This is a genomic window from Dorea ammoniilytica (assembly GCF_025567415.1).
Taxonomy (GTDB): Bacteria; Bacillota; Clostridia; order Lachnospirales; family Lachnospiraceae; genus Claveliimonas; species Claveliimonas ammoniilytica.
Genome location: NZ_JAOQJV010000008.1, coordinates 1 through 57,671 on the forward strand (window position 1 = coordinate 1; position 57,671 = coordinate 57,671).

Sequence of the window (57,671 nt, forward strand, 5' to 3'; positions counted from 1 at the left end):
CATGAGAGTAATCCTCCTTTGATATATGTTTTTTTCGTCGAAACCATTATACCTTAGAAAGTGATTACTCTCATTTTTATTTTCTTTATTCAACTAACAATTTCTTTACACCAATTCTCCCATTACATCTTCCTGAGATGATATTCCCTCTTCATTCCATACATAATACTTCTGGATACTACATCTACAATAATAAATCCAAACGCGATTGCCAGACAGGTTGCAAATAAAACCACGGTCTCGCCAAATGCCTGTGAAATGTCTCCTGCCACACATGCATACATCAGATAATACAGGTTCGGTCCTGGAATCAGCGGAAACACCGATGCTGTCAGGAATATGGTCGATGGTGCCTTATTAACACGCGACATGACAAATGCATAAAATGCCACAAAAATCGCCCCCATCAATGTCGCCAGGAAATTACTTGGCTTTATCGCATATACCACCACGTAAATCCCCCATGTAAAAAATGCCCCAATACCACTATACACTACCTGTATTCCTCGTATCTTAAACCACCATGCAAATCCGGTACATGCAATCGTACAGGAAATAAGCTGGATCAGTATACTGTGATTCAGGATGAATGTATCTGTTGTGCCTTCATGGAACATCAGCAGTGCTATCGCGATTCCAAATGCAATACCCGCAGCGCCAAGCATCGAACTCATAATATGTAAAAATCCTGATATAAAGTCACTCTGAAGGATATCCCGGATACCATTTGTCGTACTGAGTCCACTGATCAACAGCATGACGATACCGATCATAATCCGATCCGGATGATCCGCAAGTCCAACCCTGCTTGCCAGAATAATGATGAGTTCCCCCATAAATGCCATCAGCGTATTGTATACCATCAGGTTATCTTCTCTCTCCGACAGCAAGTCACCCACATATACGATCAGAATTGACACAACCGCTGCTACCAGCGCATCCTTCGTATTACTTCCAAAGAATACTGCGAATCCTGTACCACCCATAATGCCCGCCAGATAACGGGTGAGCCGCTTCTGCTTCGGTCGGTTCATAACTTCCAGATACTTCTCATGCAGCTCCTTTTCATCCGGTGTATTCTGACAGACGTAGCGGCACAGATTGTTCAGATAATCCAGTCTGTCAAAATTCGGCTCCCCTCCATTGACATGACGGATCTGTGTGATAATCTCACCTTCCGGAGTCTCTACCGTCACCTGTATATTACTCGGAATAACAAACACATCCGACTTTACAAACCCATAGCTTCTGCACATACGATAAAAGCTGTCCTCCAGACGGAAGTTCTCTGCTCCACTCCTGAGCATCCCCTCTCCAATGTCCAGAATCCCCTGTACGATCTTATAATAATTCATTCCAATTCATCCTTTTTCCCAAGTTCTATAACAATTCCTTTCAGCCCCTCCATACATTCGCAAAACCGCATGATAACTCATGCCAAGGGGCTGAACAGTAACCTTTTATTCCAGATTGTATCATGATTTTTTCGATGCGTAAAATGTATTTATTGGTTTTTTCTATAACTATTTTAAATAACATTATTATTTTTTCTAATATTACTTTCTTTTCCTGTACAGTTATAATGGAAATAGGTATAATAACGCATTCTGAAAGGAGTTCGACATATGAGAGCATTGATCGTAATTAAAAAAATCGGAAAAAGCTTTACCGAGTTTCTCTGCCGAGACTGGACACCAGCCGAGAAGATCCTCGTAGCCACCTGTTGTGTACTGTACGGAATGATCCACGGCTTTCTGATCTCACCAATAAAAAAAGGTGTATCGATTGGCTGTAATAACGGCAATAACAGTGATAACTGTTACGGCGGTCTGGATGATGATTTCATGTTTGACGACGAGGATTAATCCATTATATCCCCTTATAAATCAGGAGGCTGTTCTGCTTATATCGCAGACAGTCTCCTGATTTAGGTTCTTATCTTCACTGTTTCCATTTCAAACGTGAGAAAACGCCTTCTTCAACTCGATATCCGATATAGGCTGCGATGCATCCGGTTATAATTCCTCCCAGAATATCTGTCGGATAATGTACGTACAGATACAATCTGGAAAATGCGATCAGCACGGCAAGTACCAGTGCCGGTTTCCACATCTTGTTCTCTCCGGCAAGGTAGAGTGCCATCGCTGCCGTAAAGGACGCCGCTGTGTGTCCGGATGGAAACGAATAATCATGTGGTCTTGCAACCAGAAGCTGTATCGATGTATTCACATCAAACGGTCTGATTCGTCCAACCAGATTCTTCAGGATTCCATTGCAAAGCACGACATCCACGCACAGCGCCAGCATCAGAATCACTCCGGTCCGTCTGGTCTTCGGAAGAATCAACAAGATTACCGTCAACAGGATCCATATTATCCCTGCATTTCCCAGTTTTGTAATCACGCACATGATCGTATCCAGGATTGGTGTGCGCATATGTTGTATTGTATTTAAGATACTAATTTCCACGTCGTTCACTTCTTTCTTTGATAAACTACATCGACTGGATTGCACATCCTTTTCTCCGGTATTCTGCCGCATTGCCCTTCACGCTCTTGATGTCTGCATTTTCTCCACACACACGGCATCTTTCATTACGATTCGGAAATCTGACAATACGGTTCTCCATCGTTAGTCCGTCAAATACATACATTTTATTGGTCAGCAGTTCGCCTGCGCCGGTAAAATATTTCACTGCCTCTAATGCCTGTACACTTCCGATAATTCCCGCCATTGCACCGATCACGCCCGCCTGCGAGCAGTTCTGGACACTGGACGAATCCGGTATCTCTTCAAAAATACATCTGTAGCAGGTACACTTGCCATCCGGCACATAAGTCATCACCTGACCCTGAAATCTCAGGATACCTGCATGGCAGAACGGCTTGCCCGCCAACACACACGCATCATTGATCAGGAACTTTGCTTCAAAATTATCCACTGCATCGATAACAAAATCATACTCCGATATGATCTCTTCAGCATTCTGCGGCGTGATGAATTCCTTATATGCTTTCACCTGAATTCCGCTGTTGAGATGTTCCAACACTTGTTTTGCAGATTCCGCCTTATTCTGATCCACCATCGATTCACTGAAGATGATCTGTCTCTGCAGATTCGACAGACTCACGGCATCCGCATCCATCAGTCCGATCGTGCCAACTCCTGCACCCGCAAGATACAATGCTGCCGGTGCACCTAATCCACCTGCACCTATGATCAGCACTTTCGCATTCTTTAATTTCAATTGTCCATCCATCCCGATCTGCGGCAGGATGATCTGGCGGTCATAACGGAGTAATTCTTCTCTGCTATATCCAGATGTATGTTTCAGAAGCCATGAACGATAACCACCCTTCAAGTTATAAGCATCATATCCCATTTCCCGGAGTTCCTGCGCAATCTCGTAACTGGTCTCACCATATGTACAGTATACAATATACTTCTTGTCCTCCTGTAACGGTATCTGTTCTTTCATAACATCCATATTTTCAAACACTTGCGCATTTTCTATATGACCGTGCTGATACGCAACCGCTCCGCGTGTATCTATGTACACGACATTTTCCTTTTTCCAGTTTGCGATCTGCTCCAGCGTCACTTCTATCTCTTTTGTATTCAAAATATTTGGCTCCTTTTCGTTCAATTTTAGCTATTTATTGCCCCCAAATGTAATGGCAAGATACGATACTCGATATATCCCATTCAATGATGAACACACTGATTATCTCTCAACCGGCTCATGCACTCATATCAACAATTATAGGCGAATTTTTCTCGTATTTCAACAGATATGGTACTATGTCAACAGCCCACTTGTTTCACAACTTTCTCTGTGCTACTATGAGCTTATCAAATCGTAAAGGAGATTGTATTATGAGTTTATTAGAAATGCTTCAGAAAAGACACAGCATCCGCAAATACACAGACGCCGACATCAGCGATCAGGATCTGCAGACCATCCTTCAGGCAGGACTTCTGTCTGCATCCGGTCGTGCAGTACGCCCTTGGGAATTTATCGTAGTACGTAACAAAGAAACTCTTCAGAAAATGTCAGGAAGCCGTGTCGGCGCTGCCAAAATGCTTGAAAACGCCAACGCCGCTATCGTCGTTATTGCTGACGAAAGCAAGACCGATGTATGGGTAGAGGATTGCTCCATTGCCATGTCTAACATGCACCTCGCTGCCTCTACACTCGGTATCGGAAGCTGCTGGATCCAGGGACGTCTCCGCATGACACCAAATGACACCACAACCGAAGATTATCTGCGTGACCTGCTCGGCTACCCGGCTGACTATCGCCTGGAGGCAACACTTTCTCTGGGTATGCCTGCAGAAGAAAAAGCGCAGACCGAACTGTCCGCGCTTTCTGTCGATAAGATTCATTATGAAAAATACTAAAGATTATTCATTTATCACATCAATCTGACACATTTTCATGGTTAAAAGAGCCGCTTCATGGCTCTCAGGCGTAACACCTGCACAGCAGGATGCATCTACGGTGATCTTCACTTCCGGGAACTCGGCTTTCAGGATCAATGCATTCGATACTACACAGATGTCTGTACATAGACCGACCATCTCAATCTCATCAAATGTCCACTCATTCCAATGTGACCATCCAAAATTCGGTTTGTCTATGTACTCTGCGCCGTCCACTTCCAGACCATCCGCGATCATCCATCCCTTCGTTCCCTTGATGCAATGCTCCACCGGAAGCTTCTTGCCCTCCGGCGTCTCGAGATAATCCTCACCATGCGTATCCCTCGTAAAAATGATCTGGTCTCCTGCTTCCTGATATTCTCTGATCTTGGCTGCTACTTTCTGCACAATAGCCTGCGCTTCCTTCGTGCCAAGCGAACCGTCTATAAAGTCATTCTGCATATCAACTACGATTAATGTTTTCATGTGATAATTCCTCCCATTTTAAAATGCATTTAATACAAGGTCTATATAAACTTATTTTACCTTTTTTCTTCGTCAACAGCAAATATCATTTTTCATATAAAAATCCCAGGAACTTTAATCACTCCTGGGATTTAACTTTATCCATTCTTATTATCTGGTTCTGCGCCGCCTCAAGATTACACAGATTCCACTCAGATGATGTATGTGCATCAGCTTCCTGTGTTACCACTTCTTTCGTCTGAGCTGTAAATGCGCTGTTAGCAAATGTTACTGTAATCTCCTTTGAACTTTTTCAAATTCTCCCCATATATTTCAATATTATACCGTTATTGTTGTCATTTCCTCCCTATATAGCGCGAAATGCAATTCTGACGGTGTGAACTGCATACGAATCACATTGAAAGCAGATGGATTTTCATATAAAATAAAAAGAGATATTACGCAAAGAATTGGAGTGAAATTATGCTTAAGATAGCCGTGTGCGATGACAGTCCGCTGTTCTTGGAGCTCGCAATTAAATTTATCAATAAATGGTCAGAAGAAAGACAGTTTCCGGTCAGCATCTCTTCTTACAATAATGGAGATGACCTGCTTGCTGCCAATGCCGAGGAACGCATGGATATCATCTTTCTGGACATTATCATGCCTCTTTTGAATGGCATGGATACCGCAAGAGAACTTCGTCAGACGGATAAAGCTGTTAAGATCATTTTCCTGACTTCTTCCCCTGAATTTGCACTGGAGTCCTACGAGGTAAAAGCACAGGGCTACGTTCTGAAACCCATTGTTTATGAACAGCTCAAAGATACGCTTGATGAATGTGCACATACTATTACCGATGAACCTGCACATATCGTTCTCAAGACTTCTTTTGGTTATCAGAAGTTATATCTTCATGACATTGAATATGCCGAAGCACAGAATAAAAAAGTTGTTTTTCACCTTTGCACAGGCGACACACTGGAAGCATCCGAGCCTCTTCATTCATTTGAAAGCAGATTTACAGAAGATAACCGTTTCTTCAAGTGCCATCGAAGTTATCTGGTATATCTGCAGAATGTAGATCATTTCACCACCACACAGATTACAATGAAGTCCGGCAGGTCCATCCCGATTGCCCGTGGTTATGCAAAAGCTTTCAAAGAAGCATATTTTGCACAAATGTTCCGGGATTAAGAGGTATTCACTATGCTTACAAATATTTTAAGTCTGATCCATAATGCAACTACATTACTGTTTGGCGTCTATGCATCCGCAGCATTTCTCGGCGTACGTCTTAACCGGAAAAATAATCTTCACTTACTGATTTTTTCCTGTCTCACAGGCGTTATTTACGCACTTTCTTTTCTGTTATATGGAACATCATTTACCGAACAGGTATATCCTTTGATCATCCATATCCCATTGGTGCTTTTTCTAACACTTTATTATAAATATAATTTCGTTCTGTCCATACTCTCTGTCCTGACTGCTTATCTCTGTTGTCAGATCAGTAACTGGATCGGCATTACTGCTTTGACTGTATCACATCAGGAATGGATCTATTACAGTGTCCGGATCTGCGTAACTGTCATCGTATTTGTCCTGCTGATACATTATGTGTCAGACGTCACATCCCAGCTTCTTCAAAAGAATGCCAAGTCTCTGGCAATTCTGGGCTTTATGCCATTTGTTTACTACATTTTTGACTATGTAACCAGTATTTACACTTCCCTGCTTTATTCCGGGCTTGAGATTGTCGGAGAATTCCTGGGATTTGTACTCTGCATCACCTATCTGATGTTTTTGTTTTTGTACTTTAAAGAATATGAAACCAGTAAAGAAATCGAACAACAGAACCAGTTGATGGAAATGAAACGAGTCCAGACCGAAAAAGAACTGGAAGCAATCCGCCGTTCTGAACGCGCCGTGTCTATCCTTCGCCACGATATGAGACACTTTTTATCAGGTATTGTATCTTATATTGAAAATGACGAAAATGACAAAGCCCTTGCATACATCCGTGAAGTGATTCACATATCTGATCAAACCGCCATGCAAAGGTATTGTAAAAATGAAATTGTAAACTTAATCCTATCTTCTCACAGAAATGAAATCGAACATCATAAGATTTGTTTTGAATATTCCATTCAGCTCCCGGAAGAATTACCTATTTCGGATATCGATATGACAGCAATTCTTTCCAACGGTCTGGAAAATGCAATTCATGCTGTATCCTCACTTCCGGAAACTGAACGATTCATTAAATTAGACTTACATACAAAAGAGAATAAATTACTATTATCCCTGAAAAACACATATGCCACTCCACCAGAGATTATCGACGGACTGCCTCGGACTTCCGAGATCGGTCATGGATTCGGTACGCGCAGCATCTGGTATGTAACTGAAAAGCTCGGTGGAAATTGCCAGTTTTCTGTTACGGATAAATACTTTGTTATGCAGGTAATTATATGATTTTCAAAGTACAGCGCTCATCCCTTTCGGCATCCGTCCGATTCGTGCCCCGGCACCGTATTTCCGTGCTGCATAGAAAAACGCATCCATATTCTCAAGAGGTACTCCCATCGATACCTGACACCCTGTGTTCAGCATGAACCCCTTCGGGTTCTCTGCTCCTGTGCGCAGGGATATCTTCACTGATTCAATCACATCATCAATGGTTCCGTTCCGCATCACGTCCACCGGCGGTACATTGCCGGTCAGGAACATCCGATCACCGACAATTCGCTGAAAATCCAACATATTTTCACAGTTATCCACGCTCAGCATTGTAAATCCACAATCCGCCAGGTCTTCCCAGATTGGTTTGCTGTGTCCACAGATATGAATCGTAGGTTCCGATCCTGTAATATGAACAATGCCGTCATGAAGCGTCTTCAGATATGGTCCTGAAAATTCTCTGAAATACCGCACCCCCAAAATATCTGTGGTTGTAACCGGATCTGAAATCGACCAGGAAGTGATGCCAAGCTGTTCATACCCAGCCCGTACATATTTTAGATTACACACAACGATTAATTCTAACAGCCGATGTAACTCCTTCGGTGCCTTCCGCATGTCCCGCAACACATATTCAATCGGTCGCATAGCAATCGCTGTCGTAATCGGTCCTGCCATACCACCACTGTATTTCAACTCTGGAAGTCTCTGTTTCATTTCCCGCGCAGTCTCAATCTTCTTCTGCATCCAGGGATTCGTTTCCACCTCAAATTCTTCCAGGACGTATAATTTATCATAGCTATCCAGAAAACGTCTGCCAATATCATTTTCTCCGCGATCTGATACAATTTCCTCCGAGCCAAGGGCGATTCCCATTCCACGAAGTCCCAATTTGAACGGAATCGATGCATCACCGTATAATTTCTGCTTCTTCCTTAGCTGCGCCGCACGAACGCCCAGGTTGTTATACAGATCATGCTTGGAATATCCCCATGCCACGCCAAATGCATCATCCGCCTACAATAACCTGTGTGGAATACAGTCCACTTCTTCTCCCGCCATGTATGCTTTCATCCGCTCGTCAGGTGTCATTTCCATTTTCTGCTTCGCCAATTCCCGGTAAAGTTCTTCCTTTGTCATCCCATAGCCTCTTTCCAAACCTGTAATATCTTTCAACCAAATGCACTTACATCACATGTTCTGTCCGCTTGATGATCTCATCCTGCGTTGCCTTTCTGAGTGAGCAGAAATATGCACTGAATCCCGACACCCGCACGATCAGATCCGCGTAATTCTCCGGGTGCTCCTGTGCTGCCCTAAGTGTCTCCACTGACACTATACTGATCTGCATTTCCATGCCACCCTTATGAAAATACGTCTCGATCAGGCTACGCAATGCCCGTTTCCCGGTCTCTTCTTCTAATAAAGATGGGGTAAATTTCACATCCAATACCATGCCATTGCCAGCTTCTTCCATTGGAAAATTCGTAACCGAATTAATCAGTGCAGTGGGTCCATGGGTATCCTTTCCCTGGGATGCTCCAGACGAGTTAGACAAGGATTCTCCACTCTTTCTTCCGTCTGCTGTTGCACCTGTGTGCATACCCATAATAGCGTGATCTTCTACTGTATATAATCCAAACCGGTATGAACCGCCCCAATAATTCCGGTGTTCCTTCAAAGTATCTGATACCCGTTTTTCGAGTCGGAATGCTATCTGATCAACATCCCATTCTCTGCTCTGATCATTGCCATATTTGGGCGCACGGGCAGACAAATATCGCTGAATCTGCTCTGAATCTTCAAAGTCTTCATCCAATATCTCCATACACTCTTCTAATGTGACCATGTTCTTATCGTAGACTACATCCCGAATCGCCGCCAATGCATCTACTGCTGTCCCAATACCGCCCAGATTAAATCCCACGCCGGTATATCTCGCACCGCCTGCCATAACATCCTTTCTGCTGCCGATACAATCTTCCGTCAGCACTGACAGATACGGAAGGGGATATTTCTCTGCATACAGATGCTCGATACGGTTCAGATTACGGATAATCTTTCGTACCCAGTATTCCAATTCGTTCAGATACGCTTGTTCAAGTTCTTCATAAGTTTCAAATTCAGCTAAGCTTTTCTGATTCTTCATCCGGAATATCTTATCACTACAGGTATCTTTCCCCTGATGTAGAAGCAGATCCAAGAGCTTTGGCAGATTCAGCCTTGCAAGCTCCGTCATCGCATTTTCCTTCCCCGGAATCGCCATTTCCACACAGCCTACAAATCCATACTTCCACACATCATCTTTCGACACACCATTATTCATCTGCGCTTTCATGCAACACGGATCATAAAGGAGCGCCGGAAATCCCATGCCCGTTCGGATCAATGCAAGCACAGCCTTCCATGCTTCCTCCGGCATATCATCCGTCCATCGGAAATTCACTGACGGCTGATCCACGCGAAGATTTGCTGCCGACTCCAGACAGAGATAGGTTAGATCATTCACCGAGCATCTGCCATCCGCATCACATCCGCCAAGTGTCATATTCTGATAAGCCTTTTTCTGACAGCTGCATTTGAGCCAGAAAGCCTCGATCAATTCACCCGTTTCTTCATAATTAAGTCTTCCGGCATCCACATCTTTCCGGTAAAACGGATACAGATAATAATCAATCCTGCCAAGCGAAATGCCCGATGGAATATTCTCGCAGTACATCATCTCATTGGCAAGCGTCAGTAACTGCAGCGCCTCATAAAATGTCTCCGGTGCTTTTGTCTCTATATTCATCAATGCGTCCCGCATTCGTTCCAAACATTCCCTCCTGGTTCCGAATCCGTCGTTATAACTGTCATTGTAATTGCCCTTGTCAATATTATTATTTCTTTTTAATCTATTTAGTTGTCTTTCTACCTCTTCCAGATAGCGGTGCATGTAACTCATACATGCTTTTAACACAATCTGGAATGCATGTACCGTCTGCTTTTCTTTTTCACTCTGCGCTTTTCCAAGCTGTTCTTCCACTTGCGTGAGCAATGCTCCCCATCCAGTGTTAAGAAGCATCTCATATCCGGCAAGCGTATGTCCCGAATGCCAGTGTTTCACAAGCCAGGCCTCCACGGCATCCGCGAATTCATCCAGCTCATCTGATGCAGATTCTGATTGCAATTCTTTTGTTTCTTTTATCTCCCGCTCCATGTCCATCTGAAACTTCGCCCGCTCTGCCGGATCAAAGTCTTCTGATACCTTCATCGGGAAATTCACATTATATGCATACTGAAACAAATACCCTGCCAAAAGATCATCCTCCGGTATAAGAATTTCCTTTTTCGCCAGCGTATTTGCAAATCCATATGCATACTGTTCTTCCACAGATGCCTCCGGATATTCCCGGACCGCTTCCCGGTACGCATCATCACGCACCGGAATCTCGGATGTTCTGGCATATTTCTTTCGATTTTCTTTTAATACCTGTATCCGTCTGGTGACGGTCCGTTTTGTTCTCATGTCTCTATCCTTCCTACTATCAATTTACATCCATTATGCTCATATATCTTCTGCAAAGTGCGCATTGGCAATCAATGATTCCAGCTGGATCTCTGACGATCTGCCACCTGTCAATTCATCAATTCTCGCATTCACCGCCGGATGAAAATACCGTCCCTGTTTTTCTTGTTCTTTTCCGTAAATGACTGATTCTTCCAATATGCGGTAATCCTGAATCCGTTTCTCTGCCGGGATAGGGTTCAGGCACAGCATATGAGGTGTGGCAGTCTTTACCTCCGGCAGTCTTGTCCCGGACGCTTCCTGTGGCAGAAACATATATCCTCCCGGCAGTGTTTCATCAGACACACATACCCGGACACCTGATTTTTCTGCCTGTTCAACCGAATATAAAAAATCAAACATATCTTTAAATGACGTTGCCAGCATCGACACTTTCGAATGCATCAACGCCCGCAGATCATTGCATTTCTCTGCACACTGATCTGGCACTAATCCTCCGATTCCACAGGTTACCACGAGCGGAATCTTTCTGTCTTCACACACCCGCATGGCTCCCGATGCAGTTAATGCGCCTGACCTCCCTGCACGAACTGCCTGATCGTAATTAAAATAATTCACACGCCCATAGTCTGCTGCCCGCTCCCGAAACTCACAGAACTCGTCCACATTTCCTACAATCATCCGCCCATAATCCAGCCATGCAATCTTCCATTTTTTATCCAGTTCTTGTTTCAAACGCTCACTGCCGATACTTTTCAGGCCATGTGTCAGCAGTGCCGACTCTATGATAAATTCTCGCATGCCGATAGCACGCCTCCTGCCTGCAATTCCAGATCAAATCCATTCTGTTCGTTTAAGAAATCCAGATAGTCTTCCGGAAAACTTCTGCTGCCGCGGAACGTACCGCACAGCGCTCCCACAATACTTGCGATCGCACTGGTCTCATCTCCGATATTTACTCCATCACAGATGCATTTCATGCCATCACCGCGCTCCGCGATAAAAATACCGATTGCTGTCGGTACCGTCTCTGCGATCGCCGGTCCGCTTCCGATGCGGTCACGCATCTCATCAACCGGATTCTTATCGTCCGAAGTATGGAGTGCAATGTCAATTGCCATATCCAATCGTTTTGCAACCGATGGTCCCGGATACACATGAATATCTGTCCGTTTTCTGGCAAGCGCTTCGCCCTCCCTGCATCCGTATTTTGCTGCCTGCACAATACTATATACAGTTGCATCATACTTCATAGCCTCGCAGATTGCTGCCGCAATCGCGCATGCTCCTGACACTGACCATGGATCATCATGGGAAGATATCGCAATCTCCATCGCATTTTCAATTGCTTTATCCACATTTCCATTGCTGAATAAGCCCGCCGGATACGCTTTTACCGCAGCTCCATTAGAGGACAGTGCATAATAATGCCCCTTAAACAGCTTATTGCCCAAATGTCCGATATAATCCCAGGTATTCATTTTCTTCTGCCGGTTCATCTCGATAATTGCTTTTCTGGTGGTCATGCCCGCAAATGGTTCAAAATACTCGGTATCTCCCCACTCCAACAGAGATTCCATTGCGATCTCTCTGGTAATCTTACCATCCGCCTGCACGATTGCATTTGTCAGCATATAAGGTATACTGAATGCATCCGTTACCTGACCCGGCTTTCGTCCTCTCGCCTGTACGTCTCTTGGCGGTTTCTGAAAAGATTCCACACGTCCGCCAAAGATCTCTTTGATCTGTCCGGTGGACTTGGCCTCTGTAGCTGCTCCCATCGCATCTCCTGTCGCTGCGCCCAGCAGGCATCCCAATATCTTATCGTACATTCTGCTCACCCCGTTTCTGTCTGATACCTGCAATCCACTCGACATCGTCTGCCGTTTTACGGATCTCAAATCCATTGATTTTTTCCATTGTCGGTAAGAAATGCTCCGGAAATGCTGCTGATCCTGACAGTGCTCCTGCCATTGCTCCTGCCATGGTCGCTACTGTGTCTGTATCATACCCCGCATTGACCGCACCGATAATTGCATCCATCGGATTCCCGCTGCCTGCCGCAAAGAAGCCGAATGCACTTGGAATTGCCTCTGCCACATGAAGTCCCATGCCGATCCGCTCTGCGATCTCGACCATTTTCTCTTCCTGTGTGCCCTTGCCAAGTCCGATATCTACCGCCATCTCAATTCGTTTTACTACCGATGGGCCGGCTACATCTCTTCCTATTTTTCTGCCGATACGTGCTCCTTCTTTCGCACCGTAGATTCCTGCCTGAATAATGCTGTACACATCTGCATCCGGTGTTACCGCTTCCGCAACCGCTGCTGCCACCGCACTTCCGCCGGAAATCGCCAGATAATTATCATGCGTTACCATGGTTACTACCGCTGCATCATAGATCGCCTGATCTACATTGCCAGGATTAAACAGACCGATTGGTGCAATCTTCATGGCCGCACCGTTGGTTGCCTGTCTCGGAAGCAGTTGGATTGCATCAGATTCCGGTATCTCCTCTCCCTTATAACGGCGGATTGCCATACGAGTTGTCGGTCCCGCAAAACGGTCAAAAAATATCGGATGTTCTGACCAGTCAATCAATGCCTCTTTTACCACTTCGGACGTAATCTCACCATCGTGGTCGATAATATGTCTGGTAATAAAATACGCCGAACTGAAATCATCTGTTGCCTGCCCCGGCTGGTTGCCTTTGGCAAACGTATCCATTGGCGTCACTTCAAAATCTGTCACCTTGTGTCCGAAATACTGAAGGATCTGTTCGGTCGTCCGACTCTCAGTTGCTGCTCCCATGGCATCACCGGCTCCTGCTCCGATCAGACATCCCAGGATTCTGTCATTTAAGCTATACACATTCATCACCTCGCCTCTATTATAGCACGTGAGCAGCCACTGTTCCCGCCCATATGCACGAAAGGGGAGATGTATTACACATCTCCCCTTATGATCAAGCGGATATTTCCGCCTCATTACCTTCCTGACGCTTAGTGCCAGTCAGACATCTCAGCTACGTTGTCAGCATTAACCAGTGCCATCGGTGTGCTGTCGCCAATGCTTGTTACTTCCTGTCCTTCCAGGGCTTTCAGCATCATGATAACAGCTTCTCTACCCATAAGGTATGGAGACATAGCTACTGTTGCATCATATGTTCCGTCTTCGATTGCTGCTTTAGCTTCTTCTGTAAAGTCAACACCAACTACCATAACCTGATCTTTCATGTCTTTTTCCTGAAGAGCCTTTACAACACCAAGTGCCATATCATCGTTACCACAAGCGATACCTGCAAGATCCGGGTTAGCTTCGATAATAGCTGTAGCTGCATCATATGCTTTCTGTACGTCGAAATCACACTGCTCAACTGCTACTACATCATAACCAGCTGCTTCAAATGCCTCTTTTGCTCCATCTCTACGAGCGTCTGCCTGTGTACCACCTTCGTTACCGGCGATAACAGCTACCTTCTTGCTGTCACTCTTGTTATTATCAATGATGTACTGAGCTCCCATTTCTCCCTGAGACTTGAAGTCTACCGTGATCATACCTGTCAGAGATCCGCCGGCTTCTTTCAATGCATCCGCATCTACTTCGTTACCTGTTGTGATAATCGGTACTTCATCCTGGTTAGCTTTTACAATACCGGAAATCAGGCAGTCGCCTGTCAGTGGAGATACAGCGATTGCTGCGTAATCTTTAACAAGCATATTTTCCAGAATATTCAGCTGTCCAGCTGTATCTGTATCAGAATCCGTTGCCTGCACGTCAATATCTACGCCATACTCTTTGGCTGTGTCTTCGTAACCTTCCTGCATAGTTACCCAGAAAGAGTTAGCCAGTGTACTTTCGATAGCTGCAAGCTTCACTCCGCTGTCTTTCTTCGGCAGTGGTGCAAAGTCTTCGTCTACCTGTGCCATTGCCTGAGCAAACAATGTGTCTTCTCCTGACGCATCATCTTCCTTTGCGTCATCTTTCTTTTCTGTGTCCTCTGTCTTAGTATCCTCTTTCTTCTCGTCTGAAGAACTGCTTCCGCATCCTGCTACCATTGCGGATACCATTGATACACACAATAAAATGCTTACTAATTTCTTTTTCATTCTGCTCCTCCTTGCTTAACTCTTAGTAAGATTTATTATTCAATGAGGTCCTCCCTCATTAAATGCAATACATCCTGTACGGTTGCACGGCTTCTCGGTCCCGCGATCGTACATTTGACAGCTGCCGTTGCATTAGCGAACTTTAATGCATAGACTTCTTCTTTTTCTTCTCCGAAATATGAGTACAGCAGTCCACCGATAAAGCAGTCTCCTGCACCTGTCGTATCCACCGGTTCTACTTCATATGCCGGAGCATGATACTCGTGTTCTCCATCATACCAGTAAGCGCCCTCGCCTCCTGCTGTCAGGATTACTCCTTTTTTTACATGATACTTATCCTGGATCATGCGCATCGCTTTGTAAGGATCTGTCTCGCCGGTCATCTCCTCGTAGCCGGCGCGTCCACTGATAAATACCGTACACAATTCCATCATCTTCTCAATCTCTTCACGGCTAGTCCCACAAGTCTCCATGAAACTTGGCACACACTGCATATTGTAAATGACAGGCTTACCCTGCTCCAGTGCTTTCTCTGCCAGCCAGATGGCTGCTTTCGGCGAGAACATATCATTGTAGAAAATATCCATGCCATCCATAATATCAGCCGGAAGCTCCTCCGGTGTCAGTGTGCATACCGCATCTCCCGCATTTGCAAAAATACAGTGTTTACCGCCCGGTGCCGTAATAATATAAGTATGCAATGTAGTTCCATTTTCTTTTGTTACCACATATCGGTCATCCACATGATCCGCTACCAATGTCTTACGAAACTGGCTGCCTACCTCGTCATCACCGATCTTACCGGTCTGATATGCTTCCATGCCAAGGCTCGCACACGCTACTGATACATTGGATGCACTGCCGCCCGGAAGCATTTCTTCATGATGGATCAATGCAAATCCGTCATCCTTTGGAAGTTCATAGCTGTTCAGCACTACATCCATGGCGATCGCGCCCAGTGATAATACTTTTTTGTCCATTATACTTCACTCCTTTTTCTGCGATTGCTCTCCGAAATGAGTACCGCTACTACTAATATCACACCAGTCAGCACTTCTTGATAATGAGAAGATACTGAGAGAAGTACAAGTCCGTTCTTCAGAATATTCAGAATCAGGCAGGCAACCACGGTACCTGCTACATTGCCCTTGCCACCCTGCATACTGGTTCCTCCGAGAACCGCTGCCGCAATGGCATCCATCTCATATCCCTGTCCGGCCAGCGGCTCTGCCGAATTCAGTCTGGCTGTTACGATCATGCCTGCGATACCTGCGCACAGTCCACAGATCGCATAAATCACTATTTTTAACTTCTTAACATCTACGCCGGAACGATTCAATGCCAGTGCACTGGTTCCACAGAACAGACAATAATTACCAAGCACTGTCTTATGCAGGACCACTGCTCCGATCACTGCGATCAGCAATGACAATACGATCGGCACATTGATCGGTCCGATCTTGCCTGAACCCAGAAATGTAAAAATATCCGAAAATCCGTAAATCGGCTTGGAATTGGTCCATACCAGAATCACTCCCCGAAGCACTGTCATACTTGCAAGCGTCACAATAAATGAACTGATCTTGCCATACGCTACCAGCGCGCCATTGATCACACCGATCAGGGCTGATACTGCAAGTCCTAAAAGTGCAGCCGCCAGTGACGGCACGCCTGCCACACACAGCATACCCATGATCATACCGGAAAATCCAATGATCGCGCCTACCGACAGATCAATCTCTCCCATACAGATCACGAATGTCATTCCCACAGACAGCACCAGATAAATAGCTGACTGATTCAGAATATTCCTGCAATTCTTCCAGGAAAGGAAAAATGGCGATGCAATAGATAATACCACGATCAATACGACCAGTATTGTGATCAGAAAGATCATATATGAATGTCCCTGTAATCTCTTTTTCACGCTAAGCACCTGCCTGTCCCTGTTTTTCTTTTGCACCTGTAATCATAGACACCACCTCGTCCATGGTCGTCTCACAGGTCTTCATCTCGCCGATCACTCTGCCCTGCCGCATAATGCAGATCCGATCCGAAATATCAAATACCTGCGGCATATTGTGGCTGATCACAATTACCACATATCCATCCGATGCCAGTCTGCGGATCAGCTTCAGCACTGCATTCGTCTCGTTCAGTCCCATCGCTGCTGTCGGTTCATCAAAGATAAACACCTTACCGCCACGATTCACCAGACGCGCTACTGCTACGCCCTGTCTCTGACCACCACTCAGGTTCCCAACCGGAACCGTCACATCCGGAATCCTGATATCCAGATTCTGAAGCAGTTCTTCTGCTTTCTTATTCATTTCCTTCTTTTTCAAAAATCCGAATCTGGAATGTTCATTGCCCAGGAACAGATTCGATGTCACATCCATCGTATTCCCCAGTGCCAGATCCTGATATACGGTGGACACACCTGCCTCAATTGCCCCTCTGGTAGTCAGACCTGTGTATTCCTGATCACCTACTTTGATCTTGCCCTGATCTGGTCTCAATACTCCGGACAGAATTTTGATCAGCGTGGACTTACCTGCGCCGTTATCACCAACGATTGCAAGTACCTCTCCTTCATACGCTGCTACAGACACCCCTCGGAGTGCCTGTACATGTCCGAAATCCTTATGCAATTCGATCGCTTTTAAATATGCCTCACTCATAAAAACCTCGTATATATTGATATTTTCTATAACCCATCTTTTTAATTGGTTTATAACTTTTATATTTTAAAATACAAATCATTTCATGTTTCTTTTTGCTTTGCACAACTATTATATCACTCGTTTTATAGTCTGACAAATCGGCTTTATCTATAAGTAAGTCGCATTTATTTGTGTTATCTATAAATTTATAGGATTTTTTTATAACCACTCTATCACTTGCACATTTTTCGCTACTGTGTTTAAATGAGGTTGGGGCAAAAAACACTATCATCATAATAAGGGGAGATATTTATGAGACAGGAATTACAGATATTATATGAAGATCCGGACATTATCGTCTGTTTCAAGCCACATGGTCTTGCCACTCAGAGCCATCGCATCAGCACTCCTGATCTGGAGCACATGATCCTGAACCATCTGGCTGAGGCAGAACACAGTTCCTCCTCTTCACACAAACATAGATCTGCACCGTATCTGGCCGTAATCCACAGACTGGATCAGCCCGTATCCGGTATTCTGGTATTTGCTAAGAATCCAAAGGCTGCCCGGAATCTGAACCATCAGTTAACAAATGAAGGCTTTGGCAAACACTATATGGCGCTGGTCGACGGATGTCCGTCCAAAGAGACCGATACGCTCGTCAATTACCTTGTCAAAGACAGCAAGAGCAATACTTCCAGAGTATGTGACCACCACACCCATGGTGCCAAAGAGGCACGCTTAAGTTATCGCATCCATTCCAAAGAAGCCGAGCAGACTCTTCTGGAAGTCACCCTGGACACCGGACGCCATCATCAGATCCGCGTACAATTAGCCCATATGGGCTGCCCGATCGTCGGAGACGCCAAATACAATCCAAATGCGCAGAAAAAAGGATGGCAGGAAATCAAGCTCTGTGCATACAGACTCGCGTTCCGCCATCCGATCACCGGAACTCCACTGGAATTTCAGGTGCCATTTTCATAAGCTGTTAATTTAAAATCGGCGATTCCGTAACGGAACCGCCGATTTATATTTTCACTTTATTGACTTTCTTTTATTTATGGAAGTACTTCCTCACCATTGTTATACATGTTCACTACATGCTGGATACGATCCGCCGGATCCAGAATGTTTCCGATAGAACTGTCATGGTTCAGTGTATCGATCAGAAGCGCAAGATACTTGCTCATATCACAGTTAATGTAGTACGGCTTAGACAGAAGCTCCGGTGTCTGATAGATCAGATTTGTTGTCAGCACACCATTCAGAATGCCTTCTTCATACGCTTCATCAAATTTGTCCAGTCCGCTTGTAAACAGACCGAAGGTAGCTGCTGCATAGATTCTCTTAGCCTTGCGCTGCTTTAACTGTTTTGCCACATCCAGGATGCTGTCTCCTGATGAAATCATATCATCCAGAATTATCACATCCTTGCCTTCTACTGAAGATCCCAGGAACTCATGTGCAATAATCGGATTACGTCCATTTACTACGCGACTGCAGTCTCTTCTCTTATAGAACATACCCATATCCAGGTTCAGCACATTTGCAAGGTATACGGCTCTCTCTGTAGCTCCCTCGTCCGGGCTGATTGACATCATATGCTGACTGTCAATCTTCAGATCTTTAACGGTTCCCAGAAGTCCTTTTACAAACTGATAAGTCGGACGTACAGTTTCAAATCCGCTGAGCGGGATTGCATTCTGTACACGCGGATCGTGCGCATCGAATGTAATGATATTGTCTACGCCCATACGTACCAGTTCCTGCAGTGCCAGTGCACAGTCCAGAGACTCTCTTCCGCCTCTCTTGTGCTGACGACTCTCATACAGGAATGGCATAATGACATTGATACGTCTTGCCTTACCACCAATGGCAGCAATAATTCTCTTCAGGTTCTGATAATGGTCATCCGGTGACATGTGGTTCACGTGACCACTCATAGAATAAGTGCAATTGTAATTACATACATCTACCAGAATGTAGATATCTTTGCCTCGTACAGACTCATTGATAATACCCTTCGCTTCTCCGGAACCGAATCTAGGCACCTTTGCACTGAGCAGATATGAGTCCTTCTCATATCCTGAAAATGCGATATTATCCTTATACTCAGATCCATCCTCATGACGCCATTTGGCAAGGTATTCATCCACCCTGTTTCCCATCTCCTGACATCCGTCAAGTGCGATAATCCCCAAAGCTCCTACCGGGATATTGTCCAAGTTACGTTCGTTACGGCGCATCATCTGTAAGTACCTCCTAAAATTATTTTCTGCCCATAAGTTTCTTTTGAATTCGTATATCGTCTCCGGTAATCCGAAGTACGGTGTATGCACTGGTAATACGGGAAAACACCCTTTCCGAGTACATATTATTAAGATCATCCAGTGAAAGGTTCGTGGATATCATCGTAGACTTGTCACGCAGTAATCTTTCATTCAGACAGACAAACATCTGCGAGATGGTAAACCCATTTGCAAATTCTGTCCCAAGATCATCTATGAGCAGCAGATCGCAGTCATATATATGTTCATAATCCCGCGCTGCATCCTCATCCTTTTCAAACTGCTTCTTTGCAAAGATATCAAATAACTGGCTTGCTGTAAAGTATATTACGGAAAATGTCTGATCTAAAAGCTCCTTTGCCACACAGTGCGTCAAAAATGTCTTGCCCACACCAGTATCTCCGTAAAGCAGTAGATTGCCTCCATCCTTTGCAAAGTTCTGCGTAAATTCCTGACATGCCCTGACCGCTGTCTGGATCGCTTCTCTGGAAGATCTGCCTGTCAGCGGGTCGATATGGCTGTCCGAATAGTAGTCCATAGAAAATGTATTGAAATTCTCTTTTTGTAATATTTCCTGCAGATTGGACTGTGTATACATGTAATCTATAATTGCCTTTTTAAAACAATGGCACTTTTCTTTTCCTATATAACCGGTGTCCTTGCAATCCGGACAGGTATAGGATAATTCAAGATAATCGGTCCGATATCCAGCCTGGGTCAACAACAGTTTCTTTTCTTCAAAAAGAAGATGGAGATCTTCTTTTAATGCAGTAAGCGCACTCTCATCTCCATCCAGCATCCGGCGTGCCTGTCGAACACTAAGTTCCGAAATAGACTGATCCAGCTCACGAAGTCTCGGGATCCGATCATATACCTCTTCATAGCGTCCCCGCAGTCGGTTCTCATTATCCAATTGTCTCTTTTCATATATACGCATGAAATGATCATACTGCGAATTGGTAAGTGCCACTGCTCTCTCCTTGTCAATGTAAGAATTAATATATGAATCAATATGCTACCGGGTCTCGATCAGCTTTCTGGTAAGCTCATCCATATCCTGATACTTGCGTCCTTCAAAATTATTAAACTTGCTCTTCGCAGTACGGCTTGATGTTCTCGGAGCTGCTGTCTTCTTGGCTGCTTTTTCTTTCATATGTACCAGATCCAGTGCCTTCACATCAGCAATGTCTCTGACTCCCTTATCCATCCAGCTCTTCAGGATCGATTCCGTATAATCAAAACTCGGCTGATGGATCGTATTCATAGTACGATTACAGGCTTCCACGATCAGTTCCGGCGAAAATCCATACTCGTCATTCCATCTGGAAATATATGCCATCTCAGGCTCTGCCGGTGCCCGGCCTTTGATGCCGTATGCATTCAACACCGCATAGCTGTTCTTATTATACTTGCCGGACGCATCCTTAGCTTCCTTTACAGTCGTCACATGCTGGTCATTCCAGGACAGTGCAACTTTCTTAATATAATGTATGCTCTTATGCCCATTCTCTACGCAATATTCGATCAGATACTCGATCAGATCCGCTGACATTCCAAGTACATCGTAAAAATACACCAGTTCTTCTACTTCTGTCTTGGTCAGTGTCTTACCCAGATACAACTCTGTCACATGCGTAATCTCGCGGAATTCCTTGCGGTTCTTCTCACTCGGTGTCTGTGCAGACTTAGGTTCCGGTGTCACCGGACTCTCTGGCTTCTTCACCATAGAAATCACTGTCTGCGCTGCCTTCTTCGCCGGTGTCGCAGCCGCTTCTCTCTCCTGTGCCTGCGGTGCAGACTGAGCTCCGCTCTTGGCAACGTCAAGCAGACCTTTCTTCGTCCAGTAATCCAGTGCACGATTGACATCCTTCTCTGTACAGTCCAGAATATCGGCAATTTCCGACACACCAAGGTTCACAGACGGATCGCACTTGTAGCGCAATAATAAAAGGTATACCTTTACATACTCGCCATTCGCTTCTGCCATGTATTTATCTATAAATTCATTCTCAACCAGGGTTGCATAACCCTGTACGCAATTTGTCAAAGTTAATTTCGTCATCTCGATCTTCCTCGTCTCTCATCTCATAGCATACACATTATAGCATCGAGGAATAAACCGAAAAAGTTTTTTTTCACGCAAAATCTGTCTTTTTTGTGGATAAATTCATGTGGATAATGTGGATAACTAGTCCTGAAGGAGCTTTTCTCCTATATTTACAACATCTCCGGCTCCCATAGTTATCAACACATCCCCCTTCTGACATCTTTCCAGAACGAATTCTTCGATCTTCTCAAAAGACGGCAGATAATATGCGTCACAGCCTTTTTTCTTCAATGCTTCTGCGATCTGTTCTGCGGATACTCCCAGTGTATCCGTCTCTCTTGCAGCATATATATCTGCCAGAATCACATGGTCTGTTGTAGAAAGTGCATCAACAAACTCATCAAATAATGCCTTGGTTCTGGTGTAGGTATGTGGCTGGAAAATACACCACACTTCTTTATGCGGATAATTCTCTGCTGCTGTCAGTGTCGCCCGGATCTCGGTCGGATGATGTGCATAATCATCTATAATCGTGAATCCATTTTTAGCGCCTTTATATTCAAATCTACGATCCGTTCCACGGAACTCCTTCAGACCTTTCTGCATAGACACAAATGGAATACCCAGAATATCTGCTGCTGCAATGGCTGACAATGCATTCAGCACATTGTGCTCACCTGTCACAGAAAGTGCCATGCGTCCCATCTTCTGTCCGTCATGCATCACATCGAAGGAAGAATCTCCCACTTCGTCATGTGCAATGTCTGCTGCGCTGTAATCTGCGGACGGATCCGTGCCAAAGGTTACCACCTTACATGCCAGACCATCTGTAATCTCTTCCACATTCGGAATCTGCTGATTGATTACCAGCACACCATCTTCCGGAAGTAATTCAGCAAACTTGCGGAACGAATTACGGATATCCTGAAGGTCCTTAAAAAAGTCCAGATGATCCGCATCAATATTCAGGATGATCGCAAGCTTCGGAAACAGATGCAGGAAACTGTTGGTATACTCACACGCCTCCGCCACAAAGAGTTCCGAATCTCCAACACGGATATTACCACCAATTGCCTTCAGGATACCTCCTACCGATAATGTCGGATCCTGATCATCTGCCAACAGAATCTGTGACAGCATAGATGTCGTAGTTGTCTTACCATGGGTACCTGATACTGCGATCGGCATATCATAATTACGCATCAACTGACCCAGAAGTTCTGCACGACTGAGCATTGGAAGATTCTGTCTCTTTGCCTCCATAAATTCTTCGTTATCTTCATGGATCGCAGCTGTATATACTACTACATCAATTCCTTCTATAATATTGGACGCTTTCTGTCCATAAAACACTCTTGCTCCCATCTGTTCAAGATGGTCTGTCAGAGCTGACTCTTTGGCATCAGATCCCGATACTGCAAATCCCTCTTTTAACAATACCTCTGCAAGCCCGCTCATACTTATACCGCCAATGCCAATAAAATGCACATGGATTGGCTCTCCAAAATTAATCTTATACATTAATTAAAGCCTCCTAGCTTGTTCTATCTATCTTATTATAAACATATATTTAGAAAAATCCAAGCTGTAAACGTCATAAAACATCATGTTTCTCTTTGCAAAAATAAGCCACGCTTACTTTTGTAAATTTTAAACAATTTTTTTTTGCTATTTTATATTTTTTTGTAATATTTGTTCACATACAGATCAATCTATGCTATACTTGACATATATCATTATTAACAGTCATTGAGATGCTGTAACAATAGTGGGATAAAAAGAATAGAGGAATGCCGGCTAGAGCTATCGCCGGAGAAAGGAGCTGAATACGCCATGCAGATTACAGATGTACGTGTGCGCAAAGTTGCAAAGGAGGGAAAGCTCAAAGCTGTGGTATCTATCACTATGGATGAAGAGTTCGTAGTACATGATATCAAAGTGATCGAGGGGGAAAAGGGGCTTTTCATTGCAATGCCTAGCAAGAAGACAGCAGACGGTGAATATCGGGATGTTGCGCATCCAATCAACTCTGGCACAAGAGAGCGGATTCAGAGCATAATTCTCAGAAAATACGAAGAAGCTATGCAGGAAGATTTCCAGGAGACAGCATAGGTTTTGACATCAGAGAGAGGTATAATACTCGGGATCAGGTAACCAAAGAAAGGAGTCACTACTTCACGAACATCGTTTCATGAAGTGATGACTCCCTTTCTTTATAGTCTTATATCTGCATAAGCAATATTCATTTTTTTCAACAGGTCTCTTTCTCTGTGATGACAGGTAAATAAAAGCACCTGTCTTCCCGATTCTGCAAGCCACGCCATTGCTCGTTCCAGTCTGGTATCATCATAATATGCAAAGGTCTCATCCAGAATAATCGGATAATCTTCCGCATACAGAAGATCTGCTACCGCCATCCGCAACGCAAAATAAATCTGTTCCAGCGTTCCCTGGCTGAGCTGCTCTACCGCGATCTGCTGATTCTCATGCCATACATGCATGTGCAGAGAATCATCAATCACCAGGCGACTGTATCTTCCATCCGTCAGTTTCTCTATGACCGCAGATGCCTTACGGTTCAGCACCTGTTCCATCTGCTTCTGCATTTCCAAAGTCAGCATGTCCAGACGACTGATTGCCAGTATAAGTGCTTCTCTCTTACGATCCACTTCTCTGTAATCCATATTCATATGATCCAGTTCCCGGAGACTTTCCTGCAGATTCTCATATTCAATCTGCTTTTCCTTACACATATTGGTCAGTTGTTCTTTCTTCCACTGAAGCTTCTCTGTCGATATCAGTTCTTCCCCGACATCCAGTTCTTCTGTCACTTCTTCTGTCTTCGCTTTCCGCTTGCCAACCTTCATCCTGTTCCAGATATAGATAATTCCAAGCACGATAACTACAGTCGTGACCAGTGAATTCCACGGACCAGGCAATACACACAAAAGCAGGATACAGGCACCTATAATTGCCACAATTTCCAGTGGATGCACTCTCCACCTGGATGTCGGCACTTCTTCTGGCGGTTCTTCTTCCACTTCATCCACATCCCGGTACTGTAATTCCAGTTCTACTTCCTTTAACTCGCTGTCCATATAATGAATGTCTCTCCATATATGTGCCGCTTCCTGTTCTAAAGTCTCCCTCTTACGCTCTTTGCGCTGCAACATCTCCCTTGCTTCCCGGTCAGCTTCCTTCTTCTTCTCAAGCAATTCCGCTCTCGCTGCTGACACATCAATATCACTGTCTCCGGTCATATAATAACCGGTCGCATAATTCTTAAGTTCCGCAGCCAGTGCCTGGTTGGTCGCTGTATGAAGCTGCCCGATACACAGTGTGTTCTCATAAGACGACGCTGTCAGTCCATCCAATACCATCTCCAGGTCGCCATCCTCGGGAGATAATTCTTCGCCATCCGTCTCACAATATAACTTAACGCTCTTGGAATATTTGTCAAAGTTTCTTTGCAAACAAAAATCTTTCTCATTGCTTTGAAACCTCAGTTCTCCTGAATAATAATTACCGAATTCCCAGGGTTCATATCTGGAAAATGTATCCTTCGCCGACGCCCGTCCGCGTCCGCGCTCCAGTCCAAACAACATTGCCTTAATAAAAGTATGTATTGTAGTCTTGCCGGATTCATTCTCCCCACAGATCACATTGATCCCATCCTGAAGCTGAATGCTCTTATCATGAAATTTACCAAAATTCTTCAGTTTCAGTTCCCGAAGCTTCATGCCTGTTCTCTCCTTGTATCAAGCAGCGCCTGTACTCCTTCGCACAAAGCTGCGTATTCCGTGCTGTTCGCTTCTGCACCTTCAAAGCTTGCAATATAGCGCCCCAGCAGATTCTCCTGATTGCGTCCCAGCAGTTTCTCATAGTCATATGCCGGTCTGGTATGATCCGCAATCTCCAGCACATTTCCAAAAGTATCTATCTGGCTCAGATCAAATGCCACATCCGGATCACGTCTGCCTTCCAGACTCAGACAATACATATTCTGTACACCCCTCTGACCGATCAGTTCGTCAATCCTGGTATGCAGATCATAGCCAGTCATCTTCTCATCCACCGGTACATCCAGATGTACATATTCGCGCTCCGCATGTTCCACGAAAGAAATGCGGCATCCGCTCGGATCCAGAATCCCCCGCACAAATCCATGCGCGCCGATATCATTGCGATCGATCGGCTCCAACGCGCCAGCATATGCCATACGATTTGGAATCAGCACTTCTGGCTTGTGGATATGTCCCAGCGCCACATAGTCGAATCCAATCTCATCTACAACCGTTTTGCGGAATGGCAAATGAGATGCATCCCCGCCATGTGCCAGCAGAATATGATATCTGCAGATATCCTTTAACTCTATCTGCTCGTATAACGACTCCTGATTCTCTTTTTCATAATAGCTGCATCCATACACAGCCAGATTCATGGTCGGTAACTGAATACACGACACTTCATCCGATAAGATCATGTACACATTCTGATTCCACGTATAATTACGGTAATATGACTGCTTTTTAATATAGTCATGATTGCCCGCCACAAGCACCACCTGTGTATGCGGAATGCTTCCAAACATGGCATCCACTTCCTTCAGTTCCCGAAGCAGCGGCTGTCTGTGAAAAAGATCTCCTGCGATCAGCAGCAGATCCGTCTCCTCTCTGCGGCACACCTCGATCACTTTGCGAAAGCTGTCCCAGATCTCATTTTTTCTTTTTTCGCTGTACTTTTTTCCTGCGTCCGGACTTGCCCCTAGATGCACGTCCGCTATGTGTATGAACCTCATCGCTGTCTCCTTCTTCCTGCTTGTTCTTCGATGGCAGCGTTACTACAAACTGTGTCTTATTGTCATCACTCTTGGCTATGATCCGACCTCCGTGAAGCTCTACGATCTCACGGGCAATGGCAAGCCCCAGTCCTGCACCGCCTGTCTCTGTAGAACGGGAATCATCCAGGCGATAGAATTTTTCAAAAATCGTCTGCAGCTTGGCTCCCGGAATCTTCTTGCCTTCATTCTGAAATACAATCTCCACATCACCGCGCTTCATATGCGCATCAATGCGGATCGTCGTATTCTCATAACAGTATGCCACAGCATTTCTGAGAATATTGTCAAATACGCGTGCCAACTTGTCCGGATCTCCCTCAACTTCCAGATTATCCTCTGCTTCTACTTCACAGGTCAGATGCTTCTCCTGAAGCACTCCATACAACTCGTCTGCAATCTGCTCCAGCATCATAGACAGATTCAGATCCACCGGCTCCAGTTCAAATTCCTGCAGACTGAACTTGGTAATATCAAAAAACTCATTGATCAGATCACCCAGACGGATTGCTTTTTCCAGAGAAATGTGTGTGTACTTGGCACGTTCCTCTACCGACATATCCGGGTGGCTGTCAAGCATAGTCAGATACGCCACCACCGATGTCAGTGGTGTCTTCAGATCATGCGCCAAAAAGAGCACCATATCATTCTTACGCTTTTCACTCTCAACTGCTTCCAGCTCCTGCCGCTTCAAAGTCGCCTTGATCTCATTCAGACGGATCTCAATCGGCTTCAGCTCTGTGATCAGATGAATCGGCTCAGACGATTCCGACAGAATATTCTCTATGCCATCTCCCACCTGATCCAGATATCTCGTCATCTGCGTCAGTGCAATGTAGAAAAACAGCGCAAAAAGCAGAAGGAATCCCATGATCAAAAAGAAAATCTTGTTATTCCCGATCAGTCTCCAATATAAATGAATGGCGGTCTGTTCTTCCATATGAAAGGCTTCCATGAACTTGACAAACCCCTTTGCAAAGGAGTCGTTGTAAATTCCGTCCACCACATAATTAAGAAGAAAGCCGCCAACCAATACAGTCAGTGCCGTGATCAGCACCGTCTCCAGCAGAATACTGAACTTTAACTTACGATAATTATTCTTCAACTTTGTATCCTACTCCCCATACGGTCTTAATGAAATCCGAGTTACCGGTCGGTGCACTCAGCTTCTCACGGAGATGCCGGATATGCACCATTACCGTATTGTTACTGTTCTTATAGTACTTTTCATTCCATACTTTTTCAAATAATTCTTCCGAACTGATCACCTTGCCCCGGTTCTCACAGAGCAGCCACAGAATATCAAATTCAATCGGTGTCAGTGTCAGCGGTACCTCATTATAAATACATTCATGTGAGGTACGGTTCAGGAACAGACCTCCCACATCAATCACATCTCCGGCATCCTTGCCCACTTCGTTATACTGCGTATACCGGCGGATCTGTGCCTTTACCCGGGCAACAAGCTCCAATGGATTAAATGGCTTCGGCATATAATCGTCCGCCCCCAGTGTAAGTCCCGTGATCTTGTCCATATACTCGGTCTTTGCTGTCAGCATGATAACCGGAAATGTGTACTTCTCACGGATCTTCTTCAGGATCTGGAAACCGTCAATGTCCGGAAGCATCACATCCAGGATCGCCAGATCGATCTTCTTATCCCGGATGCAGTCCAATGCGTCCTGTCCTGTATAAAACTTAAATACCGAATACTGATCATTCTGAAGATACAGTTCGATAACATCTGCTATTTCTCTTTCGTCATCTACTACTAATATATTCATACGATTCCTCCTGTCAGTCTGCGGCATCATCATCTGTGATTGCTTATAACTCGCAATTGTTTACTGTTCTTGGGAATGGGATCACGTCACGGATATTGCTCATACCGGTCAGGTACATGATGCATCTCTCGAATCCCAGTCCGAATCCGGCATGGCGGGTAGAACCGTATTTGCGAAGATCCATGTAGAACTGATAATCCTCTGTCTTCATACCCAGTTCTTCCATACGCGCTGCCAGCTTCTCGTAATCGTCTTCTCTCTGGCTTCCTCCGATGATCTCACCGATGCCAGGTACCAGGCAGTCTACTGCTGCCACAGTCTTATTATCATCATTCATCTTCATATAAAATGCCTTGATATCCTTCGGGTAATCTGTTACGAATACCGGACGCTTAAATACCTGCTCTGTCAGATAACGCTCGTGCTCTGTCTGCAGGTCTACGCCCCAGGATACCTTGTAATCGAATTTGTCATTGTGCTTCTCCAGCATCTCAACAGCTTCTGTATAGGTCACTCTTGCGAAGTCAGAAGATACGACATTCTCCAGACGGTCGATCAGTCCCTTGTCTACAAATGAATTAAAGAACTTCATCTCTTCCGGTGCATTCTCCATTACGTAAGTAATGACATATTTCAGCATAGCTTCTGCCAATTCCATATTGTCTTCCAGATCTGCAAATGCGATCTCCGGCTCAATCATCCAGAACTCTGCTGCATGACGTGTCGTGTTAGAATTCTCTGCACGGAATGTCGGTCCAAATGTATAAATGTTGCGGAATGCCTGTGCATAAGTCTCTCCATTCAGCTGGCCACTTACGGTAAGGCTTGTCTGCTTGCCAAAGAAATCCTGCGCGTAATCTACTTTGCCGTCATCAGTCTTAGGCACATTGTCCATATCCAGTGTAGTTACCTGGAACATCTCACCTGCGCCCTCACAGTCACTTGCTGTGATCAGTGGTGTGTGAACATATACAAATCCTCTCTCCTGGAAGAATTTGTGAATTGCATATGCTGTCAGTGAACGTACACGGAACACTGCCTGGAATGTATTTGTACGTGGTCTCAGGTGGCTGATGGTACGCAGATACTCAAAGCTGTGACGCTTCTTCTGCAGCGGATAATCCGGTGCGGATGCTCCCTCGATCTGTACTTCTTCTGCCTGGATCTCAAATGGCTGCTTTGCCTGTGGAGTCGCTACCAGTGTACCCTTCACAATGATTGCTGCTCCAACATTCATCTTAGAGATCTCGGCAAAGTTGTCCAGCTTGTCGCTGTACACTACCTGTAACGGCTGAAAATACGTTCCGTCATTTACTACGATAAATCCAAAACTCTTAGAATCACGGATACTTCTTACCCATCCCCCAATGGTAATCTCCTGATCCAGATACTTCTCCTGGTCTTTATATAATTCTCTGATTGTTAACAAATCCATACCAAATAACTCCTTCTAAAATAGTATCATTATAAATGCTTTCTTATTATAGCACATAACGCAGGGTTTATGAACTCTAATTTTTAAGGGAACCGGCATTGCCGATTCCCTTATTGCACTTTATTTTAATAACAGCAATTTCTCTTCCGGTATCTTAAGCCACCCCGGCATACCTTTCTTTTCCAGCACATCCCACAGCTCTCTCTGTACGAACCAGCAGACATCCTCCTGTTCCTCTGATTCTTTAAGAAAATACTTATGTTCAAACGGCAGCTTTGCAACGCTGTCCACTTTTACTTTTATCCATCCTTCCTCCGGATGCTCTCCGTCAGCAAGCCAGATTGGTTCGAAATCATGCGCACGGATTCCCACATAACGGATATCCTCATCGATCTGCTGTCCCAGAGTAAACCGGATACCCCAGCCCGGCACCTGCAGATGATGCTCGTCTTCTCTGATGGCTTCCGTGATATTCTTACATCCGGTCAGCCTTGCTGCTTCTTTCCATTCCGGGCAATCAAACGTCTCTTCTGTGTTTCCGTGACACACCACTTTCCCCTGATCCATAACGATCAGTTCATCACTGAAACGGTAGATCTCATCCCGACTATGCGACACCAGAATAACGGTTCCCGGATAGTCCTCCAGCATCTGAATCAGTTCCTGCTGCAGTCTGTCTTTTAGAAATTCATCCAATGCGGAAAATGGCTCATCCAGCAGGATCACCTCTGGTTCATAAGCCATGATCCTTGCCAGTGCTGCTCTCTGTTGCTGCCCGCCGGAAAGCTCTCCCGGCAGCCGGTCTCCCAGTCCGTCCAGCTGGAACTTGGTGATCATCTTATCTGCGATCTGCTCCTGCTCTGCCTTGCCGCATTTCAGCCCCGCCATAATATTCTTACGCACAGACATGGTCGGGAATAATGCATAATTCTGGAACAGATAGCCGATCTTCCTCTTCTGTGGCTTCACATTGATCTTCTGATCTCTGTCATACAGCGTGCGTCCTTCCAGCACGATCCGCCCCCGATCCGGTGACTCAATTCCGGCAATGCATCCTAGCGTCATACTCTTGCCACAGCCGCTTGCCCCCAGGATGCCGATCCGCCTGCTGTCACTCTTCACTTCCATATTCAGATGGAATCTTCCCAGTGTCCTGCTGATATTTATCTCAATCATACTCTCTCCCACAGTCCGCTCTTGCCGCCGGATTTCCGGAGCAGATGGACTTCATTGATTTCCATACCTTTATCTACTGCCTTGCACATATCATAAATGGTAAGCAGTGTTACATTTACACCAGTCAGTGCTTCCATTTCTACGCCCGTCTTACCTGTCGTTTTTGCCGTACATCTGACCTCAATCTCACAGGTCTCATCGTGACAGATAAATTCCACTTCTACTTTACTGAGATTCAGGATATGGCACAGCGGAATCAGCTCTGCAGTCTTCTTGGTTCCCATGATGCCTGCGATCCGCGCCACGCCCAGCACATCCCCTTTCTTCATGTCACCGGCTTTCACCTTTGCATAGCATTCTTCTGACATACGGATACGCCCCGACGCTATCGCTTCTCTTACCGTATCCTGCTTCTCACTGACATCCACCATAATCGCTTCGCCCTGTCCGTTAAAATGTGTAAACTCACCCATAACCTGTCCTCTTTCTTACCAACGTTTGATATTTTTCATTTTCCTGCCGGAGATCAGATTCATCAATACAATCACACCGAATGCAATCAGCATAACGATGATGACCCACACTCCCGCCGTCATATAGTCGCCATCCTGCACGACCATGGCTATCCTCTGGGAAATGGTTGCCGTCTTTTTCGGAATATTGCCTGCAAGCATGGACGTTGCTCCATACTCACCAAGCGCTCTTGCAAATGTCAGGATCGTTCCGGATATGATTCCCGGTCCTGCCGTTGGCACCACCACTTTCCAGAAAATGGCCATTTCACTCATACCAAGTGTTCTTCCTGCATAGATCAGATTCACGTCCACCTGCTCAAATGCCGCTCTGGCATTCCGGTACATTAATGGAAATGCGATTACCGTTGCTGCGATAATACATCCAAGCCAGGTCTGTACGACCTTAATGTCAAATGTCTCATACAAAAAGATTCCCACCGGTCTTCTTCTGCTGAATAACAGCAGCAGGAAAAATCCGGCTACCGTAGGCGGCAGCACCATAGGAAGCGTCAGAATTCCGTCCGCCACCGCTTTTACCCCTGGTTTTGCCTTGATCACCTTACGTGCCGCATAGATGCCGAGAAAGAAAGAGATGATGGTCGCCACGATACCCGTCTTGATTGATATAAACAGCGGACTCCAGTCCAGGTTATTCAAAATCTCCATAATCTCTTTCATCTCGATCGTCTCCTTACTTTAATCATTCGTTTATTACTCTACATCTGTATCGAATAAATATTTCTCATATACTTCTTTTGCCTTATCTGATGTCAGGAAATGCAGGAAATCCAGTGCTGCTTCACTTTCCAGATCATCGGCTTCGTCATTCTTGATCTGAGCGACCGGGTAGATAACGTCTCCTGTCAGGTCATAGCCTACTACCTGCAAAATCTCAAGCTTGTCTTCCAGTCCGTATGTGTCTGATTTATATACGGTCCCCACTTCGTTAGATCCTTCTGATACAGCTGCTGTTACCGCACCAACATTGGCACACTCGTTGATCTCGATTCCGCCGAGTGCATCCGATACTTCCTGTGTTGTGATCGCAGATACATCATCAACCTTATCCAGCATACCTGCATTTACCATAGCCTGGCGTGTGTATTTACCAACCGGAACACTTCCATCAGCCAGTGCAAAGCTTTCAGCCTTGTCAATGTCTTCCAGTCCGGTTACCTTCGTGTCGCTTCCTTTGTATGTTACCACACATACCTGATTGTTGACTACATTTGCACGGGTTCCGTCTACTACAAGCTCGTCTCCTTCGAGCTGATCCATCTGCTTCTGTGCTGCTGAGAAAAACAGGTCACACGCTGCACCCTGCTCAATCTGCTCCATCAGAGTTCCTGAACTGTCATAGCTTGCTACAACCTCTACATTCGGCTGCTCCTCATTATACATAGCAATCAGCTCATCGACTACGCCGTTCAGACTCTTTGCTGCAAAGATCGTAATCGTGGTGTTTTCAAACTGCTCTCCGTCACTTTCCTTGTCTTCGTCCTTTGCTGTGTCCTCTGTCTTGGCATCTTCTTTCTTATCATCGGAACTTCCGCCACATCCGGCAAGTCCCAATACCATCACGCCTGCTAACATTGCTGCTAATACTCGTTTCTTCATGATTGTCCTCCTTATTATGATTTTCTATTCTTAAACCGTTCCACTTTCAAAAATCTAACGATCGTAAGCCAATGTATTATTTATCTTTCTCGAGAAAGATGTGCCTATCCGTTACTATTCACAGTCCTCCACGTCTATCTGGCACACTCCCCTTCACTGCCTCTTAATATTCCAATCCCGTGATCCAGATGCGGAAGCAGAAATTCCAATGCCTCCTGCACTGCCTTCGGACTTCCCGGAAGGTTAATGATTAACGTCCTTTTCCGGATACCCGATACTGCTCTGCTGAACATTGCTCTCGGCGTAATCGTCATCGAATAATTGCGGATTGCATCGGCGATACCATTTGCCATACGGTCACAGACTGCAATTGTCGCCTCCGGCGTCACATCACGCTCAGCAAATCCCGTACCGCCCGTGGTAAATATCACATTGATCTGACGCTGGTCTGCAAGCCGGATCAACTGTTTCTCCAATGCAGGCTTTCCATCCGGAAGAAGTAATGTCTCCTTCACATCGTAGCCTGCCGATTTAATCATCTCCACAATCTTCGGTCCACTCTTATCTTCCCGCTCTCCGGCAGCACCTTTATCACTCAGTGTGATCACTGCTGCGGTAAATGGTCTGTCTTTCTTCGGTGGAATCATGGTAATCTCATCACCCACTTTGATATGTCCAGGCTTGACTACTTCGGTAAATACGCCTTCTCTCGGCATGATGCAGTCACCCATCCGCTTGTAGATCTGACAGTGGCTGTGGCATTCCTTTCCGATCTGCGTCAACTCCAGCACCGCATCTCCGATCTGGAATCTGGTTCCCACCGGAAGCGCCCGAAGATCGTATCCTTCTACGATCAGATTCTCGCCAAATGCGCCAAAATCTACTTCTGCACCTTTTGCCCGGAAATCTTCAATCTTCTCAAAGGACAGCAGACTCACCTGCCTGTGCCATTTGCCGCCGTGAGCATCTCCCTCGATTCCCCAATCCTTAACCAGATTGGCTTCCTGTATCTCATGCTTCTCTGTACCGCGCTTTTCACTGATACAGATGCCTAATATCTTTCCCATCTGTTATCCCCCTATCTGAACCATCTTGTGCTGTTCTGTAATATCCTCTTCGACATCAAAACAGTGCTGCTTTGGTTTCATCTGTATAGCTTCCTGTAACTTTTCCCGAATATCCGAATCCGTTCCATACCTGGCTGCATCTTTCACAGACATTGTATCTCTGTAACAGAGACAAGGCTTCAGCTCTCCCGTCGCCGTCATACGTATCCGGTTACAGTTACTGCAGAATACTCCATGGATTGCACTGATGAATCCCACACTTCCAACGAATCCGGGAATGTGATAATATACCGCCGGTCCATTACCATGCACACGATCGTCCTTACAGACTCCAGGATACTGCTTCTGAATTTCTCTTAACAGGTCATCATTGGAAATTCCGTCACACTCTCTTCCTTTTCCAATCGGCATCATCTCAATAAACCGCACATCAATCGGCCGTCTCTCTGCGATCTCCAGAATCTTCTGCCATTCATCTGCATTTTTATCCTGTTGCAGCACTACGTTTACTTTCACTCTGAGTCCGCTATCAACCGCTGCATCTATCGACTTCAATACCTCCGATAACTGATCAAATCCTGTGATCTCCTCAAACCGTCCGCGATTCATCGTATCCAGACTGATATTCACCGCATCCAGTCCTGCATCCAGAAGTTCGCCCAGATATTCGGAAAGCAGTATTCCGTTCGTCGTCATAGTCACCTGCTCTACTCCCGGCAGTTTCTTAATCTTGCGGATCAGGTCTGCACATCCGCGTCTTACTAACGGTTCTCCTCCGGTGATCTTAAAACGGGTAATACCAAGTTCCACCGCCTGCCTACAGACCCTCAGGATCTCCTCAAATGTCAGGATCTCGCTCATTGGAAGTAATTCGATGCCGTCCGGCATACAGTATTTACAACGCAGATTGCAACGGTCGGTAATCGATATTCTCATGTAATTAATATCTCGTCCCTGCAAATCTTTCATAATCTTCCGCTTCCCAACACCATTGTTACTCAATCACTTCCAACAGCACATCTACCATGCCACCACATACCATGCCTTCGTCTTCTGCATCATTACCGGTCAAATCTGCCTGACAGATTCTTGCCTGTGTATCATCACTTCTCAGCAGAAGCAATGCTTTCTGCAGTACCGCTGACTCCATACAGCCACCGCCAATGGTTCCAATACAGTTGCCATCTGCGAGCACCAGCATCTTCACACCGATTCCCTGCGGTGCCGATCCCTTTCTTGTAATAATCGTTGTCATGACCTTTCTGCCCGGATATTTTTCGGTATCCGTAATGGCTCTAACCATTTCTTTAGAATATCCAAAGGTACGTTTTTTCTTATTTTTCACTTCAATAATCTCTGCCATGATCGCGACGCCAATCTCTTCCGGTGTCTCAGCGCCGATATCCAGACCGATTGGTGTATAGACTGCATCTAATACCGCCTTATCCGTACCTTGTTCTTCCAGAAGCTTTTTGACCAGTGTTGTTCTTCTCCGACTTCCGATCATACCGATATAGGCATGTTCTTTCTCTGCGATCTTTTCCAAGCACGCCTGATCATACCGATGTCCACGGGTCACAATTACAAAATATGTATCGGAACTTCCCGGCACTTTGTCAAGTCCCTCTTCAAAAGGTTCACAGATTACATGACTTGCCCCGGCTCTTCTGGCATTGTCTGCAAATTTGGGCCTGTCTTCCAGTACGGTTACTTCCCAGCCCATCATTATACCAATTTTGATCACGGGCATTGACACATGACCGCCTCCACAGATGACCAGCTGTTTTTCCTGTCCCAATGTGTCACAAAACACCCGGCTGTCTCCTATTGTAACCACGCCGCTGTCCTGCATCTGACAGACTGCTTCTTCATACTTTGAAAGGAAGCCTTCTTCATTACTCTCCCAAATCAGCTTTCCATCTGATACCAGTGCCTTCTCTCCCAGATATTCTCCATCCAGCACAGTCAGCACCATATTCACACTGCCTGCCTCGCAGTTATCTATTGCTTCAAATAACTCTCTCATTGATCCATTCCTCAACTTTCGCTGATCATTTTCTGATATTAATCCCTGATAGTCCGACAGTTATCTGCTGCCACATTTGCCAAATCCACAATTCGGGAATGTACATGTCGGACAATTCAAGCACAAACCACCTTCGCCCAGCAGATCCAGATTTTCCTTTGTCAGAATCTCTCCTGCCATAATTCTCGGCAACACTAAATCAAACACGGTTCTCTTGGCATACATGACACAACCAGGCAATCCCATCACAGGCAGATCTCCTCCGTAATATGCCAGCAAGAACATCGCTCCCGGAAGCACCGGTGCGCCATAGCTTACCACATTGCCGGTTACATTCTTAATTGCAAGCGGCGTTCTGTCATCAGGATCTACGCTCATACCGCCGGTACAAAGTATCATGTTGCATCCCCTTCGCAACAGATCATGAATCGCATCCTCGATCATCTCCGGATTATCATCACAGATCTCATGCCCCTCGATCTCTGCTCCATATTCAGTAACCTTATCAACGATCACCGGCGTAAATGTATCCTGAATCCGTCCGTGATACACCTCGCTTCCGGTCGTCACGATTCCGACTTTCTTATGTTCATAGGGAAGAATCTGAAATATAGGCTCCTTTCCGGCCACTTCCTTTGCACGGTTCATCTTCTCCTCTTCAATGACCAGAGGAATCACTCTCGTGCCCGCGATCTTATCTCCCTTTTTTACCGGGAAATTGCCATGACGGCTGGCAATCATCATCTCGCCAAGTGCATTCACTGCGCGAAGTTTTTCACCATTGATCTTCAATACACCGTCACAATCCGCGATCAGTTCAATCTTACCTTCCTTCACTTCAGATGGATGCATGTGCTCACCCTGGCTGATCTCCCGAAGAATCTCTGCCGCCTCATTCTCATGGAGCATGCCCACTTCCTTTTCCCATACATATAGGTTCTCTTTACCCACAGACAGGAGTACCGGAATATCTTCTTCCGTCACGATATGACCTTTGCGAAATACCGCATCCTTCGTCACACCTTTGATGATCTGTGTAATATCGTGGCACAATACATGTCCCACTGCATCTTCTGTCCTGATTAATTTCATTACCGAATCCTCCTGTACTGCTATTCTCTGTTCAACCAGTCTCCGCCAAAATATTTATCAAATGCTGTTTCCGTATATTTCTCAATCTCAGCTGTCATATAGCGGTAATTCTCTATCAAAAGTTTACCTTCTCTCGTCAATTCAGCTCCGCCGCCCCCGGCTCCACCAGTCCATCTGTGCACTGCCGACACTCCAAGCTGCCGTTCGATGCCTCTCAGCATCCTGCTGCCCTTACTATATGAAAGTCCCATCTCCATGCACGCCGATTGCAGGGAACCTGTCTGCTCAATCAGTTCCAGCAATTCACACACGCCCGGTCCAAAAAATTTGTCTTCTGCCCTTAATTCTACCTTAATATGTGGAAACATTTGCTCTCCTTATCCGTTCGTCATTTAAAAACCGAACGCTTTTCTAAGCATTTATTATGCTATATTTTCTTCTCAGTTGCAAGAAGGAAATTAAGCAGCTTAAATTAAACTATACTAACACAGGCTATGATTAATCAAACAACTTTTATTAGTAATCAAAACGTTTGATTAATCACAGCCTGCGATTCTTACATTATTTTTTCAATTTATCTTTATAATACGTCTCTGCGGTATACAATGCCGCTACCGGATTATGCCCTAACACACGATCCTTTGTCACCGCTGTCGTACACAACGCATCCGAATATTTGTAAAACAGACTATCATGTCCAACGCACAATCCCACGACCACATTCAATTCCGTGCCAGCTTCATTCAGCATCTTCGCCTGCAGAATCGGATTGCACATATTCACTCCCACTGCATTACATTCCTCCGGGATTCCCACCGATGTCTTCTTCTGTGCACCTGCCTTACAGGCAATGCCATACACTTCGAATCCATTGTCCCGGAAAATACGTGCCAACGTCCGACTCTCATTCAACAGACCTACGCATGTTGCAATGCCAAGCTTCTTCATATGCATATTTTCCGCAAATGCCATGATCTCCTGCACTCTGGTGTACTGACAATAATGCTCGTACTCCACTCTCGCTGCCGCAACGGACACTTCCCGGTTCTCTTTCTCTTCATAACAGGCCATTGCATCCGCAAGTACCTCATCCGGCATATGCTCTGTTGCACAGAACTCCGGATACTTTCCTTTACCTGTGTTACATTTCTTTATAGCACAGTCCACACATGAATGTTCCATCCTGATCCCCATCCTCTCTCATTTCACATTCTTACATCTGCCCGCATCTGCAATCATCGGATCACATCTGGTGTCTCACGATCTTATAGTCATCATTTGACCGATAATACGGACATTCTTTATAATTACTGTTCACGAACCGGTAATACTCATCCTCGTCCAGATTCACATCACAGTAATATTCTTCCTCGTCGTCATCATATACATAATTTGAACAAAACTCACAGCTTGCCGCCATATTATACTCCTCCATTTACTGATCTTCTTTTCTCGATATTGGTAGACCATATGCCTTAACTATACTATAATAAAAGAAAAAGCGAAAGAGGTGGCTACTATGAAATATGAAATCCAGGGCGAAACATTACCGGTTGTTATCTGTCAACTGGCTGATGGAGAACGCATGATTACAGAGGGCGGCGCCATGTCATGGATGTCTCCGAATATGAAAATGGAAACAACCAGCAACGGCGGCATCGGCAAAGCATTCGGGCGTGCAGTCAGCGGCGAGAAAATGTTCCAGAATATCTACACTGCAACGAACGGTAACGGCATGATCGCATTTGCATCCTGCTTCCCGGGATCTATCCGCGCATTCCAGATTACACCAGGTAATGAGATGATCTTCCAGAAGAAATCATTCCTCGCCAGCGAAGCAGGCGTTACACTCTCCATGCATTTCCGTAAGAAGATCGGATCCGGTCTCTTCGGCGGTGAAGGCTTCATCATGCAGAAGGTCAGCGGTCAGGGCATTGTATTTGCCGAATTCGACGGACACGTAGTGGAATACAATCTTCAGCCCGGTCAGCAGATCATCGTCGACACGGGACACCTTGCAGCCATGGATGCCACCTGTAATATGGACGTACAGGCTGTGCCTGGCATGAAAAATATGCTTTTCGGCGGTGAAGGCATCTTTAACACTGTCATAACCGGACCGGGACGCATATGGCTCCAGACCATGCCGATCAGCAATGTAGCCGGAGCAATCCGTCCATACATTCCAACCGGCAAATAATATATAACATTAAAAATGACTTCTTTCCTGTTCTCTTTCAGGTAAAGAAGTCATTTTCATAACATTATTATTTTCTATAACATTCCCAGTGATTCTACATCCAGATACCAGGAGCCTCTTATCTTAATCAGCGGTATGTTCTCTACCGTATCCTGGCTGAATCCAAGTGCAGTGATGGTAAATTTAACGCTAACGTTCTTGGCAGCCGATACTCTGACACCAGCCTCCTTGTACTCTTCTTTCAGACTCTTTAACTCATCACCTTTGACATCTTGTGCATCCTGAATCTCATAGTCTACATCTACTGCCGCACCGATCAGATTACTTCCCAATGAATCGTTCCATTCATTCTGTAACAATTCATGTGCCTGCTCCAGAAGTTCCTTCTTAGATCCGGTATATCCTTCCTGCTCCAGTGCATATACAACTACTTCCTTAGGAATCAGATCAAAAAAAGCCTCGATATCAGCATCATTCATTGCATCCACCATATCTTCGATCGTATCTTCGTAACTTCTGCCACCAATTCCAATTACCCGGGTAAAAAATACCGCTGAAGCAATCAATGCTACCACAACCACTGCTACAATCGCAATCATCGCACCGTTGCGTTTGCCCTTAGGCTTACGCGGCATCGCTCCCGGCTGTCCCATCGGCGGCGGTGTCGGATTCCCATTCTGTCCACCATTCACGGAACCACCACCGTTCACAGATGGTCCACTGCTCATCGGTGTACCGCAGTTACGACAGAATCTCGCATCATCTGGATTTTTCGTACCACACTTTCTACAAAACACTCTCTCGTCCTCCTCTTCTCACGTATTTCAACTCTCATCCTGTCATGAATACCATTTGTTCAAATAATATTGCATGTATCATTCTATAATTACATAATACGTGGTTAAGAAGGATTTTTCAAGGTTTTTCCCATCCTACATACGGATTCCTCTTTATCCAATTTACGTTCTTTATCTCTTTCGCTTAAATCCCACGCCTTCATATACTCTGACCGGATTTCCTCTCACAATCTTCGTATGCTCTCTCCATGCAGAATTAACCTGTTTTTGTTTTTCTTCCAGTTCTCTCTGACTTAAGATTACATTTAACTTCTCTAATGCATCTTTTTTATTTGCATACTGACTTCTCTCGGACGTGGACGTTACCGTGATACCCGTCGGAATATGTATCAGGCGCACACCCGTTTCCACTTTATTCACATTCTGTCCGCCTTTTCCGCCGGAATGAAATCGCTCAAACCGGATATCCTGATCCTTACAAATGTTTTCCATTTCCGGAATAATACTCACATCTACAAACCAGTTTTTCCGCTTATGATTCGGTCGAAATGGACTTCTGCATATCCATTGAATGCTTCCTTCCAAATCTGACAAATCCCGTTCTGTGGTAAATATAATAGACGTGTAACACCCTTTTTCTCTTGCTTCATGTGCGGACAAAAATTCTATATCCGGGTATTCCTTTTTTAATGCTTCATATAATTTCAACACCGCCAGTTCACACTCTGACGGTCCCTGTCCTGAACTCAACTGTACAATCATTGCTATCTCCTATTTTTCTGTGCGCATCGTCAGTTATCCTGCCAGGAATCATATCGTTTTTCTCTCCGTTCCCCCAACCATTTGAGTCTGAGCGCCATCACACCTGCTATCAACCAGAAGATGCCATATACTATCCCAAATATAATGCCCTCTCCAACCATATGTAACAGCGCTCTCACTCGACCTTTTTGTTGCTTCAGACTACGATATCTGGCTTTCCGCGATGCTTTTTTTGCTTTTCGATTCTCACGCAATGCGCAATATCCGAACACAACTTCTTCTGTTTTGTCTACTGCTTTTTTCCATTTTTCATCATCCATGTCTTATACTGTTCCTCCGTTTTGTTCCCATCGGTTAATTCCAGTATATGGATGTGGGATGACACATTTTGTCATGCCAAAATATTTTTTAATTATCGTTACCAGCCTTAAAGTTATAAACCGGATGAAGTACCTGCGTAATATCCACCGTATCCTCCACTGCTTCTCTAATCATTTCCATATTTCGGTATGCAAATGGTGCCTCATCCAGTGTCTCTTTTCCAATGCAGGAACAGTAAATACCCTTCATTTCTTTCTTAAAGCTGGACACAGTATACTGATTCTTTACCTCGCTTCGCTTGAGAATTCGTCCTGATCCGTGCGGTGCAGAATAATTCCAGTCCGGATTTCCCTTTCCGATTCCCAGCAAAATGCCATCCCTCATATTGATTGGGATTACCACTTTTTCACCTTCTCTGGCTGAAATTGTACCTTTTCTCAAGATACCCTCTTTATCGATATAGTTATGACACACGGATATGCTCTCCTGCATTTTCCACTTCATACCTTTTGCCAGCTCTTCCAAGGTCACCTGGCGGTTGAGTTCCGCATATTCCTGCACAACCTGAAGATCATGCAGATAATCTTCCTTCAACTTGCCAGTAAGCCATGTGAGTTCATAAGGGACCTCTACGCCCTGCTCTTTCAGTTCCCTTTGACCGCATTTCAGATAATATTCCGTCACTTCTTTTCCAAGATGTCTGCTCCCACTGTGAACCGCGACATACATCGATCCATCGTCATCCCGATCTAACTCAATGAAATGATTGCCGCCGCCCAGTGTGCCGAGACTTCTTCCTGCCCGATCCGCATGGATATTCCGAAAACACAGTAAGGCTTCATAGTTAAATTCTGCACTCCGGCGGTGTGCTTTTCCGCGGATATTACCGCCTGACGGTACATTTTCCCGGATTACTGTATCCAATTTCTGGAACTCTGTTTTCTTCTGTTTTAATTTCGTTAATGTGATTCCGCATCCAATATCAATTCCCACAAGGTTTGGTAATACGCGTTCTCCCACCGTCATCGTAAGTCCGATAGTTCCAACTTTACCCGGGTGCACATCCGGCATCACCCGGATTACACTCCCCTCCGAAGCTTTGTTATCACAGATCATCTGGATCTGCGCCACTGCGTATTCTTCTACCTGTTCTGAAAATATTTCTGCTGATGCATAGACTCCGTTTATTATTCCCATATGTCCTCTTCCTCTGAGGTGCTTAGTATACAAATCATCAGAAGTGCCATAAGGCACATTCTGAGATTGTATGCGGTCGTCAAGGTGCCTGGAAGCTCGAACTTTGATTCGTCGCAATACAAAAAAAGCACCTCTGAAACACAGAGATACAGACATGAAATCCTAACCGGATATAGATATATAATGAATTAAATGATATTGGGGTCAAAAGCCCCAACTATGATTATATATTCAGACCCTCGGTAAGGAAAATCTGTTCTCTCATTATCAAAGTTACTGTCGTATGAAATGTATTATTCTGTCTCATGTGATTCTCCTCCTTTCGAATCTGTATTGTTATCGTTGACGCCTAGAGTATACGCTCTGGCATTTTGATTTGTCAACACTTTTGTTTAAAATTTCTTTTATTGTCACTGTTATGGGTAGTGTAATTTGCCACTATATCATCAAATGGTTAGACAGCGACAAATAGCTGGTAACCAGCCTGTGGATTTAAGACTTTCCACACCAAAACCAGGAATAGAAAAACCCCCGGAGTCCGAGAGTTTTTCGTTGCTGTTCACCATGGAATAGCATTATCTTTTTGCCGCATTTATCGTATCACATTTATTTCGCAAATACAATGAGCAAAATTTATAAACCTATGTCTATTTAATTATTTATACAATTTTCATTTTTTGTAAATCTTCCGTATTTTATTCACAACAAATAGACACTGCATTGCATACATGATATAATCATTATGTTACCGCCTCTATACTGGTAACAGGAAGGAGGTAAGCTATTTGGACATTATTATTTCTTTTATTATCACCGTCATGGGCGGTGTACTTTGTCATTACATCATCAAATGGCTGGACGGTGATAACTAGTCGGTAACAAGCCTACGGAACTAAGCCCTTCCGTTTTCAAAATGGGAATAGAAAACCCCAGTGTAGCAGCACTGGGGTTTTCGTTATGTGTAGTTAAGCTATTTGAACTACTTTATTTCTTTTGCCTACTGGCATTATAGCATATGCATTTCCACAATACAATATGCAATATCTATGAATCTTTTTTCATATTCGCTTTTTTCTGGAACTTCTCATTCTGGATAATAAAACGCTCATGAGTGCCCTCTCCGATAACTCCCTTTTCATCATACGCTTTTACATGAAAAGTAAGCTTTCTTCCATCTATTTCTGTAAGTTCACTCTCACAGGTTACTTTCATGCCAAGCGGAGTCGGTGCGCTATGTGCTACATTCAGGCTAATTCCTACTGTACCGCAGCCTTCATCCAGTTCGTCTGCAACGCTTGTCCATGCAGTCTTTTCCATCAATGCGATCATTGCCGGAGTCGCAAATACATCCAGCGTACCACTTCCCATTGTCTTTGCAGAATTTGTTTCGTTTGCTACTACTTCCTGTTTTCCTTTAATTCCAATCTCTAACATTATTTTTCTCCTTGCGTTTTGTTATCAAATATGATATATTATAGCTGTAAAGAGAGAAATTGCAAGCGGCTACCCGATTATAAGTTAAAGCTATTTATTACAGCAGCCGTCATTATTCACAGTAATGGCGACCTTTTACGTTTAGCTTTTAAACCTCTCATAGCAGAGACCTACAAAGGCAACAATGAATATACAAAACTGAATTAAGTCAGAATATGCAATCATCGTATTGCCCTCCTTTCTTTCGTCTGGAGGGTGTCTTATCCCTCCGCAAAGAAGGGTAGCCGCCTGGCTTTGATTTCCCTGCAGATATTCTATCACACTTCTAATCTGCGTTCAATATTTTGTAATCTAATTGTATTTTTTTTATTTCTCTTCATCTTTTATATCCCTCTTGCATCCTGCTGCCGTATATTCTATATTTGAGATACTAAAAGAGCAACTGCCCATAAGGTGGGTTGACCTCGAAGTATATGGAATATAGAAACTCCACCCTTTCGCTCGCCAAAGTTCCGGTGTGGTTTTCTATGCCTTAATACATTATCTGATAAACGTAAATACGAATGTCAGTAATGCAAGAATGAACATACCAAAAGCCATAAGGTACTTGAAATTATCTATCACCCATGTTATACTATCACCCGTTACAAACCCCAGAAAACCAAGGTCTAATAAGGGTTTCGCCGATTCCCGGCGTAAAATGAATCGTGTGTTCGTGACCTTCCACACGTAAAACAAAACTAAAGGAGAACTGAATATGAAGAACAAGAATGTAACATTTCTGACCCAGGCAGCGATGATTGCTGCAATCTACGTGGTGCTCACTTATGTATTTGCACCATTTTCATTTGGAGAAGTACAGATCCGTATTTCTGAGGCACTGACTATCCTGCCATTATTTACACCGGCTGCAATTCCGGGATTATTTGTAGGATGTCTGGTTGGTAATATCCTTGGCGGAGCAATCCTTCCTGATATTATCTTTGGAAGTATTGCGACTCTGATCGGTGCGATCGGCACTTATACGCTGAGACAGCAGAAGCCGGTATACGGTACATTACCGCCAATCATTGCTAATATCGTGATCGTGCCATTTGTACTGCGTTACGGATATGGCGTCGCTCTTCCGATTCCATTTATGATGTTGACCGTCGGCATTGGTGAAGTAGCTTCCTGCCTTGTACTGGGTCTGGTATTATACACTGCTTTAAGCCGCTATCGGAATACATTATTCCATCCGGCAGTTTAACTTGGAACAAAAAAATTCCCCAGCATGCTCTATGAGCTGCTGAGGAATTTTTTATTCTATTGTTCCGCCAGTCTTAATTCCGACTCATGCACATGATCCATATACCCACACTCATCTTCATAAATCGTATACAGCAATCCGTCTAGCGCATCGCCTTCCCAGCCGTAGACTTCATCGATTTCAAATACTTTGTCGGACTCTCTGTAACATACGCGGTCACCTTTTTTATAACAAGGTTCTTTTCCCCAATCCCCCGGCTCACGCCGAACTTCATCTGTCAACGGACTTCTGCTCTCATTATACAGAATTTCATATCTCTGCATAACCGGATCTGCTTTAAGATCTTTATAATACACCTGATACAGTTCACCGATACATTGACATTCATTTTTCTCCATATGGCTGCAGTCTATATTCTGGCTGTCCATCGATACCACTTCGACAGAATATCCATATATTATCTCTTTATCCGGCCATTCCAACTTATAGAATATACTCCAATGATCCCTTATCAGTTCTTCAAGATTCAGCGAACATTCCAAACAGATATTTCTCAGCATACCTCTGGCATAATAAGCCGCTTTCACCGCATTATCAGCTGTCAGATAGGAAGTCTCTCTGCCCAGCATACTGTCTTCATCATAAATTTCTGCATTAACCTGAAATAACTGCATTTTTCTACCTATCTTTCCTCTTACTTCAAATACCTTTAGCTTCTATGTTTACTCTTCTGCCTTCTTCAGATATCCCACATATGCATTGCCGCTGCTCTGCATGATCTGATCCATCTCTTCCTGCGTCACGGTCTTGCTCTCGCCGTTCTCCGAATCCACATAAGTCACATGACTTTCATCGTATCCTGTCAGAATGATTGCAGAAGCTCCGTTACGCACACCGATGACCGGTGTATCCTTGTTGATCAGATACAACATTTCTTCAACTGTGCATCCTGTAAGTTCCAGCACTTTCTGATCTGACATATTACCAGCTGCCTCCAGCACCGATGTACCGGATGCAAGTGCATTCTGCAGTTCACTGACCGCTGACGCCTGACTGGTGGACAGATCATAGACCAGATAACGGTTGCCACGCTCCCATACGTACTGTCCTTTTGCGTCAATGACGACTCCGCTGACACTGTCCGCTTTGCGGATGGCTTCTCCAGCTGTTTTGTAGATACCCTGGAGCTGTCCGGTTCCATATACGTAATAACCATTTTCTTTTACTTCTTTACCAAAAGACGGTAATGCAGGATCATCCTGTACAACCTGTTTCGGCTTCAATACTTTCGCAGATTTGTCCTTGATGCCATCCGCATAAGTCAGACGCATCTGTGTCTCCTTCATATCTGTCACATAAGATTCTAGCATGATATTGCTTTCTTTCTTTTCCTGATTGCTGGAAATATAATCTGCTGCCGCCGATGTATAGGTATCGCCATTCTTCTGGACGCGGTTCAGCGTGATCATTCCGTCGTCAATCTCCGTGCTTAAAATGTAATAACCATCACTGCTGTAAGTCTTAATAACCTTGTCTGCATCACTGCGGATCTCAATCTGATACATTGCAACAGCCTGTTCACCGCTGATAGTCTTACCGATATCATCAAGTTTCGCCAGACCTGACACGAAATCATTGCCCACAAATCCAAGTGGAATCATACACTCATCGTCTGCACTCTTCACCTGATATTCACTGCCATCCGACAGATTCATGACCGTCACTTCTGTCGAAGATGTCACATCATCACCTGTCTGATATGCCAGCCATTTACCATTATCTGATACCACATACTGACCATCTTTCAATCCATCCAGCAACACTTCATCATAATCCTTCTTAATACTGATCTCATGAAGTGCCCCGTCTGCCAGCATGTATAGCTTATTCGTCTTGGTATTGTAATATTTCAACGTATCCAGTTCACTTCCTGCGATTGCAGCTGATTTGTTGCTGGATACGAATGCCTTTTCTTCAATACTGTTGGTCTCGATATTATAGTAATAAACGGCAACTCCCACATATCCTTCGTGTTCGCCGCGGTTCATATATCCGGATACCGAAAATGTTGTATTGCCTTTTTTGTCCATATTCAGAATCTGGATCTTATGATCCGATACCTTATTACGGACATCCGCATTTTCCGCATCACGAAAACTGAACAACAACGAAAGCTGATCCTGCTCTTTGTCATAATTCCACAGCTCATCCGCCTGCACAAATGCTACAATCTTGCCGTCAGAACTAACCACATACGGAACATCCGGATCAGTAATTCCAAGCAGGATTCCTTTTTCACTCAATACATTCTTACTTCCGTCAAAGATCTGTTCCATTGTACGGTCATAATTCAACAGATACATCTGTCCGTTATTCTTGCGCACGCGGAAAAATTCTCTAACCGTATACATATCCGTCTCATTCTCTTCTCCGGTACAGCTTACATCGTATTCCAGAAGCACGGATGTATAAGAACTGTTGGTCTCCGTAATCTTCCAGCGTTCACCGCCTGTCACCTGTGGTGCAAGATTCCCCCAGGTCACCTGATCGTATGATGAATGAATGGTCACATGGGAAAATGTAGAATTGGCATCCTCATCATCCTGCTCCAGTGCTGCTCCTACGCCTGCATTCTCCACCTTTTTCAAGGCATTCTCATGAAAATTATATACGTAATCCAGGCAATCCGTCAGATTAAAGTCCGTCGGATTCACAATTCTTGTATAGTAATAAACAGACTTGCCGTCTGCATGCAGGATAAGCACCAGCATCCGCTCTTCTGACAGCAGATTCTGATCAAAGCTCAGATCCATCTGATCTTTTACCTTACTGATCTTATCCTCGCTCAGTTTCTTTTTTCCGTCCAATGTATAGACAGCATAATCAACTGCGGTTACTTTTGTCTCGTCCGCTTCCAGATTCATCGTCAGCTTCTTACCACTGATCGGCGTGACAGAATCCCGCATTGTGGTAATATCCATCTCTTCCGAATAAGCATTTAACGCATTGACTCCATATCCATCTACGGTAAAATACACCCGAGGTAGTACGGCATTGCCGAGATCTTCCATCATATCATCGTTACCACGAGTGGTCATATATTCAAATACGACGACTGCGATGATAAATATCGCCGCCAGTACGCCGACGTGTATCGCTTTTTTCTTCATTTATCTATTCAGCTCCTCTAAGTTCATCCAGCAACTGCCCCAGTGTCGGTGTAATGTGAAGCGCATTCTCACAGGATTCGATTGCTTCCTGGTTATCCTTTCTCTTGCCGGTCTTGACCGCCCGGATCAGGATATTCTTCGGAGTATGTTCCATATCAATAAATTCCAGGATCTGGGTGCGGTATCCTTCCCGCTCCAGATACTGCGCCCGTATGGCATCCGTGATCAACGCTGCCATACGCTCTTTGATCAGTCCATATTCAAAAACCGGTGCCAGCACATCATTCTTTATCTGGCGGTTCAACTCATGCTGACAGCATGGCACAGACAGGATCACTTTTGCATTCCATCCTACTGCTTTCGCCAGCGCAAAGTCTGTCGCCGTATCACACGCATGCAGTGTCACTACCATATCTACCGCATCTACTCCTGTATAGTCTGCGATATTTCCTTCCAGAAAATGCAATTTTTTATAACCATATTTTTCACTTAATTCATTACAGTGACGGATCACATCCTTCTTCAGATCCAGACCGATAATGCGGATATCATATCCTTTTAATTCATGCAGATAGTAATACATGGCAAATGTAAGATACGACTTGCCACATCCAAAGTCAAGAATCGTAACCTCCCGATCCTTTGGAAGTTCCGGAAGAATGTCCTCAACGAATTCCAGAAATCGGTTGATCTGGCGGAACTTGTCGAATCTGGCATGCACCACTTTTCCTTCCTGCGTCATCACGCCAAGATCTGTGAGAAATGGCACTGCAGTTCCCTCTTCCAGCACATACTGCTTCTTGCGGTTATGGGACATGCTCACCATCTTCACCGGTTCCTTGCGCATTTTCTTCTTAATTGTTACTTTTCCTTTCTTGCTGACAAGTACGGTGTAAGACGCTGCTCTGGTGTCCATCTGCATCTGACGCATCTCCTGCATGAACCGAAGCACTTCTTCTGCTGCCGCTTCCGGTTCCAGATTCTTGTGAAATGCCTGATTACCACGGAAAATCTCTAACTGAAAGAAAAGTGTGTCCTTCTTCATAAGTGGACGCACTTTCACTTTTGCTGTTCCGTCTTTGGTACGGGGTCCGCTCAATACTGCAGACATAAAATCTATATTCATCTGTTCTTTTAATAATGTTCTTAAATTCTCCATGCTGACATTATATCTGATTTTCACCTTTCCGTAAACACAAAAGATTGCGGGCATCTGCTCCTGCAGACACCCACAATCATTCTAATCATTTATCCTTGCAAATGTAATGGTTACACGGAACAGATCTCCGTCCAGATACAGTTCAAATTTGGCGTTCATGAGTTTCGCAAGATCTCTTGCAATGGAAAGTCCCAGTCCGCTTCCTTCGGTGCTTCTGGATACATCGCCCCGGATAAAACGCTCCGTCAGCTCATCTGCACTGATATTTAACGGCTGCTCGGATACATTTTTCAGTGAGAATACTACTTCTGTCTCGGTCAGTTTCAGATCTGCATAGATCCGGCTTCCTTCCAACGCATATTTGGCCGCATTGTTATAAATATTTTCCAGAATACGCCAGGTGCGTCTGCCGTCTGCCCAGACATATGCCGGCTCTTCCGGCAGATTCAGAATTTCTTTCAGATCACGCTTCTCAAATTTCTCTACAAATTCGCCGCTGGTCTGCTGGATCATTTCCGTCAGGTTCAGCTTCATACAGTTCAGCACTACGTTACCGCTGCTGACCTTGGATGCCTCCACCACATCTTCTGTCAGCGTCTTAAGTCGCTGTGCCTTTGCCTCCAGCACTTCGAGATAACTCTGAATCTTCGGATCCTGAATATTTTCCCGCTTCATCAGATCAATGTAATTGATGATCGACGTGAGCGGCGTCTTGATATCATGAGACACATTCGTGATCAGATCCGTCTTCAACCGTTCATTCTTCATACCAGCCTCTACCGCAGCATCCAGACCATCACCGATACGGTTAATACTCTCTGCTATATCCTTCTGCTCACCTTTCAGCCCTTTCAGCGGAATCTTATAATCCACCTGACCTTCTGCAATCCTATGAATGCCTTTAACGATCTGTTTTCTTCCTGCCGCCTGCGACACCACATAGATAAAAGCCGCCACATCTGCTGCAATAGCAATCAGCAAAAATATTCCATCTCCGCTCGCCCATAAAAACTGCGTTATGATAAATGCGATCATGATAAGGCACTGTCGTCCTACCGCCGGTATCATGCGGAAGAATGCATATGCATGAATACCCAGCCACCGGAGAACACTCCTCTTCCACAGGCTTCTGGCTTTGATCCTGCGGATCAGACTCAGGTATCCGAACATGAAAAACGCACAGGTTCCAAATCCAAGGATTCCTATTCCAATCAGCGTCGGCACACTTGCCCCCGGCGACCATCCCAGATAATAGATCTCATCTGACCATACAATATTGCTCAGACAGTTCGCCACATTCAGCATGATCGCTGCGAAGATCCCCCACAGTCCCACTACAATGATCGCTCCAACCTCGGTCGGCAGCTTATCAAAACCTGTCAAATATAAGTCTGTATCTTCCGGCTTTCTTCCCGCCACGATCGTCAGCCAGATTATACATACCATCAACAATATGCCTGATAATATTGCTCCTGCCAATGCAACTCCGATACCGGACTGATAATAACTGTAGCTGTGGCTTTCATAATAGAATGCATCCTGTACCGGATACTTCGTATCCACCCCCATTACAAATACAAAATCCTGAGGATCTGTCACCAGACGATTATGATAATCGCAATCACTGTATAGTACACCCGTCACGTTACCTTCAAACTGCGACGCCCTCGCGCCAACCAGCACATATTTATCCAGCATTCCGATCTTCTTCACACTGTCATCCAGATTATCAAAATCCGCATACTCTTTCCGATTTGTATAAATCGTCTTTTTATCCCGATCCGCATACAAATACGTTACATTACTGCTATTCTCTTCATACCCGGAAAGCATACTGTCATATGCCTGTTTTTCCACATTAATAATACTAAGTACATTCCAGATCTGGGTAAATGCCTGATCGAGATTGCCGTTCCACTCCGGATTATGATTTACAATGTCCAGTACATTCTCTGCATCGATTGGCGAACAGGTCTCTTCTACCCACATACCATCATAATCCCAACAATCCACATACTGTACTGCATTATCCTGATCTATTACCGTCAGCTTAGAATCTCCATCTTCTTCATAATATTCACCGTCCTGCAGTTCCTGCAGAATACTGGAGGAACTATTGTCTTCCGTTTCGTTAATAAATTTCAATTCGCCACTGTCAATCTTAGACTTAAAATCACTAAAATAAAAATACTCATATGTAGAATCCGGCTTCTTACATACTAAAATCTCATTCTCGCCCGAACTTCCGTATTGATCCGAATTGATATCTCCATCATATATTTTTTCTTCCCAATCAATCAGATCGGATAATCTATATGCAAGACCATGTTCATTTTTACCATCAATCGGTTGGCTGTTACTGACATTCTGGATATCTACGATTTTATCACCATCAAATTCACCATCCGTCTCGAACTGTTCTTTTGCCTCCAATCCTGCGAGGATGTCTGCATACTGATTCATAAATGTCTCTGCAAACCCCTGTGTATCTTCGTATTGTACATTGTCCCCTTTTAATACATTTGCCGCAGCCCTGGGACATGAAATAATCCAAACCATACTGATGATCAGAATAACTGCTATCACCTGTGTAAAGCCTATAAGGATCCCTTTCATCCAGCTGCTCTTATACCATTCTTTCTTCATATTAACTCCGTTCTGCTGACAAACGCCAGCTTATAATCAGCGCTTTTCCACCTTATAGCCTACTCCCCAGACTACTTTCAGATATCTCGGATCCTTTGGATTAATCTCAATCTTTTCACGGATATGACGGATATGTACCGCGACCGTATTATCCGCACCCAAAGCCTCCTCATTCCAGATACTTTCATAAATCTGTTCGATTGAAAAAACTCGTCCCTGATTCTTCACTAATAGTAATAATATGTTATATTCTATCGGCGTCAGTTTTATCGGTTCACCGTCTACTGTAACCATTTTCTGATCATCATTGATCACCAGACCACCGGTGCTGTATACCGCTTCGTTCTCTTTGATTCCGGCTGTACTGCCAAGCTTCGTGAATCTGCGGATCTGTGACTTCACCCTCGCAACCAGTTCCAGTGGGTTAAATGGTTTCGTCACGTAATCATCAGCCCCGATATTCAGTCCCAGAATCTTATCTGCATCCTCTGATTTTGCGGAAAGGATAATAATCGGCATGTTATTCTTCTCGCGGATCTTCAATGTTGCCCGAATGCCATCAAGTTTCGGCATCATCACATCCATAATAAGCAGATCAAACGGTTCCTTTTCCAGCATCTGGATTGCCTCCGCTCCGTCATAAGCCTTTTTGATCTCGTATCCCTCCTGGGACAGATATATCTCAATCGCATCTACGATTGCTTTATCATCATCACATACTAATATTTTAGACATTTTTATCACCTCACTCTCACTATAAAGCATCCTCTTAAGAAGTTCAATCAGGAAGAACTGTCAAGAAGTTGTATTCGCTTTACAACAACAGCATAACAATAATTTTTTAATATCCATAAATGGAATTTCTTAAGGATTTTTAAAAATTCTTACAGGTCCTTCGATGTGATATCCTTCGATCATACCTTCAAGCTCTCTCTTCTCTGCCTCAGCATCTCTTTCCGTTACCGCATAAGATGTCCAATATACACCAAAAGGAATCCCCAGTTTCTCACAGCAGTCCGCATTTGCCCGAAAGAGCCGGTCCACTTCACCACCATAACCCACACATAACATAACACCATGTACATCTGCTTTTTTCACCATTTCCCAGTTAACCTCTCCCATGTTCTCGTTAACAAGCACCGTATATTTTCCCATAATTTAACTCCATTTTTCTGCTTACTGTTATCATATGAACTATTTTTGGTAATGTGATACAAATTTTATTCAATAATATGTGCTTTTTTGACTCATATGCACGAAAATCATTTACAAATGGCGATAAAATAAATTATCATATAGTTAAGGTACTTGTATTACGGCTGTGAAGATTCAGATAGCTCGGTGAAAGGAGTCAATGATATGAGAGATATACAAAAACTGGTTCGTTCCTTGGGTATTGGTGGAAATTATCAAGGATACCGGTATTTATTGTATGCCCTCTCCCTCTGTCTCCAGAATGAAGATTACCTGTTAAGCGTGAGCAAGCTGTTATATCCGGAGATTGCTCATACTTACCAGACCTCTGCAAGCAGTGTAGAGCGAAATCTACGTACCGTTGTATCCGTCTGTTGGGAACGTGGAAACCGTCCCCTATTGGAATCCATCTCTCTTTGTCCGCTCTCCTCGAAACCAACCATCGGCGAATTTCTGGACATACTCACTGAATACCTGAAGGATTCTGCAAAATAATCAATCGCTCCCAAATCTAAGTATCTATTTTTTGTAGCACTAACAGACGAAATTTATGCCATATTTTTTATTTTGTTAAGAGGTTTTTAAGATTTTTTCGTTTTCTTTTAGAGAATCAACATATTTCTGACATATTTGGCTATTATAATAAATGTCAGATAGTTGATAAGACATCAGCTATCTCCCCCTCATAAAGTACTAACCAATGATTTTGGTGACGCACTTTACTCTCATTCCTTTAGATAACTATAACAACGACGAAGGGCGTGAATTTTACAATTCACGCCCTTTCGCTGTAGATTAGGAAATCATTCATTTTGATTACTAATAAAATCTGTTTGATTAATCATAACTCTGTGTATTACTTATTTATTCTTCATATGTTCTGTATGTAACAGCATGTGTGACTTGTGTGAATTCGGCTTCTCGAAATATTCTTCATACAGTTTCTGCACATCCTGATTCTCATGGGAATATCGGATATCTGCATTCTTATCCAGATAATACAGATTCTTGCCACGCTCAAACGCCAGCTCTTCGCCATCATGGATCGGCTGTCCGCCGCCTCCTACACATCCTCCCGGACACGCCATGACTTCTACGAAATCATACTGCGCCTCGCCACGCTCAATCTTGTCAATCAGTGCTCTCGCATTACCCAGCCCGCTGACTGCTGCCGTCCGCACTGTCACATCATCCACCTGGAAGACCGCTTCCTGTACGCCCTGATGCTCGTTAAATCCGGTGCTTCTGACTGCCTGGAATGCATCTGCCGGTGGATTCTCGCCCTTCAGCAGATAATATGCCGTACGAAGTGCTGCCTCCATTACACCGCCGGTTGCTCCGAAGATCACGCCTGCTCCGGTGCCTTCCTGCATTGGGCGGTCGCTTTCCTGATCCATCAATGTAGACGGCTCAATGTGTGCCGCACGGATCATACGTAACAGCTCTCTGGTCGTCACTACCGCGTCCACATCATGTCCCACATATTCTCCATGGTACAGATCCATCTCACGCTCGCTCTTTTTCGCTACACATGGCATCACGGATACCGTATAGATCTTCTCCGGCGATACGCCAAGCTTCTCTGCAAAATATGTCTTCATTACCGCGCCAAACATCTGCTGTGGTGACTTCGCTGATGACAGATATTTGACCAGATGCGGATACTGTGATTTGATGAAACGGATCCATCCCGGACAGCATGATGTAAACATCGGTCTGTCTTTCAGTTCACCGGATGTGAATCTCTGCAGAAATTCCGTTCCCTCTTCCATAATGGTCAGATCCGCTGAAAATGAGGTATCGAATACATAGTCCGCACCCAGTCTCCTCCATACATCGATGATCTTGCCAACCGTTGCTTCTTCTCTTGACAGTCCCAGCTCTTCGCCCCAGGCTGCACGTACAGCCGGTGCGATCTGAACAACTACGATCTTCTCCGGATCTGCAATTGCATTCCATACCTTCTCGGTCTCGTCGCGTTCTGTCAGCGCTCCCGTCGGACAATGTGTAATACACTGTCCGCACAGAGAACAGGCTGCTTCTTCAATCTTCTTATAGCCAGCCACATTGATCGTGGTTCGTGATCCGGTTCCTTCTACATCCCAGATACTCAGGCTCTGTACCTTATCACATACCTGGATACAGCGCATACACTTAATACACTTGGATGAATCACGGATCAATGGGAACTCTTTGCTCCACGGCTGTTTCTCAATCTCCATCTTAAATGGAATATGTATAATGTTCAGATCATTTGCCACTCTCTGCAGACTGCAGTTGCCGCTTCGGATACAGGTTACGCATTCGCAGTTGTGCTGCGACAGGATCAGTTCCACTGTGGTACGTCTGTTTCGGCGCACCTTCGGACTGTTGGTGTAAATGATCATGCCCTCCTCTACCATATTATTGCAGGAAGTGATCAGCTTATCTTTTCCTTCGATCTCTACCACACAGACACGACAGGCTGCGATCTCATTGATCCCTTTCAGATAACACAGCTTCGGAATCGGAATTCCATTCTGTCTGGCAGCTTCCATGATGGTCGTATTTTCCGATGCGGAAATCTGTTTTCCGTCTATTGTAAGATTTACCATAATGTCTCTCTGCCTCCTTTAAATATTCCGTATCCGAAATGGTCACATCGCAGACATCTGCCTGCCTCCTGCCTTGCCTCATTCTCGGTCATACAGTTCTCCACTGCGTCAAAATCACAGACTCTCTCACAGGCCTCACGCTCTGTAAGATCGATGCGTCCGCATGGGATCTTATCTTCCAGCTTCGCCTCAGGAATCTCCACATCGCAGGAAATCTCGTGACGGAAGCCCAGATATTCATCAATATTGGCTGCCACGACTTTGGCTGCCGCGATAGCTTTGATAACTGTCGCCGGTCCGCTGGAACAGTCTCCTCCGGCGTATACATCCGGCATATCTTCTACCGCACCCGTGCTGGTAGTCAGAATCTTACCTCTGGATACCGGAATACCTGCTGCTTCAAAATGCGCCGTCTCGATATTCTGTCCGATAGCTACAACCAGTACATCACAAGGAATATAAATATCATCCTCACCGGTCGGACGTACACTTGCACGACCATTCTTAATCGTGCTTACCATTTGTGGTGTCACATAGATACCCTTTACATGGTTATTCTCATCCACATCGATTGCTGCCGGTGCTTTCAATGTCTGCAGTTCGATTCCCTCAGCCACTGCTCCGTTGATCTCGCCCGGAAGTGCTGTCATATCCGCCATTCTTCTTCTATATACAATGCTGACCTTCTTTGCACCCAGACGTTTTGCCGTACGTACCGCATCCATGGACACGTTACCGCCGCCAATCACTGCTACTTCCTTACCAGTCAGATCCGTAATGATATTTTTCCCGATATTTCTCAAGAACTGTACAGCTGACATTACGCCCTCGGAGTCCTCACCTTCCAGTCCAAGCTTCTTATCCGTACTTGCTCCAATCGTAATCAACACCGCATCATACTGCTCACGCAGGTCCTGAATAGTGATGTCCTGACCAATCTTCTTACCATATTCTACCTGTACACCTGTCTTCAGGATCGCATTCACATCGTCCTCCAGACGTTCCTTCGGCAGACGGTAATTCGGAATACCATAGCGCAGCATACCGCCAAGCTTCGGCAACATCTCGTATACAGTAGTCTGGTGTCCCATCAGCTGCAGATAATAAGCTGCACTTAATCCTCCCGGACCTCCACCAAGTACCGCGATTTTTTTACCTGTTGACGGCGCACATTTCGGCGGTTCCACTTCTCCTGCAAAATCAGCAGCAACACGCTTCAGTCCTCTGATATTGACCGAATCGTCCACCATATTTCTCCGGCACCGTAACTCACATGGATGCTCACAGATAAATCCACATGTCGTTGGGAATGGATTGTCCTTACGGATCAGACGAACTGCATCTGCATACCGTCCTTCTCCCACTAATGCAATATATCCCGGTATATCTACATGCGCCGGGCAGAGTGCCACACAAGGTACCGGCTGGCTA

At 44.8% G+C, this 57,671-nt stretch carries 56 protein-coding genes (1 of these 56 running past the window's edge); 9 read left to right on the forward strand and 47 right to left on the reverse strand.

The genetic code is table 11. The features are described from left to right. Window positions 1-122: 122 nt before the first annotated feature. A complete protein-coding gene (locus tag OCV65_RS07515) occupies window positions 123-1,355 on the reverse strand; it encodes a threonine/serine exporter family protein (RefSeq protein ID WP_262581537.1) in 1,233 nt (410 codons plus the stop codon). A gap of 270 nt (window positions 1,356-1,625) precedes the next feature. Between OCV65_RS07515 and OCV65_RS07520 the strand changes: the two genes are divergently transcribed. Continuing rightward, window positions 1,626-1,865, forward strand: coding sequence for a hypothetical protein (locus tag OCV65_RS07520; RefSeq protein ID WP_118452336.1), 240 nt, complete (start codon window positions 1,626-1,628; stop codon window positions 1,863-1,865). Between the two features lie 76 nt (window positions 1,866-1,941). Here OCV65_RS07520 and OCV65_RS07525 read toward each other — a convergent pair whose 3' ends face one another. Both OCV65_RS07525 and moeB read right to left on the reverse strand, forming a co-directional pair. Continuing rightward, window positions 1,942-2,469: a phosphatase PAP2 family protein gene (locus OCV65_RS07525; protein WP_262581538.1), complete on the reverse strand. Its 528-nt coding sequence runs from the start codon at window positions 2,467-2,469 to the stop codon at window positions 1,942-1,944. Window positions 2,470-2,494: 25 nt separating this feature from the next. Continuing rightward, window positions 2,495-3,622 (reverse strand): molybdopterin-synthase adenylyltransferase MoeB, encoded by a 1,128-nt coding sequence (gene moeB, locus OCV65_RS07530; protein WP_317258799.1) that lies wholly within the window; start codon window positions 3,620-3,622, stop codon window positions 2,495-2,497. A gap of 254 nt (window positions 3,623-3,876) precedes the next feature. Here moeB and OCV65_RS07540 point away from each other — a divergent pair, with 254 nt between their 5' ends. Beyond that, window positions 3,877-4,401 (forward strand): nitroreductase family protein, encoded by a 525-nt coding sequence (locus OCV65_RS07540; protein ID WP_262581539.1) that lies wholly within the window; start codon window positions 3,877-3,879, stop codon window positions 4,399-4,401. A gap of 3 nt (window positions 4,402-4,404) precedes the next feature. Here OCV65_RS07540 and OCV65_RS07545 read toward each other — a convergent pair whose 3' ends face one another. Beyond that, on the reverse strand, window positions 4,405-4,908 hold the full coding sequence (locus OCV65_RS07545; RefSeq protein WP_262581540.1) for a cysteine hydrolase family protein: 504 nt from the start codon (window positions 4,906-4,908) through the stop codon (window positions 4,405-4,407). A 462-nt stretch (window positions 4,909-5,370) separates the two neighbouring features. Here OCV65_RS07545 and OCV65_RS07550 point away from each other — a divergent pair, with 462 nt between their 5' ends. Together OCV65_RS07550 and OCV65_RS07555 are read left to right on the forward strand one after the other, a co-directional pair. Then, the gene (locus tag OCV65_RS07550) at window positions 5,371-6,084 is read left to right on the forward strand and encodes a LytR/AlgR family response regulator transcription factor (protein ID WP_262581541.1); all 714 of its coding nucleotides are present in this window, start codon (window positions 5,371-5,373) and stop codon (window positions 6,082-6,084) included. Between the two features lie 12 nt (window positions 6,085-6,096). Next, window positions 6,097-7,365, forward strand: a complete 1,269-nt coding sequence (locus OCV65_RS07555; RefSeq protein ID WP_262581542.1) for a sensor histidine kinase — start codon at window positions 6,097-6,099, stop codon at window positions 7,363-7,365. Between the two features lie 3 nt (window positions 7,366-7,368). Here OCV65_RS07555 and OCV65_RS07560 read toward each other — a convergent pair whose 3' ends face one another. The 10 genes from OCV65_RS07560 to OCV65_RS07605 form a co-directional block, all read right to left on the reverse strand. Beyond that, complete coding sequence (locus OCV65_RS07560; RefSeq protein WP_262581543.1) at window positions 7,369-8,349, reverse strand: uroporphyrinogen decarboxylase family protein; 981 nt, start codon at window positions 8,347-8,349, stop codon at window positions 7,369-7,371. An 18-nt stretch (window positions 8,350-8,367) separates the two neighbouring features. Continuing rightward, entirely contained in the window at window positions 8,368-8,490 is a 123-nt protein-coding gene (locus tag OCV65_RS07565; protein WP_262581544.1) for a hypothetical protein, read from the reverse strand. Between the two features lie 46 nt (window positions 8,491-8,536). Then, window positions 8,537-10,858 carry a pyruvate formate lyase family protein gene (locus tag OCV65_RS07570; RefSeq protein WP_262581545.1) on the reverse strand — a complete coding sequence of 774 codons (2,322 nt, stop codon included), beginning with the start codon at window positions 10,856-10,858 and terminating at the stop codon, window positions 8,537-8,539. A gap of 39 nt (window positions 10,859-10,897) precedes the next feature. Then, complete coding sequence (locus tag OCV65_RS07575; RefSeq protein WP_262581546.1) at window positions 10,898-11,659, reverse strand: pseudouridine-5'-phosphate glycosidase; 762 nt, start codon at window positions 11,657-11,659, stop codon at window positions 10,898-10,900. Continuing rightward, window positions 11,641-12,690 (reverse strand): ADP-ribosylglycohydrolase family protein, encoded by a 1,050-nt coding sequence (locus tag OCV65_RS07580; RefSeq protein WP_262581547.1) that lies wholly within the window; start codon window positions 12,688-12,690, stop codon window positions 11,641-11,643. Before OCV65_RS07580 ends, OCV65_RS07575 begins: the two co-directional genes overlap by 19 nt. Next, window positions 12,680-13,735: an ADP-ribosylglycohydrolase family protein gene (locus tag OCV65_RS07585; protein ID WP_262581548.1), complete on the reverse strand. Its 1,056-nt coding sequence runs from the start codon at window positions 13,733-13,735 to the stop codon at window positions 12,680-12,682. Before OCV65_RS07585 ends, OCV65_RS07580 begins: the two co-directional genes overlap by 11 nt. Window positions 13,736-13,860: 125 nt before the next feature. Beyond that, complete coding sequence (locus OCV65_RS07590; RefSeq protein WP_262581549.1) at window positions 13,861-14,967, reverse strand: sugar ABC transporter substrate-binding protein; 1,107 nt, start codon at window positions 14,965-14,967, stop codon at window positions 13,861-13,863. 35 nt (window positions 14,968-15,002) lie between these two features. After that, the gene (locus tag OCV65_RS07595; RefSeq protein ID WP_262581550.1) at window positions 15,003-15,947 is read right to left on the reverse strand and encodes a carbohydrate kinase family protein; all 945 of its coding nucleotides are present in this window, start codon (window positions 15,945-15,947) and stop codon (window positions 15,003-15,005) included. Next, a complete protein-coding gene (locus tag OCV65_RS07600) occupies window positions 15,947-16,894 on the reverse strand; it encodes an ABC transporter permease (protein ID WP_262581551.1) in 948 nt (315 codons plus the stop codon). Before OCV65_RS07600 ends, OCV65_RS07595 begins: the two co-directional genes overlap by 1 nt. 1 nt (window position 16,895) lies before the next feature. Further along, window positions 16,896-17,648, reverse strand: coding sequence for an ATP-binding cassette domain-containing protein (locus tag OCV65_RS07605; RefSeq protein WP_262581552.1), 753 nt, complete (start codon window positions 17,646-17,648; stop codon window positions 16,896-16,898). Between the two features lie 294 nt (window positions 17,649-17,942). On the opposite strand from OCV65_RS07605, the gene OCV65_RS07610 reads away from it, so the two are divergent. After that, window positions 17,943-18,617, forward strand: a complete 675-nt coding sequence (locus tag OCV65_RS07610; protein WP_262581553.1) for an RluA family pseudouridine synthase — start codon at window positions 17,943-17,945, stop codon at window positions 18,615-18,617. A 74-nt stretch (window positions 18,618-18,691) separates the two neighbouring features. Here the strand turns inward: OCV65_RS07610 and OCV65_RS07615 are convergent, their stop codons facing one another. From OCV65_RS07615 to murC, 4 genes are all read right to left on the reverse strand, one after another. Then, window positions 18,692-19,882: a ribose-phosphate pyrophosphokinase gene (locus OCV65_RS07615; RefSeq protein WP_262581554.1), complete on the reverse strand. Its 1,191-nt coding sequence runs from the start codon at window positions 19,880-19,882 to the stop codon at window positions 18,692-18,694. Window positions 19,883-19,901: 19 nt separating this feature from the next. Further along, window positions 19,902-20,891, reverse strand: a complete 990-nt coding sequence (locus tag OCV65_RS07620; protein WP_262581555.1) for an ATP-binding protein — start codon at window positions 20,889-20,891, stop codon at window positions 19,902-19,904. Window positions 20,892-20,936: 45 nt separating this feature from the next. After that, window positions 20,937-21,983, reverse strand: a complete 1,047-nt coding sequence (locus OCV65_RS07625) for a DnaD domain protein (RefSeq protein WP_262581556.1) — start codon at window positions 21,981-21,983, stop codon at window positions 20,937-20,939. Between the two features lie 126 nt (window positions 21,984-22,109). Next, entirely contained in the window at window positions 22,110-23,489 is a 1,380-nt protein-coding gene (gene murC / locus OCV65_RS07630; protein WP_262581557.1) for a UDP-N-acetylmuramate--L-alanine ligase, read from the reverse strand. A gap of 312 nt (window positions 23,490-23,801) precedes the next feature. Here murC and spoVG point away from each other — a divergent pair, with 312 nt between their 5' ends. Further along, window positions 23,802-24,080 carry a septation regulator SpoVG gene (gene spoVG, locus OCV65_RS07635; RefSeq protein ID WP_262581558.1) on the forward strand — a complete coding sequence of 93 codons (279 nt, stop codon included), beginning with the start codon at window positions 23,802-23,804 and terminating at the stop codon, window positions 24,078-24,080. Between the two features lie 101 nt (window positions 24,081-24,181). Here the strand turns inward: spoVG and OCV65_RS07640 are convergent, their stop codons facing one another. The 16 genes from OCV65_RS07640 to OCV65_RS07715 all read right to left on the reverse strand — a co-directional run bounded on the left by OCV65_RS07640 (window position 24,182) and on the right by OCV65_RS07715 (window position 38,952). Further along, window positions 24,182-25,708, reverse strand: a complete 1,527-nt coding sequence (locus tag OCV65_RS07640; protein WP_262581559.1) for an ATP-binding protein — start codon at window positions 25,706-25,708, stop codon at window positions 24,182-24,184. Then, the gene (locus tag OCV65_RS07645; protein ID WP_262581560.1) at window positions 25,705-26,766 is read right to left on the reverse strand and encodes a metallophosphoesterase family protein; all 1,062 of its coding nucleotides are present in this window, start codon (window positions 26,764-26,766) and stop codon (window positions 25,705-25,707) included. Before OCV65_RS07645 ends, OCV65_RS07640 begins: the two co-directional genes overlap by 4 nt. After that, entirely contained in the window at window positions 26,684-27,910 is a 1,227-nt protein-coding gene (locus OCV65_RS07650; protein ID WP_262581561.1) for a sensor histidine kinase, read from the reverse strand. The genes OCV65_RS07645 and OCV65_RS07650 overlap by 83 nt, the downstream gene beginning before the upstream one ends. Then, the gene (vanR, locus tag OCV65_RS07655; protein ID WP_262581562.1) at window positions 27,900-28,589 is read right to left on the reverse strand and encodes a VanR-ABDEGLN family response regulator transcription factor; all 690 of its coding nucleotides are present in this window, start codon (window positions 28,587-28,589) and stop codon (window positions 27,900-27,902) included. Before vanR ends, OCV65_RS07650 begins: the two co-directional genes overlap by 11 nt. Before the next feature lie 43 nt (window positions 28,590-28,632). Then, window positions 28,633-30,024 (reverse strand): asparagine--tRNA ligase, encoded by a 1,392-nt coding sequence (gene asnS / locus OCV65_RS07660; RefSeq protein ID WP_262581563.1) that lies wholly within the window; start codon window positions 30,022-30,024, stop codon window positions 28,633-28,635. A gap of 120 nt (window positions 30,025-30,144) precedes the next feature. Beyond that, window positions 30,145-31,200 carry a sulfate/molybdate ABC transporter ATP-binding protein gene (locus tag OCV65_RS07665; RefSeq protein ID WP_262581564.1) on the reverse strand — a complete coding sequence of 352 codons (1,056 nt, stop codon included), beginning with the start codon at window positions 31,198-31,200 and terminating at the stop codon, window positions 30,145-30,147. After that, window positions 31,197-31,673, reverse strand: a complete 477-nt coding sequence (gene moaC, locus OCV65_RS07670) for a cyclic pyranopterin monophosphate synthase MoaC (RefSeq protein ID WP_262581565.1) — start codon at window positions 31,671-31,673, stop codon at window positions 31,197-31,199. Before moaC ends, OCV65_RS07665 begins: the two co-directional genes overlap by 4 nt. 15 nt (window positions 31,674-31,688) lie before the next feature. Continuing rightward, window positions 31,689-32,393, reverse strand: a complete 705-nt coding sequence (gene modB / locus OCV65_RS07675) for a molybdate ABC transporter permease subunit (RefSeq protein WP_262581566.1) — start codon at window positions 32,391-32,393, stop codon at window positions 31,689-31,691. 33 nt (window positions 32,394-32,426) lie between these two features. After that, a complete protein-coding gene (modA, locus tag OCV65_RS07680; protein ID WP_262581567.1) occupies window positions 32,427-33,332 on the reverse strand; it encodes a molybdate ABC transporter substrate-binding protein in 906 nt (301 codons plus the stop codon). 134 nt (window positions 33,333-33,466) lie between these two features. Continuing rightward, on the reverse strand, window positions 33,467-34,399 hold the full coding sequence (locus tag OCV65_RS07685) for an MOSC domain-containing protein (RefSeq protein WP_262581568.1): 933 nt from the start codon (window positions 34,397-34,399) through the stop codon (window positions 33,467-33,469). 3 nt (window positions 34,400-34,402) lie between these two features. Beyond that, window positions 34,403-35,368 carry a GTP 3',8-cyclase MoaA gene (moaA, locus tag OCV65_RS07690; protein ID WP_262581569.1) on the reverse strand — a complete coding sequence of 322 codons (966 nt, stop codon included), beginning with the start codon at window positions 35,366-35,368 and terminating at the stop codon, window positions 34,403-34,405. Window positions 35,369-35,393: 25 nt separating this feature from the next. Continuing rightward, window positions 35,394-36,425: an XdhC family protein gene (locus tag OCV65_RS07695; RefSeq protein ID WP_262581570.1), complete on the reverse strand. Its 1,032-nt coding sequence runs from the start codon at window positions 36,423-36,425 to the stop codon at window positions 35,394-35,396. A gap of 60 nt (window positions 36,426-36,485) precedes the next feature. Further along, window positions 36,486-37,517, reverse strand: a complete 1,032-nt coding sequence (locus tag OCV65_RS07700; RefSeq protein ID WP_262581571.1) for a molybdopterin-binding protein — start codon at window positions 37,515-37,517, stop codon at window positions 36,486-36,488. Between the two features lie 20 nt (window positions 37,518-37,537). Further along, window positions 37,538-37,885: a winged helix-turn-helix domain-containing protein gene (locus OCV65_RS07705; protein WP_262581572.1), complete on the reverse strand. Its 348-nt coding sequence runs from the start codon at window positions 37,883-37,885 to the stop codon at window positions 37,538-37,540. A 193-nt stretch (window positions 37,886-38,078) separates the two neighbouring features. After that, window positions 38,079-38,699, reverse strand: a complete 621-nt coding sequence (locus OCV65_RS07710; protein ID WP_330666902.1) for a DUF1847 domain-containing protein — start codon at window positions 38,697-38,699, stop codon at window positions 38,079-38,081. Between the two features lie 61 nt (window positions 38,700-38,760). Beyond that, window positions 38,761-38,952: a DUF6472 family protein gene (locus OCV65_RS07715; protein WP_147345571.1), complete on the reverse strand. Its 192-nt coding sequence runs from the start codon at window positions 38,950-38,952 to the stop codon at window positions 38,761-38,763. An 84-nt stretch (window positions 38,953-39,036) separates the two neighbouring features. Here OCV65_RS07715 and OCV65_RS07720 point away from each other — a divergent pair, with 84 nt between their 5' ends. Then, window positions 39,037-39,717: a TIGR00266 family protein gene (locus OCV65_RS07720; RefSeq protein WP_262581573.1), complete on the forward strand. Its 681-nt coding sequence runs from the start codon at window positions 39,037-39,039 to the stop codon at window positions 39,715-39,717. Between the two features lie 74 nt (window positions 39,718-39,791). Here the strand turns inward: OCV65_RS07720 and OCV65_RS07725 are convergent, their stop codons facing one another. The 5 genes from OCV65_RS07725 to OCV65_RS07745 form a co-directional block, all read right to left on the reverse strand. Continuing rightward, window positions 39,792-40,514: a zinc ribbon domain-containing protein gene (locus OCV65_RS07725; RefSeq protein WP_262581574.1), complete on the reverse strand. Its 723-nt coding sequence runs from the start codon at window positions 40,512-40,514 to the stop codon at window positions 39,792-39,794. 171 nt (window positions 40,515-40,685) lie between these two features. After that, the gene (prfH, locus tag OCV65_RS07730; RefSeq protein ID WP_262581575.1) at window positions 40,686-41,276 is read right to left on the reverse strand and encodes a peptide chain release factor H; all 591 of its coding nucleotides are present in this window, start codon (window positions 41,274-41,276) and stop codon (window positions 40,686-40,688) included. Between the two features lie 29 nt (window positions 41,277-41,305). Beyond that, window positions 41,306-41,596, reverse strand: coding sequence for a hypothetical protein (locus tag OCV65_RS07735; protein WP_262581576.1), 291 nt, complete (start codon window positions 41,594-41,596; stop codon window positions 41,306-41,308). 88 nt (window positions 41,597-41,684) lie between these two features. Beyond that, window positions 41,685-42,794 carry an RtcB family protein gene (locus OCV65_RS07740; RefSeq protein WP_262581577.1) on the reverse strand — a complete coding sequence of 370 codons (1,110 nt, stop codon included), beginning with the start codon at window positions 42,792-42,794 and terminating at the stop codon, window positions 41,685-41,687. Window positions 42,795-43,838: 1,044 nt separating this feature from the next. After that, window positions 43,839-44,228: a thioesterase family protein gene (locus OCV65_RS07745; RefSeq protein ID WP_262581578.1), complete on the reverse strand. Its 390-nt coding sequence runs from the start codon at window positions 44,226-44,228 to the stop codon at window positions 43,839-43,841. 757 nt (window positions 44,229-44,985) lie between these two features. On the opposite strand from OCV65_RS07745, the gene OCV65_RS07750 reads away from it, so the two are divergent. Beyond that, window positions 44,986-45,477, forward strand: coding sequence for a QueT transporter family protein (locus OCV65_RS07750; protein WP_262581579.1), 492 nt, complete (start codon window positions 44,986-44,988; stop codon window positions 45,475-45,477). A 56-nt stretch (window positions 45,478-45,533) separates the two neighbouring features. On the opposite strand, the gene OCV65_RS07755 is transcribed toward OCV65_RS07750, so the two are convergent. The 6 genes from OCV65_RS07755 to OCV65_RS07780 all read right to left on the reverse strand — a co-directional run bounded on the left by OCV65_RS07755 (window position 45,534) and on the right by OCV65_RS07780 (window position 53,607). After that, entirely contained in the window at window positions 45,534-46,151 is a 618-nt protein-coding gene (locus OCV65_RS07755; RefSeq protein WP_262581580.1) for a hypothetical protein, read from the reverse strand. Window positions 46,152-46,199: 48 nt separating this feature from the next. Next, entirely contained in the window at window positions 46,200-48,647 is a 2,448-nt protein-coding gene (locus tag OCV65_RS07760) for a hypothetical protein (RefSeq protein WP_262581581.1), read from the reverse strand. A 4-nt stretch (window positions 48,648-48,651) separates the two neighbouring features. Continuing rightward, complete coding sequence (locus tag OCV65_RS07765) at window positions 48,652-49,806, reverse strand: class I SAM-dependent methyltransferase (protein ID WP_118383020.1); 1,155 nt, start codon at window positions 49,804-49,806, stop codon at window positions 48,652-48,654. Between the two features lie 81 nt (window positions 49,807-49,887). Then, window positions 49,888-52,452: a sensor histidine kinase gene (locus tag OCV65_RS07770; protein WP_262581582.1), complete on the reverse strand. Its 2,565-nt coding sequence runs from the start codon at window positions 52,450-52,452 to the stop codon at window positions 49,888-49,890. 36 nt (window positions 52,453-52,488) lie between these two features. Further along, entirely contained in the window at window positions 52,489-53,187 is a 699-nt protein-coding gene (locus OCV65_RS07775) for a response regulator transcription factor (RefSeq protein WP_262581583.1), read from the reverse strand. Window positions 53,188-53,316: 129 nt separating this feature from the next. Further along, window positions 53,317-53,607 (reverse strand): glycoside hydrolase family 25 domain-containing protein, encoded by a 291-nt coding sequence (locus OCV65_RS07780; RefSeq protein ID WP_262581584.1) that lies wholly within the window; start codon window positions 53,605-53,607, stop codon window positions 53,317-53,319. A gap of 204 nt (window positions 53,608-53,811) precedes the next feature. Here OCV65_RS07780 and OCV65_RS07785 point away from each other — a divergent pair, with 204 nt between their 5' ends. Beyond that, window positions 53,812-54,141 (forward strand): sporulation initiation factor Spo0A C-terminal domain-containing protein, encoded by a 330-nt coding sequence (locus tag OCV65_RS07785; protein ID WP_262581585.1) that lies wholly within the window; start codon window positions 53,812-53,814, stop codon window positions 54,139-54,141. A gap of 365 nt (window positions 54,142-54,506) precedes the next feature. On the opposite strand, the gene OCV65_RS07790 is transcribed toward OCV65_RS07785, so the two are convergent. Next, window positions 54,507-56,240 (reverse strand): [FeFe] hydrogenase, group A, encoded by a 1,734-nt coding sequence (locus tag OCV65_RS07790; RefSeq protein WP_262581586.1) that lies wholly within the window; start codon window positions 56,238-56,240, stop codon window positions 54,507-54,509. Next, on the reverse strand, window positions 56,234-57,671 hold the 3' portion of the coding sequence (locus OCV65_RS07795) for an NAD(P)-binding protein (protein ID WP_262581587.1). The gene runs 395 nt beyond the window's last position; only the last 1,438 of its 1,833 coding nucleotides appear in the window; its start codon lies beyond the right edge, outside the window; it ends in the stop codon at window positions 56,234-56,236. The genes OCV65_RS07790 and OCV65_RS07795 overlap by 7 nt, the downstream gene beginning before the upstream one ends.

Coding starts and splice junctions, on each gene's coding strand:
- OCV65_RS07515 (WP_262581537.1), bottom strand. CDS start 1,355: ATGAATTATTATAAGATCGTACAGGGGATTCTGGACATTGGAGAGGGG.
- OCV65_RS07520 (WP_118452336.1), top strand. CDS start 1,626: ATGAGAGCATTGATCGTAATTAAAAAAATCGGAAAAAGCTTTACCGAG.
- OCV65_RS07540 (WP_262581539.1), top strand. CDS start 3,877: ATGAGTTTATTAGAAATGCTTCAGAAAAGACACAGCATCCGCAAATAC.
- OCV65_RS07545 (WP_262581540.1), bottom strand. CDS start 4,908: ATGAAAACATTAATCGTAGTTGATATGCAGAATGACTTTATAGACGGT.
- OCV65_RS07550 (WP_262581541.1), top strand. CDS start 5,371: ATGCTTAAGATAGCCGTGTGCGATGACAGTCCGCTGTTCTTGGAGCTC.
- OCV65_RS07555 (WP_262581542.1), top strand. CDS start 6,097: ATGCTTACAAATATTTTAAGTCTGATCCATAATGCAACTACATTACTG.
- OCV65_RS07565 (WP_262581544.1), bottom strand. CDS start 8,490: ATGACAAAGGAAGAACTTTACCGGGAATTGGCGAAGCAGAAAATGGAA.
- OCV65_RS07570 (WP_262581545.1), bottom strand. CDS start 10,858: ATGAGAACAAAACGGACCGTCACCAGACGGATACAGGTATTAAAAGAA.
- OCV65_RS07575 (WP_262581546.1), bottom strand. CDS start 11,659: ATGCGAGAATTTATCATAGAGTCGGCACTGCTGACACATGGCCTGAAA.
- OCV65_RS07580 (WP_262581547.1), bottom strand. CDS start 12,690: ATGTACGATAAGATATTGGGATGCCTGCTGGGCGCAGCGACAGGAGAT.
- OCV65_RS07585 (WP_262581548.1), bottom strand. CDS start 13,735: ATGAATGTGTATAGCTTAAATGACAGAATCCTGGGATGTCTGATCGGA.
- OCV65_RS07590 (WP_262581549.1), bottom strand. CDS start 14,967: ATGAAAAAGAAATTAGTAAGCATTTTATTGTGTGTATCAATGGTATCC.
- OCV65_RS07595 (WP_262581550.1), bottom strand. CDS start 15,947: ATGGACAAAAAAGTATTATCACTGGGCGCGATCGCCATGGATGTAGTG.
- OCV65_RS07605 (WP_262581552.1), bottom strand. CDS start 17,648: ATGAGTGAGGCATATTTAAAAGCGATCGAATTGCATAAGGATTTCGGA.
- OCV65_RS07610 (WP_262581553.1), top strand. CDS start 17,943: ATGAGACAGGAATTACAGATATTATATGAAGATCCGGACATTATCGTC.
- OCV65_RS07615 (WP_262581554.1), bottom strand. CDS start 19,882: ATGATGCGCCGTAACGAACGTAACTTGGACAATATCCCGGTAGGAGCT.
- OCV65_RS07625 (WP_262581556.1), bottom strand. CDS start 21,983: ATGACGAAATTAACTTTGACAAATTGCGTACAGGGTTATGCAACCCTG.
- murC (WP_262581557.1), bottom strand. CDS start 23,489: ATGTATAAGATTAATTTTGGAGAGCCAATCCATGTGCATTTTATTGGC.
- spoVG (WP_262581558.1), top strand. CDS start 23,802: ATGCAGATTACAGATGTACGTGTGCGCAAAGTTGCAAAGGAGGGAAAG.
- OCV65_RS07640 (WP_262581559.1), bottom strand. CDS start 25,708: ATGAAGCTTCGGGAACTGAAACTGAAGAATTTTGGTAAATTTCATGAT.
- OCV65_RS07645 (WP_262581560.1), bottom strand. CDS start 26,766: ATGAGGTTCATACACATAGCGGACGTGCATCTAGGGGCAAGTCCGGAC.
- vanR (WP_262581562.1), bottom strand. CDS start 28,589: ATGAATATATTAGTAGTAGATGACGAAAGAGAAATAGCAGATGTTATC.
- asnS (WP_262581563.1), bottom strand. CDS start 30,024: ATGGATTTGTTAACAATCAGAGAATTATATAAAGACCAGGAGAAGTAT.
- OCV65_RS07665 (WP_262581564.1), bottom strand. CDS start 31,200: ATGATTGAGATAAATATCAGCAGGACACTGGGAAGATTCCATCTGAAT.
- moaC (WP_262581565.1), bottom strand. CDS start 31,673: ATGGGTGAGTTTACACATTTTAACGGACAGGGCGAAGCGATTATGGTG.
- modB (WP_262581566.1), bottom strand. CDS start 32,393: ATGAAAGAGATTATGGAGATTTTGAATAACCTGGACTGGAGTCCGCTG.
- modA (WP_262581567.1), bottom strand. CDS start 33,332: ATGAAGAAACGAGTATTAGCAGCAATGTTAGCAGGCGTGATGGTATTG.
- OCV65_RS07685 (WP_262581568.1), bottom strand. CDS start 34,399: ATGGGAAAGATATTAGGCATCTGTATCAGTGAAAAGCGCGGTACAGAG.
- moaA (WP_262581569.1), bottom strand. CDS start 35,368: ATGAAAGATTTGCAGGGACGAGATATTAATTACATGAGAATATCGATT.
- OCV65_RS07695 (WP_262581570.1), bottom strand. CDS start 36,425: ATGAGAGAGTTATTTGAAGCAATAGATAACTGCGAGGCAGGCAGTGTG.
- OCV65_RS07700 (WP_262581571.1), bottom strand. CDS start 37,517: ATGAAATTAATCAGGACAGAAGATGCAGTGGGACATGTATTGTGCCAC.
- OCV65_RS07705 (WP_262581572.1), bottom strand. CDS start 37,885: ATGTTTCCACATATTAAGGTAGAATTAAGGGCAGAAGACAAATTTTTT.
- OCV65_RS07710 (WP_330666902.1), bottom strand. CDS start 38,699: ATGGAACATTCATGTGTGGACTGTGCTATAAAGAAATGTAACACAGGT.
- OCV65_RS07715 (WP_147345571.1), bottom strand. CDS start 38,952: ATGGAGGAGTATAATATGGCGGCAAGCTGTGAGTTTTGTTCAAATTAT.
- OCV65_RS07720 (WP_262581573.1), top strand. CDS start 39,037: ATGAAATATGAAATCCAGGGCGAAACATTACCGGTTGTTATCTGTCAA.
- prfH (WP_262581575.1), bottom strand. CDS start 41,276: ATGATTGTACAGTTGAGTTCAGGACAGGGACCGTCAGAGTGTGAACTG.
- OCV65_RS07735 (WP_262581576.1), bottom strand. CDS start 41,596: ATGGATGATGAAAAATGGAAAAAAGCAGTAGACAAAACAGAAGAAGTT.
- OCV65_RS07740 (WP_262581577.1), bottom strand. CDS start 42,794: ATGGGAATAATAAACGGAGTCTATGCATCAGCAGAAATATTTTCAGAA.
- OCV65_RS07745 (WP_262581578.1), bottom strand. CDS start 44,228: ATGTTAGAGATTGGAATTAAAGGAAAACAGGAAGTAGTAGCAAACGAA.
- OCV65_RS07750 (WP_262581579.1), top strand. CDS start 44,986: ATGAAGAACAAGAATGTAACATTTCTGACCCAGGCAGCGATGATTGCT.
- OCV65_RS07755 (WP_262581580.1), bottom strand. CDS start 46,151: ATGCAGTTATTTCAGGTTAATGCAGAAATTTATGATGAAGACAGTATG.
- OCV65_RS07760 (WP_262581581.1), bottom strand. CDS start 48,647: ATGAAGAAAAAAGCGATACACGTCGGCGTACTGGCGGCGATATTTATC.
- OCV65_RS07765 (WP_118383020.1), bottom strand. CDS start 49,806: ATGGAGAATTTAAGAACATTATTAAAAGAACAGATGAATATAGATTTT.
- OCV65_RS07770 (WP_262581582.1), bottom strand. CDS start 52,452: ATGAAGAAAGAATGGTATAAGAGCAGCTGGATGAAAGGGATCCTTATA.
- OCV65_RS07775 (WP_262581583.1), bottom strand. CDS start 53,187: ATGTCTAAAATATTAGTATGTGATGATGATAAAGCAATCGTAGATGCG.
- OCV65_RS07780 (WP_262581584.1), bottom strand. CDS start 53,607: ATGGGAAAATATACGGTGCTTGTTAACGAGAACATGGGAGAGGTTAAC.
- OCV65_RS07785 (WP_262581585.1), top strand. CDS start 53,812: ATGAGAGATATACAAAAACTGGTTCGTTCCTTGGGTATTGGTGGAAAT.
- OCV65_RS07790 (WP_262581586.1), bottom strand. CDS start 56,240: ATGGTAAATCTTACAATAGACGGAAAACAGATTTCCGCATCGGAAAAT.